The sequence below is a fragment of the Microbulbifer mixtoriginis (SeqCode) genome, assembly GCF_052466865.1.
On the sequence record NZ_CP174293.1, the window covers coordinates 3888202 to 3945872 of the forward strand.

General features: G+C 47.3%; 49 protein-coding genes (2 of these 49 only partly in view). 16 read left to right on the top strand and 33 right to left on the bottom strand.

Translation table 11 applies throughout. The features are described 5' to 3' along the window. The 4 genes in view from ACJJJA_RS17560 to sdhC are tightly spaced (at most 19 nt apart) and all read right to left on the bottom strand, a layout consistent with a single transcriptional unit that may run on beyond the window. Nucleotides 1–420, bottom strand: partial view of a succinate dehydrogenase iron-sulfur subunit gene (locus ACJJJA_RS17560; RefSeq protein WP_252082928.1) — the 5' portion only. 285 nt of this gene lie to the left of the window's left edge; 420 of the gene's 705 nt are visible here — the first part of the coding sequence; it begins with the start codon at nt 418–420; its stop codon lies off the left edge, out of view. Between the two features lie 19 nt (nt 421–439). Further along, nucleotides 440–2212 carry a succinate dehydrogenase flavoprotein subunit gene (gene sdhA / locus ACJJJA_RS17565; protein ID WP_252082930.1) on the bottom strand — a complete coding sequence of 591 codons (1773 nt, stop codon included), beginning with the start codon at nt 2210–2212 and terminating at the stop codon, nt 440–442. A gap of 3 nt (nt 2213–2215) precedes the next feature. Further along, entirely contained in the window at nt 2216–2584 is a 369-nt protein-coding gene (gene sdhD, locus ACJJJA_RS17570; RefSeq protein ID WP_252082931.1) for a succinate dehydrogenase, hydrophobic membrane anchor protein, read from the bottom strand. Further along, nucleotides 2578–2952 (bottom strand): succinate dehydrogenase, cytochrome b556 subunit, encoded by a 375-nt coding sequence (gene sdhC / locus ACJJJA_RS17575; protein WP_252082932.1) that lies wholly within the window; start codon nt 2950–2952, stop codon nt 2578–2580. The genes sdhD and sdhC overlap by 7 nt, the downstream gene beginning before the upstream one ends. A gap of 442 nt (nt 2953–3394) precedes the next feature. Here sdhC and gltA point away from each other — a divergent pair, with 442 nt between their 5' ends. The 5 genes from gltA (at nt 3395) to ACJJJA_RS17600 (ending at nt 10183) form a co-directional block, all read left to right on the top strand. Further along, nucleotides 3395–4684, top strand: a complete 1290-nt coding sequence (gltA, locus tag ACJJJA_RS17580) for a citrate synthase (RefSeq protein ID WP_252082934.1) — start codon at nt 3395–3397, stop codon at nt 4682–4684. Between the two features lie 318 nt (nt 4685–5002). Continuing rightward, entirely contained in the window at nt 5003–5539 is a 537-nt protein-coding gene (locus ACJJJA_RS17585) for a hemerythrin domain-containing protein (protein ID WP_252082936.1), read from the top strand. Nucleotides 5540–6238: 699 nt separating this feature from the next. Next, entirely contained in the window at nt 6239–8269 is a 2031-nt protein-coding gene (locus ACJJJA_RS17590) for an FAD-dependent oxidoreductase (protein WP_444902907.1), read from the top strand. After that, nucleotides 8270–9622 carry a cytochrome c3 family protein gene (locus tag ACJJJA_RS17595; RefSeq protein ID WP_444902908.1) on the top strand — a complete coding sequence of 451 codons (1353 nt, stop codon included), beginning with the start codon at nt 8270–8272 and terminating at the stop codon, nt 9620–9622. A gap of 12 nt (nt 9623–9634) precedes the next feature. Further along, the gene (locus ACJJJA_RS17600) at nt 9635–10183 is read left to right on the top strand and encodes a Tll0287-like domain-containing protein (protein ID WP_252082940.1); all 549 of its coding nucleotides are present in this window, start codon (nt 9635–9637) and stop codon (nt 10181–10183) included. A gap of 589 nt (nt 10184–10772) precedes the next feature. Here the strand turns inward: ACJJJA_RS17600 and ACJJJA_RS17605 are convergent. Then, nucleotides 10773–10982, bottom strand: a complete 210-nt coding sequence (locus tag ACJJJA_RS17605) for a DUF3820 family protein (RefSeq protein ID WP_252082941.1) — start codon at nt 10980–10982, stop codon at nt 10773–10775. Nucleotides 10983–11134: 152 nt separating this feature from the next. Between ACJJJA_RS17605 and ACJJJA_RS17610 the strand changes: the two genes are divergently transcribed. Further along, on the top strand, nt 11135–11404 hold the full coding sequence (locus tag ACJJJA_RS17610) for a YMGG-like glycine zipper-containing protein (protein ID WP_444886930.1): 270 nt from the start codon (nt 11135–11137) through the stop codon (nt 11402–11404). Between the two features lie 142 nt (nt 11405–11546). On the opposite strand, the gene ACJJJA_RS17615 is transcribed toward ACJJJA_RS17610, so the two are convergent. From ACJJJA_RS17615 to ACJJJA_RS17690, 16 genes are all read right to left on the bottom strand, one after another. Next, nucleotides 11547–11732 (bottom strand): hypothetical protein, encoded by a 186-nt coding sequence (locus ACJJJA_RS17615; RefSeq protein WP_252082943.1) that lies wholly within the window; start codon nt 11730–11732, stop codon nt 11547–11549. 663 nt (nt 11733–12395) lie between these two features. After that, nucleotides 12396–13088 carry a MaoC family dehydratase gene (locus ACJJJA_RS17620; protein WP_444902909.1) on the bottom strand — a complete coding sequence of 231 codons (693 nt, stop codon included), beginning with the start codon at nt 13086–13088 and terminating at the stop codon, nt 12396–12398. 67 nt (nt 13089–13155) lie between these two features. Then, nucleotides 13156–13869: a 4'-phosphopantetheinyl transferase family protein gene (locus ACJJJA_RS17625; protein ID WP_444902910.1), complete on the bottom strand. Its 714-nt coding sequence runs from the start codon at nt 13867–13869 to the stop codon at nt 13156–13158. A gap of 54 nt (nt 13870–13923) precedes the next feature. Further along, entirely contained in the window at nt 13924–15111 is a 1188-nt protein-coding gene (locus ACJJJA_RS17630; RefSeq protein ID WP_444902911.1) for a hypothetical protein, read from the bottom strand. A 4-nt stretch (nt 15112–15115) separates the two neighbouring features. Beyond that, a complete protein-coding gene (locus tag ACJJJA_RS17635) occupies nt 15116–15913 on the bottom strand; it encodes an outer membrane lipoprotein-sorting protein (RefSeq protein WP_444902912.1) in 798 nt (265 codons plus the stop codon). After that, nucleotides 15903–18248: an efflux RND transporter permease subunit gene (locus tag ACJJJA_RS17640; protein ID WP_444902913.1), complete on the bottom strand. Its 2346-nt coding sequence runs from the start codon at nt 18246–18248 to the stop codon at nt 15903–15905. The genes ACJJJA_RS17635 and ACJJJA_RS17640 overlap by 11 nt, the downstream gene beginning before the upstream one ends. Then, the gene (locus tag ACJJJA_RS17645) at nt 18245–19312 is read right to left on the bottom strand and encodes a flavin-containing monooxygenase (RefSeq protein WP_444902914.1); all 1068 of its coding nucleotides are present in this window, start codon (nt 19310–19312) and stop codon (nt 18245–18247) included. The genes ACJJJA_RS17640 and ACJJJA_RS17645 overlap by 4 nt, the downstream gene beginning before the upstream one ends. Continuing rightward, complete coding sequence (locus ACJJJA_RS17650) at nt 19312–19584, bottom strand: acyl carrier protein (protein WP_444902915.1); 273 nt, start codon at nt 19582–19584, stop codon at nt 19312–19314. Before ACJJJA_RS17650 ends, ACJJJA_RS17645 begins: the two co-directional genes overlap by 1 nt. A 21-nt stretch (nt 19585–19605) precedes the next feature. Then, complete coding sequence (locus ACJJJA_RS17655) at nt 19606–21315, bottom strand: fatty acyl-AMP ligase (protein ID WP_444902916.1); 1710 nt, start codon at nt 21313–21315, stop codon at nt 19606–19608. A 12-nt stretch (nt 21316–21327) separates the two neighbouring features. Further along, entirely contained in the window at nt 21328–22509 is a 1182-nt protein-coding gene (locus ACJJJA_RS17660) for a cysteine desulfurase family protein (protein ID WP_444902917.1), read from the bottom strand. Further along, on the bottom strand, nt 22506–22886 hold the full coding sequence (locus ACJJJA_RS17665) for an iron-sulfur cluster assembly scaffold protein (RefSeq protein ID WP_444902918.1): 381 nt from the start codon (nt 22884–22886) through the stop codon (nt 22506–22508). Before ACJJJA_RS17665 ends, ACJJJA_RS17660 begins: the two co-directional genes overlap by 4 nt. A 28-nt stretch (nt 22887–22914) precedes the next feature. Continuing rightward, nucleotides 22915–24102 (bottom strand): LuxE/PaaK family acyltransferase, encoded by a 1188-nt coding sequence (locus ACJJJA_RS17670; RefSeq protein ID WP_444902919.1) that lies wholly within the window; start codon nt 24100–24102, stop codon nt 22915–22917. 2450 nt (nt 24103–26552) lie between these two features. Continuing rightward, nucleotides 26553–27164 (bottom strand): cation efflux transmembrane domain-containing protein, encoded by a 612-nt coding sequence (locus tag ACJJJA_RS17675; protein ID WP_444905260.1) that lies wholly within the window; start codon nt 27162–27164, stop codon nt 26553–26555. Between the two features lie 442 nt (nt 27165–27606). Next, entirely contained in the window at nt 27607–30744 is a 3138-nt protein-coding gene (locus ACJJJA_RS17680; protein ID WP_444902920.1) for an efflux RND transporter permease subunit, read from the bottom strand. A 13-nt stretch (nt 30745–30757) separates the two neighbouring features. Beyond that, nucleotides 30758–32107 carry an efflux RND transporter periplasmic adaptor subunit gene (locus ACJJJA_RS17685; protein ID WP_444902921.1) on the bottom strand — a complete coding sequence of 450 codons (1350 nt, stop codon included), beginning with the start codon at nt 32105–32107 and terminating at the stop codon, nt 30758–30760. A gap of 14 nt (nt 32108–32121) precedes the next feature. Next, a complete protein-coding gene (locus ACJJJA_RS17690) occupies nt 32122–33453 on the bottom strand; it encodes a TolC family protein (RefSeq protein ID WP_444902922.1) in 1332 nt (443 codons plus the stop codon). Nucleotides 33454–34445: 992 nt separating this feature from the next. On the opposite strand from ACJJJA_RS17690, the gene ACJJJA_RS17695 reads away from it, so the two are divergent. Next, nucleotides 34446–35189, top strand: coding sequence for a transglutaminase-like domain-containing protein (locus ACJJJA_RS17695; RefSeq protein ID WP_444902923.1), 744 nt, complete (start codon nt 34446–34448; stop codon nt 35187–35189). Nucleotides 35190–35292: 103 nt separating this feature from the next. On the opposite strand, the gene ACJJJA_RS17700 is transcribed toward ACJJJA_RS17695, so the two are convergent. After that, entirely contained in the window at nt 35293–35664 is a 372-nt protein-coding gene (locus tag ACJJJA_RS17700; RefSeq protein ID WP_444905261.1) for an IS30 family transposase, read from the bottom strand. Between the two features lie 425 nt (nt 35665–36089). After that, the gene (locus ACJJJA_RS17705) at nt 36090–36239 is read right to left on the bottom strand and encodes a helix-turn-helix domain-containing protein (RefSeq protein WP_444902924.1); all 150 of its coding nucleotides are present in this window, start codon (nt 36237–36239) and stop codon (nt 36090–36092) included. Between the two features lie 720 nt (nt 36240–36959). Between ACJJJA_RS17705 and ACJJJA_RS17710 the strand changes: the two genes are divergently transcribed. Then, nucleotides 36960–37790: a metallophosphoesterase gene (locus ACJJJA_RS17710; RefSeq protein WP_444902925.1), complete on the top strand. Its 831-nt coding sequence runs from the start codon at nt 36960–36962 to the stop codon at nt 37788–37790. Between the two features lie 532 nt (nt 37791–38322). Beyond that, on the top strand, nt 38323–38709 hold the full coding sequence (locus tag ACJJJA_RS17715; protein ID WP_444902926.1) for a hypothetical protein: 387 nt from the start codon (nt 38323–38325) through the stop codon (nt 38707–38709). Between the two features lie 19 nt (nt 38710–38728). Here the strand turns inward: ACJJJA_RS17715 and ACJJJA_RS17720 are convergent, their stop codons facing one another. From ACJJJA_RS17720 to dcd, 6 genes are all read right to left on the bottom strand, one after another. Then, nucleotides 38729–40144 carry a TnsD family Tn7-like transposition protein gene (locus ACJJJA_RS17720; protein WP_444902927.1) on the bottom strand — a complete coding sequence of 472 codons (1416 nt, stop codon included), beginning with the start codon at nt 40142–40144 and terminating at the stop codon, nt 38729–38731. A 3-nt stretch (nt 40145–40147) separates the two neighbouring features. Next, a complete protein-coding gene (locus tag ACJJJA_RS17725) occupies nt 40148–41605 on the bottom strand; it encodes an ATP-binding protein (protein ID WP_444902928.1) in 1458 nt (485 codons plus the stop codon). Next, nucleotides 41602–43752, bottom strand: coding sequence for a TnsB C-terminal domain-containing protein (locus ACJJJA_RS17730; protein WP_444902929.1), 2151 nt, complete (start codon nt 43750–43752; stop codon nt 41602–41604). The genes ACJJJA_RS17725 and ACJJJA_RS17730 overlap by 4 nt, the downstream gene beginning before the upstream one ends. Further along, nucleotides 43742–44542, bottom strand: coding sequence for a TnsA endonuclease N-terminal domain-containing protein (locus ACJJJA_RS17735; RefSeq protein ID WP_444902930.1), 801 nt, complete (start codon nt 44540–44542; stop codon nt 43742–43744). Before ACJJJA_RS17735 ends, ACJJJA_RS17730 begins: the two co-directional genes overlap by 11 nt. Before the next feature lie 150 nt (nt 44543–44692). Further along, nucleotides 44693–45901 (bottom strand): BaiN/RdsA family NAD(P)/FAD-dependent oxidoreductase, encoded by a 1209-nt coding sequence (locus tag ACJJJA_RS17740; protein ID WP_444902931.1) that lies wholly within the window; start codon nt 45899–45901, stop codon nt 44693–44695. Between the two features lie 28 nt (nt 45902–45929). Then, entirely contained in the window at nt 45930–46499 is a 570-nt protein-coding gene (dcd, locus tag ACJJJA_RS17745; protein ID WP_444900087.1) for a dCTP deaminase, read from the bottom strand. A 204-nt stretch (nt 46500–46703) separates the two neighbouring features. Here dcd and imuA point away from each other — a divergent pair, with 204 nt between their 5' ends. Further along, nucleotides 46704–47411, top strand: a complete 708-nt coding sequence (gene imuA, locus ACJJJA_RS17750) for a translesion DNA synthesis-associated protein ImuA (protein WP_444902932.1) — start codon at nt 46704–46706, stop codon at nt 47409–47411. A 21-nt stretch (nt 47412–47432) separates the two neighbouring features. Then, nucleotides 47433–48374 carry a Y-family DNA polymerase gene (locus ACJJJA_RS17755; RefSeq protein WP_444902933.1) on the top strand — a complete coding sequence of 314 codons (942 nt, stop codon included), beginning with the start codon at nt 47433–47435 and terminating at the stop codon, nt 48372–48374. A 251-nt stretch (nt 48375–48625) separates the two neighbouring features. Here ACJJJA_RS17755 and ACJJJA_RS17760 read toward each other — a convergent pair whose 3' ends face one another. Beyond that, complete coding sequence (locus ACJJJA_RS17760; protein ID WP_444902934.1) at nt 48626–49042, bottom strand: pilin; 417 nt, start codon at nt 49040–49042, stop codon at nt 48626–48628. 384 nt (nt 49043–49426) lie between these two features. On the opposite strand from ACJJJA_RS17760, the gene pilB reads away from it, so the two are divergent. From pilB to yacG, 5 genes are all read left to right on the top strand, one after another. Continuing rightward, nucleotides 49427–51139, top strand: a complete 1713-nt coding sequence (gene pilB / locus ACJJJA_RS17765) for a type IV-A pilus assembly ATPase PilB (protein ID WP_444902935.1) — start codon at nt 49427–49429, stop codon at nt 51137–51139. A gap of 191 nt (nt 51140–51330) precedes the next feature. Beyond that, nucleotides 51331–52545, top strand: a complete 1215-nt coding sequence (locus tag ACJJJA_RS17770; protein WP_444902936.1) for a type II secretion system F family protein — start codon at nt 51331–51333, stop codon at nt 52543–52545. Nucleotide 52546: 1 nt separating this feature from the next. Beyond that, nucleotides 52547–53428 (top strand): prepilin peptidase, encoded by an 882-nt coding sequence (locus ACJJJA_RS17775; RefSeq protein WP_444902937.1) that lies wholly within the window; start codon nt 52547–52549, stop codon nt 53426–53428. 134 nt (nt 53429–53562) lie between these two features. Beyond that, nucleotides 53563–54159, top strand: coding sequence for a dephospho-CoA kinase (gene coaE, locus ACJJJA_RS17780; RefSeq protein ID WP_444902938.1), 597 nt, complete (start codon nt 53563–53565; stop codon nt 54157–54159). A gap of 73 nt (nt 54160–54232) precedes the next feature. Then, nucleotides 54233–54448: a DNA gyrase inhibitor YacG gene (gene yacG / locus ACJJJA_RS17785; protein ID WP_444902939.1), complete on the top strand. Its 216-nt coding sequence runs from the start codon at nt 54233–54235 to the stop codon at nt 54446–54448. Nucleotides 54449–54513: 65 nt separating this feature from the next. On the opposite strand, the gene mutT is transcribed toward yacG, so the two are convergent. From mutT to secA, 3 genes are all read right to left on the bottom strand, one after another. Further along, nucleotides 54514–54912 (bottom strand): 8-oxo-dGTP diphosphatase MutT, encoded by a 399-nt coding sequence (gene mutT, locus ACJJJA_RS17790; protein ID WP_444884060.1) that lies wholly within the window; start codon nt 54910–54912, stop codon nt 54514–54516. A gap of 9 nt (nt 54913–54921) precedes the next feature. Then, nucleotides 54922–56124 (bottom strand): bifunctional glutamate N-acetyltransferase/amino-acid acetyltransferase ArgJ, encoded by a 1203-nt coding sequence (argJ, locus tag ACJJJA_RS17795; protein WP_444902940.1) that lies wholly within the window; start codon nt 56122–56124, stop codon nt 54922–54924. Nucleotides 56125–56341: 217 nt separating this feature from the next. Next, nucleotides 56342–57671 carry the final stretch of a preprotein translocase subunit SecA gene (secA, locus tag ACJJJA_RS17800; RefSeq protein ID WP_444900077.1) on the bottom strand. 1415 nt of this gene lie beyond the right edge of the window, so the window shows 1330 of its 2745 coding nt (coding positions 1416–2745); the start codon falls outside the window, past its right edge — the gene reads right to left on this strand; the stop codon is at nt 56342–56344.

Consider the following 57671-nt stretch of genomic DNA (forward strand, 5'->3'; position numbering starts at 1 on the left):
GTCGAGCTTTTCGCGATCCTCTGGGGACTGCAGGCGCTCAATCGCCGGTGCCGGAGTGTCATTCTGCAGATACGGCTCAATCTTTTTGTACTGCTCGTAGAACTGTTCCATATCCACAACCAGGTCGCGAATCACAGGCAGGCCCGGCAGCGGACGCAGAATCAGTTTACCCTTGGGGGCAGCTTCAGACAGTGGCGTAGTGCACGCCAGGCCATTGCGGCCGGAAATATTCATACCGTCGGAACCACACACACCTTCGCGGCAGGAGCGGCGGAAGGACAGGGTCGGATCCTGAGCCTTGAGCAACTCCAACACGTCCAACACCATCAGGTCCTTGCCCTGGGTGTCGAGCTGGTAGTCCTGCATGTAAGGCGCTTTATCAGTTTCCGGGTTGTAACGGTAAATGCTTACTTTCAACATACTCTATTCCGCTCCCGAATCAGTAGGTCCGAGCTTTCGGTTCAAAGGCTTCCATGGTGGTCGGTGCGAAGTTTACCGCACGCTTGCCCACACGCTTCTCAGTTGGGAAGTACATGGAATGACACAGCCAGTTTTCATCATCGCGCTCCTGGAAGTCTTCGCGGGCATGGGCACCGCGGCTCTCAGTGCGGGTCTCCGCGGCAATCGCGGTGGCCTCGGCAACTTCCAGCAGGTTCTGCAGCTCCAGGGCTTCGACACGGGCAGTGTTAAAGGCACGGCTTCTGTCATCCAGGCGTACATTCTCAATACGCTCACGCAGGTCAGCCAGCTTCTTCACACCTTCCGCCATGTAGTCGCCGCGGCGGAATACGCCGAAGTGATTCTGCATTACACCTTGCAATTCTTTGCGCAGGTCCGCAGCTTTCTCACCGGTTTCGTTGGTTTCCAGACGGTTCAGACGCGCCATCGCCGCCTCCAGATCGGACTCGGAAGCTTCGCGGTGCTCGATACCTTCACGCAGCGCCTTCTCGATAAACAGCCCGGATGCGCGGCCGAATACCACCAGGTCCAGCAGCGAGTTACCACCCAGGCGGTTAGCGCCGTGTACAGATACACAGGCAACCTCACCACAGGCGTAGAAGCCATCGATGATCTGGTCGTTGCCCGCAGCGTCCTGGGTCAAGGCCTGGCCGTGAACGTTGGTCGGAATACCGCCCATCATGTAGTGACAGGTGGGAACAACCGGAATCGGCGCCTTAACTGGGTCGACATGGGCAAAGGTCTTGGACAACTCACAGATACCGGGCAGACGGCTGTTGAGCAAGTCTTCGCCCAAGTGATCAAGCTTCAGGAACACGTGATCGCCCTCGGGGCCACAGCCGCGGCCATCGAGAATCTCAAGTACCATGGAGCGGGCTACAACATCGCGAGAAGCGAGGTCCTTAGCGTTGGGCGCGTAACGCTCCATAAAACGCTCGCCGTCTTTGTTGATCAGGTAGCCACCCTCACCACGACAACCTTCGGTCACGAGTACACCGGCACCGTAAATACCAGTCGGGTGGAACTGCCACATCTCGATGTCCTGTACAGGCATACCTGCGCGCAGGGCCATACCGACACCGTCGCCGGTGTTGATGTGTGCGTTAGTGGTGGAGGCGAAGATACGGCCGGCACCACCGGTAGCGAATACTGTCGCCTTGGACTTAATAAACACCACTTCGCCATCTTCGATGCACATGGCGATCACACCCACCACGGCACCGTCCTGGTTCTTCACCAAGTCAATCGCAAACCACTCGTTCAAAAACTCGGTTTGGTGCTTAACATTATTCTGGTACAGCGTGTGCAGGAGTGCGTGGCCAGTACGGTCGGCGGCAGCACAGGTACGGGCTGCCTGGCCACCGCGGCCGAAATCTTTGGACTGACCGCCGAATGGGCGCTGATAAATACGGCCTTCCTCAGTTCGGGAGAAAGGCAGGCCCATGTGCTCCAGCTCAAATACCGCTTCGGGGCCTACAGAACACATGTATTCAATCGCTTCCTGGTCACCGATATAGTCGGAGCCTTTAACGGTGTCATACATGTGCCAGCGCCAATCATCATTGGGGTCAGAGCTGGCAATCGCACAGGTAATACCACCCTGGGCGGATACCGTGTGAGAACGGGTTGGGAATACCTTGGTAATTACCGCAGTTTTATAGCCGGACTGGGCCATCTGCAGAGCCGCGCGCATACCAGCACCGCCGCCACCAATCACAATCCCGTCAAAAGAAATAGTACGCATGTTCGCCATTGCTTATACACCCCAAAGAATTTCAATGCCCCACACCGTGTAAAGCACGGCAACCGCAGCCAGAATCACTTCTACGAACAGGCGCAGAACAGTGGCCTTACCGCCCATCACCCGGTTGGTGATGTAGTCGGTAACCACAGACCAGAGGCCGATCCAGGCGTGAATCACGGTGGACAGCAAGGCAACCAAGCTGAATACACGCATCCAGCGCTGGGCGAACAATTCAGACCAGGCCTGGTAGCCGAAGTCTTTGGTGAAAAAGATAAAGCCCACTATAAAGAGGACATAAGCGAGCAGTATTACTGCGGTAACGCGCTGGTAGAGCCAGTCGAATGTGCCGCTACGGCCGAAGCTAGTTACTGTTCTTACCACAACCATACTCCCACTAAAAGAATAAGGATTACACTCACCACCAGCACGGCAATTGCGCTGCGGCGACCACCTTCGAGGCTCTCACCCATACCCATATCCATAAACAGGTGACGCACACCGGCCAGCAAATGGTAAATAAGAGCTGCCAGGGAGGCCCACAGGATGAGCTTGGCTGGAATACTGTTAAATGCTGCCGCCATATCGGCAAAGCCCTGTTCGGATTCCAGGCTGGCATCGAGCATGCAGAGCAGCAACGCCACAACGGCGAAGAGCACCACACCGGATACACGGTGCAAAATGGAAACCAAAGCGGCAGCGGGAAGCTTTATAGTGGAAATGTCTAAATTGACAGGTCTGTTTTTGTTCACAGGAAAAACACCTTGTTGCCCTGAACGACCGGGCGCCCGTTAGCTTTTCAAATTGGGAGGGACGAGCTGCTTGCTGATCACTTTGCACTCGACCTGATGAAGCCTTGTACAAAGTAGCCGTACCATGGCGCAAGCCGCGCGGATTATAGGCATTCGATAGTCAAAACACAACGAACGCCTAGGAATACGCCACCTCAGCACACCCCGCAGGCACAGGATTTAGCTCAACGGGATTTCCGCAGATTTTTGCGCCCACGACCAGGCAAAAGCTCTACCAGCCCACGCTGTCGCCGAATATCCTGTTGCCGGCCGACTGGCCGTCCACCCCTTTGGGTTTGACAATTTGCGGCGCGGCACTTAAGTTTGGCCCCGCTCAAAAGGCCGCCAGCACCCGAAAACACTAGGAAAAGGCCGCCATAAGAACAGTTTTTAGGAGTCCGCAATGTCCGATAAAAAAGCGCACCTCACAGTCGATGGTATCGACGGCGCTCTTGAGATGCCCGTTCGCTCCGGCACCCTCGGCCCCGATGTGATCGATGTCGGCGGCCTGACCAGCAAAGGCTTTTTCACCTACGACCCGGGCTTCGTATCTACCGCCTCATGTGATTCCAAGATCACTTTTATTGATGGTGGCAAAGGCCAATTATTGCACCGGGGCTACCCCATCGAGCAACTAGCAGAAAAATCCGACTATCTGGAAACCTGCTACCTGCTGATGAATGGCGAACTGCCCAATGCAGAAGAAAAGAAGAAGTATGTAGACACTATTATGTCTCACACCATGGTTCACGAATCCCTGGTGAGTTTCTTTAAAGGCTTCCGTTACGATGCCCACCCGATGGCGATGATGTGTGGCGTAGTGGGTGCTCTCGCCTCCTTCTATCACGACTCCCTGGATATCACCAATCCGGAGCACCGCGAGATTTCCGCGCACCGCCTGATTGCCAAGATGCCAACCTTGGCAGCCATGTGCTACAAGCACTCCCAAGGCATGCCCTTCATGTACCCGGACAATAGCCGCAGCTATTCCGAGAACTTCCTGCACATGATGTTTGGCAATCCCTGCGAGCCCAGCAAGATCGATCCGGTTGTCGCCAAGGCAATGGACATCATCTTCCTGTTACACGCTGACCACGAGCAAAACGCCTCCACCTCGACCGTGCGCCTGGCGGGCTCCTCTGGCGCCAACCCCTTCGCCTGCATCTCCTCCGGTATCGCCACCTTATGGGGACCCGCTCACGGCGGCGCCAACGAGGCAGTACTGAACATGCTGCAGGAAATCGGCGATGAGAGCCGTATCGACGAATTCGTGAAGCGCGCCAAAGACAAGAATGACCCCTTCCGCCTAATGGGCTTTGGTCACCGCGTCTACAAGAACTTCGATCCCCGCTCCCGCGTAATGCAGGGCATCTGCGATGAAGTTCTGGGAGCCATGGGTGCCGAGAACGATCCACTGCTGAAGATCGCCAAGAAGCTGGAAAAAATCGCCCTTGAGGACGATTACTTCGTTGAGAAGAAACTCTACCCGAACGTCGACTTCTACTCCGGTATTATTATGAAGGCTATCGGCATCCCCACCGATATGTTCACCGTAATTTTTGCCACCGGCCGCACTTCAGGCTGGATCGCACACTGGAACGAAATGATTTCCAACCCGTACAAAATTGGTCGCCCTCGCCAGCTTTACACCGGCTATGCCCAGCGCGATTATGTTCCACTGGAACAACGCTAATAAAGCTCAAAATAAAAAACCCGGCAATGCCGGGTTTTTTATTTCCTGAAATAGCCACCTGGAATTTAAAAATATTCAACAAAATTCAAATAACGCAATAACCCAGGCCCCCATTAATTGTGACGAGGTTCTCAATATTAAAATTCTCACCCTGATGCAACTCCCGCCACACAGAAAAACACCTGTCATGCAATGTAAAATCCGCGCCTCTCGGACCGGGTGAATTTGCTGTGTAGTTACCGCACCTCAGCGACTACCCGCCCGCGGTTTCCCTTACCCATACAACACACAAAATTAAACCTATTAAGGGCACAGCATATGCTTAGCTTTATCTCCGGCATGTTCAGAGGTAGCAAGTCCTCCGACAGCGTCGACCTGGAAGAAAAATATACCCGCAGCAACTATGCCAGCGCTAAAGGCAGCCGCACAATTTCTTACGACCCAACTCTGATCAAGGCCCTGGAGGACGATCACCGCCACTTAATTGGCATTTTCCAGCGTATGTGGTCCGAAGGCTTTGAAAAGCAAAACTATCGCCAACTGTCACAACTACTCACTCAATTTAAATCCGGCTTCCAGGCACACCTGATAAAGGAAAATGTTCGCTTCTACGTCTATCTGGAGCAGGCCCTCGCCGGCGATGCGCACACACTGCAGGTTGTAAAAGATTTCCGCACCGATATGAATGAAATCGCCAATGCCGTGGTGCAATTCTGCAAGCGCTACAACCATGAAGCCTTCACCCCGGAAATGGTTCGCGACTTTAAAATGGATTACCAAAAGATAGGTGAGGCACTCACTCGCCGCACCGCACTGGAAGAAAAAGAACTTTACGTTCTCTATCAGCCTTCCTAAGTATTTTCGGACTAGAGAGGTCCAGTTCGTTACTCAACATCTACAGGAATTAGGCGTGAGCCAATGAGTGAGTAACAACTTATTAAAAAATACTTTGAATGGATGTCTGCGACCCACAAGGACGGGGCGCAAACCTTTTCCCTTTAGAAGCCTGGCTCCAGGCCCTCACTGACTCAAAATATTTTTCTAAAAATCGCTTACCAACCCAAAAGCGTTAGACGCATACCCGACAGGTAAGTGAAAATTATTTTGGAATTATTTCGGATAAGCGCATCTAGCCCATAAGAGTGGGGCGCATATTTTTTAGCTTATTTAAAGCTACACCCCAGGGATAACCAAACTTACCCACCTAATAGGTATTGACAGTGAGGGCCTGATCGAAAATATTTCCTCAGCAAATAAAAAGTGGTAGTCACGATCAGGCCAGCTACTTTTTTTGCTAAAGCCAGCATCAAAAAAAGCGAACAATAACAACAACTTAAAAAAACTTTCCAGCCTGACCTCCCATACCTTCCTATTCTCTCTCGCGATTTCTATTCAACACTAGACGTTTATTTAATTTTGTTTAAACATATAGAAATTAGAATTTAAAAAAACTCATAACGGTGGAATATTGGCCTAGGAAGTTCTGAAAGCTTTGTGGCTTAAAACAAGAAGGACAAAAGGCCAGTAGTAAAAGCCGGGGGATTCGGGGGAAATATGACTGAACTAGAAAGTTCAGCTGCTCGTCAATATTCACCAGATGGCGCCCGCACCAGCGACAGCAGCTATCCGATTTATGTAATTGTAGGCACTGGACCGGTCGGGGTTCGCTGCGCACAAAAGCTGCTTGAATTCTGTGACGAAGCGCAAATTGTTATCTATGGAGCGGAAACAGAATCACCTTATAATCGTGTAAAATTATCTCAGTACCTCTCTCGCCATGTGGAACGGGAGGAGCTGGATAATCCCATCCTAGGTAAAACTGACCACCGACTCGCAGAATATATCGACCGTAAAATCGTCTCTATAGACCGTGTCAAAAAAACGGTAACAGATGCTGCCGGTAATATTCAGCCCTACACCAAGCTGATTCTAGCCACCGGCTCCAACCCCAAAATTCCCACAATACCCGGTGCAGGCTTACCCAGCGTTTACCCCTTTCGCAGCCTGCGCAATACCAATGATCTAATCGCCCTGCGGGAGCGGCACGCCGATATTTGTGTGATCGGCGCCGGCGCCCTGGGGCTGGAAGCGGCAACGGCTCTAAAAACACCGAAAAATACTGTCACGCTTCAATCCCGCGGAAAATTACTAAGTGGCCTTTTAGGCGAGGAAGGCGAAGAGTTTTTAAAATCCTCTCTTGCCGCCCTTGGTGTGCAGCTGAAAACGGGCTCAATTCTTAAGTCAATTGAGCAGCAGGAAGAAAAATCCCATTTACACTTTGAGGACGGCGAAAGCCTCAGCGTCGATGCCATTGTTCTTTGCACTGGTATTCAGCCGGAAGTCTCCCTTGCCCAAAAAGCCGGACTAAAAATCGATAGAGGGGTTGTAGTTAACGAATGGATGCAAACCTCCGATCCGAATGTTTACGCAATTGGTGAATGTGCCGAGTTTGATCAAAAGGTTTATCAGCTGGTTCGCCCCGGTTATGAACAGGCGGAAAGCTGTTGTTCACATATTCGCCGCGAACATGGCGGAGAGATTTTAGAGCGCCCCTACTCCGGCAGTTACACAGATATCCAACTCAAAATCGCCCATATTCCTTGCGCTATTATGGGAGACGTTGCCTCCGATAACCTTCACCAGCAGGAAAATTTACAGAGCCACGTTTTCCGTAATCGGTTCAAGGGTATTTATCGCCGGCTATTTGTTCAAAATGGGCGCATTCTCGGTGCTATTTATATTGGCAGCTGGGATGAGGCCAACAGCTTGCGCCAAGCGGTGGCTCAGGAGGAAAAAGTCAGCGCACAAGCGCTTAAGCAGTTTGCAGACGAGGGCCGTCTATTTGGCCAGCAGGCGTCAAACAGTATCAAGAGTTTTCCCGACAGCTACCTGGTGTGCCAGTGTAATTCCGTCAGCAAAGGGGAATTATGCAAGGCTATTTCCGAAGGCAAGCGCACGTTAAACGAACTGCAGCAGGCAACCACCGCCGGATCTGTCTGCGGCAGCTGCCGACCCTTAATGGCCGAGCTACTCGATACCCCTGCGCCTAATCTGGTTATGCGCCACGCCAAGGGTATATTAATCACTTCGATCATATCGTTACTTTTAATTACCTTGTCATTCCTGATGCCACCCCCGCCAATATCCAACTCGGTACAGGCCGGCCAATTCTGGGAAAAACTCTGGTACGACAACTTCTGGAAACAGGTAACCGGCTACACGATTCTCGCGCTGTGTTTTTTTACCGCTGCACTCAGTGTGCGAAAGCGCTGGAAAAAACTATCTTTCGGCCATGTGGATCACTGGCGTTACGCCCACAGCCTTACTGGGGTAGTTGCCGTGGTCGCACTTGCTGTGCACACAGGCTTCCGTATGGGGCAAAACCTCAACCTCGCACTCATGCTGGTCTTCCTTGGGGTTACTGCTACTGGCTCCCTTGTTGGTGTTTTTATGGCCCGCAACCATCACTGGACCGATCTCAGACTACGCGAACATCGCAAGTGGTGGTCACGCGTTCACTACGCCTTACTTTGGGCACTGCCGGTACTCCTCGCCTATCACATTCTTGCGGTTTATTACTTCTAAATGAAATCTTATCAATTTAAATTTTGGCATTACGGACTGCTATTGACCCTGGTTGTAGGTGCCTACGCTTCCTATAACCTAACGGCAGATGACAAGTCTTTATTTATAACTGGCAAGCCCACACATGGCCATCATCAGATAGAACTCGCTTGCACCTCTTGTCATACCGATGGGTTTTCAGGGGAGGAATCTATTCAGCAATCTTGCCTAAGCTGTCACGCAGAAGAATTAGAGCTGGCCGATGATTCCCATCCGCGCAAAAAATTTCTCGACCCTCGTAACGCCCAATTACTGGAAACCCTGGATGCACGCCAGTGCATCAGCTGCCACACAGAACACAAACAGCAAATTACTCGCGAAATGGGTGTCAGCCTGGCCGGGGATTTCTGCTTTCATTGCCACAGCGAAATTGCCGAAGAGCGCAGTAGCCATGAAGGTATGGGCTTCGAGACCTGTGCCAGTGCCGGCTGCCACAACTACCACGATAACGGCACCCTTTATGAAGATTTCTTAATCGCCCATGTCGGACAACCCGATCTGCTCGAGGAGGCAAAGCTTCCGGCCCGTACCGCCATGCAATCCTGGTTACAGGAACATCCCGATGCTCAGCCCCTACAGATGCAGCAGGCGGATATACAGGAAGAAACTGCAACTGTAGAAATCGCTGCGGCTTGGGCGCAAAGCCCCCATGCTCAAGTGGACGTGAACTGCAGCAGCTGCCACGCCAATGGACAAATGCAATTTACTAGTGCTGAGGTTGTGGAACAGTGTGCAAGCTGCCACAGCGAGCAACGAGAATCTTTTACCCAAGGTAAACACGGAATGCGCCTCTCATCCAAGTTGCCACAGGAATTTGTTCAACAAGTTGGTGCCATGACGCCACACCAGGCCTGGATACCCATGCAGTCTGACGCTTCCGGGGAACTCAGTTGCACCAGTTGTCACGGCCCACACGATGTCGACTTGCAGTTCGCTGCTGTGGAATCCTGTCTCAGCTGCCACAGCGATGAGCACAGCTTGGCCTACAAGGAATCGCCGCATTTCAATACCTGGCAATCAGATCCAGAAAACGGAGTTAGCTGTGCCAGCTGTCACTTACCGCGGGAAACCCACGGAGAACAGGTTGTGGTCAATCATAATCAGAACCACAATCTCCGCCCCAATGAAAAAATGTTGCCTGTCTGCCTGAACTGCCATGGAGCGGAGTTTTCCCTGGCAGCCATGGCGGACGAAAAACTGATCTCTCAGAATTTCAAGCATAAGCCTGCGGATAAACATGAAACGTTTGACTTAATCCGCGACCGCATTGCAAAAATTTCCAAAAGCAAAAATAAGCAAACACAATCCCAATAGGAGGGGAACACTATGCGTATTGCCGCTTGTTTTATCGCCGGACTGGCCCTACTCACTGGCTGTGAAAAAAACCAGGGCGTGGCACCGGAGCGAATGGCGGATGCTATCTTTGCCGTGATTGAGGCAGACAGAGCCAATTACACCAACAAGGTAGTTAACCGTTTGCAAAATGAGGAAAAAGTTCTGGATGCCGACGAGCACTGGCAGGATAAAAAATTACTGCCGTTGCCCGCACAAATGATGCGAATGGGTGCTGAGCGAGTCGCGGAAAAAGAATCTGGCTTCAGCTACGCCCTGCTGTCCCTATGGCCGGTAAATAAACAGAACAAGCCGCGCACCGAAATGGAAAAGCAAGGTTTGCAGTTTGTCATCGACAACCCAGGTAAAAACTTCTATGGCCGTGAGACACTCGGTGATACCGAATACTTTACGGCAGTTTATGCCGATGTGGGTGTATCCCCAGCTTGTGTCAGCTGTCACAATGACCACGCGGATAGTCCACGCGATAATTTTGAGCTTGGCGAAACTATGGGTGGTGTAGTTGTTCGTATACCGCTTTAATTTATCGCTTGAACTTTCTTAGCTGATCCAGCCCCCGGCAAATCCACTGCCGGGGCTCTCCCCAACGCTCTCTACATGTAACAATCAACGATTTTCTTTTATCCCACAGAGCTAATTGCAAAATTTCTCAGAATTCCAATATTTACCGATAAAATCAGCAAAATAATAAGAAGAAATTAAGAAAAATATTTTCAGTAAATACAATTAATTAGCGGCCGAATTCATTTCGACCGCTCCCTCTTTAATATGACTGGCTCTACTCCCGCTTTAACCTCGCTGAAATCATTCAGACCAGTGGTCACCCGCTGTGGGCCTATTTCCGGGCTAGTTCAGTCTCCATTACGGACCGCTTGTTGTTAACGCTTCGCTCCGCAAAGCTCACCTAGGCATTTACATATTAGACTCGCAACCTAGAATATCAAAATCAAGGTACTGGTATAACATGCTCTTAACCAAGCTAGTAGGCATTTTTTCCACAAAAAATCATGGAAAACGAAACAAAGAAAAGAGCAACCTAGGAGTTTTTAAAGTGGTCACTTGCTTAGATTTTTTTGACTTTTACCAAGAGACAACAATGAACATCTTCAGATTATTTTAACGGCGCAATCAGCCCTTCCAGCCCTTCAATTTTGATCTCCAATGTCAGAGCCATCAACTGCCCCAACTTCCCAGTAGGAAAACCCTCTTTGGCAAACCAAAGCAGGTACTCCTCAGGGAGATCAATAAGCACTCTACCCGCATACTTACCGAATGGCATTGGAGTTTGGGCAATATCAATCAATTGTTGCTTTTCAAACATCGCAAAATCCTTCAAATCTCTTATTTTGTGCTATACGCAGCCCACAGCTTAGATATTTGTTGCTGACTTATCTCCACCCTACACTGGCTGCGAAATTATTCGGTCTGTCTTACCGAATATCTATCCCTCAAGCATCACTGAAAGGGGTGACTATGCGTATCAAAGCGATTAAATACCTCAGCTTAACCGCAGTATTGGCCCTAGGCCTCGGCGGGCAAGGCTGTGCCAATATGAGCGATACCGACCGTCGCATCGGAACCGGCATCGGCGTCGGTGCCGTTACCGGCGCCCTAATCAGTGGAGGTCGGCCCGGTGGCACCGCAGCAGGCGCCGTGATTGGCGCAGGGGCAGGCTATCTCTACGATAGAGAAAGAAAACGCAGAGACTATTATCGCTATCGCGGACGCTACTATCGCTATTAATGTTTAATGGAGAATCGTCAGGCTCAGAGTTAATGCATGGCGTAACCCCTGGTGCGCCTAACGCACCAGGGGTGATCTGGGAAGAGAGTTACTAGGAAAATGAGCAAAATTCAGCTAGCTGCATGTTCTCTAGCGAGCCACTCTAAAGCAACTTAGTCTTGGTTTTTCCACAGCGCTCACAGCAATACTCTGTGACGAGCTTGCCCTGCTTAACATCAAACTTGCGCTCGGTAACCACTTTCCACTTGTGAAAACCTTCCCGGCAAAGAGTGCTGCCTTTGTGTTTCTGCCAGGTGGTTTTTCTTTTAAAAGGAATCACATCTCCCATATTAGTGTTCTCGCACAATAAAGTTTGAACACTAATTTTATTTTGGAACAATAAAGTTTGAACACTAATCACTTCAAGAGCCTAACTGTACCTTTGGGGTATCAAACAGGTGAGATAAATGAAGAGGTAAGTTGCTTCAAATTACACACACATACCGACAATTTTATCCTAAAAAAAGAAAAAATTAGATATAGCATACCAAAAAAATCTTTATTCAAAAAATTCTTTCTATTTATTTGCTTATTGGTTGGTTACACATCTAGCGCTCATACCTCATCATTACAAGTGAACCACTCGATCTTTGATGGAATCCATCTAGATTTGTAGCAACGCAGCCACTAATCCTCGGCAATGGAGCGCTCAGTCAGAAAGGTCAGAAATAGAAGAGTTATCTAGGTAGTAAAGACACGTCTAACGCCGCCCCCAGCTGTATTTCCCTACTTAACCAGGGAAATTAATAAACCCCAGCCCCCATAGCCTCTGAAATTCCCTATCAGATAGCAGGAATACACCTTTCGATAATCACAGATACTCAAGGTTCATATCTCTATCCAGAGATGGCTAATTCTGCGCTCTTGCAAGAGCGATCAATCGAGAATTACTCTCCTCCCAGATTGCCTATGATAATTATAAGTGCCGGGAGGGTGCGCGTGCATTTTGAATTCAGAAGTAAAGTTTCAGCACACTATCCGCAACACAAACCAGGCGACCTGAACCTTCAACCTCTACCTCAATATGATTGATCATTTCCACACTACGCTTCGATGGCACCAGGGACTTTAAAGTCGTACGAGCTCGGATACGATTGCCAGTCTTAACTGGATAAGGAAAACGCACCTGTTCAAGGCCGCAGTTTATAATCATTCTAGCTTCAGGGTAAGGCGGTTTTTCCGGATTGACAGCATCGGTGAGCTCGGGAATTAGCGATAGGACCAAAAAGCCGTGGGCAATTGTGCCTCCAAACGGCGATTCAGCCCTTGCTCGTTCTGGATCAATATGAATCCACTGGCGGTCTCCAGTTACTTCGGCAAAACTGTCAATGCGCGACTGGTTAACTACAATCCAGCGCCCAATATATATCTGCTGACCAATACGTGCTTGCCAGTCTTGGTAGAAAGCGATGGCCTTAGGGTTCTTAATGACTTGTAATTCACGATTGGTAGCAGGATCAACAACCGGCCCAGCTTTCGAAGTCCAGGAATTTTTAAGCAAGTTACTGATGTAATAGGACAACTGATGCAGGTGATTATCATGGGTGCTTTTGAGGTCCAAATTGTTAATCCGAGCCCTAAGCAACCTTTCCTTTTCCCTGATGTACTCGAGCACGTCCATCATCTCATCCTGTATTAATGACATTGAAGCAGCGTAACTGGACCTAAAATTAATTTTGTGCGGCAGCTACTTCCAACTCCACGTCTTGTTTCTAAAACGCCTTGCGGCTGAATAGGTTAAAATGGTTTGGTTCCAATCGACCCAAAGGCGACAACGCCGGCGACTCCATCGCTACACAAAGCCAATAGCGTTGCGCCAACGTGCAAAGGTTAAACCAAAAGCTCCCCCTTTCTCTTACCTTACACTCAAGCCACGTGGCTGGTTGCGAGTTAAGCAAAGATACAAGATCAAACTCGATCGTAGAAAAAGGCAGTCGAAGCCCCAAACCACACGCTTTGGACACAGACTCTTTAATGCACCAAACCCTTGTTAACAATTCACAGTGAGCAGCGCTTGGGATAGTCATTACCTGGTCATATTGCTCTGGACTAAGTAAATGCCTGAAATTTAGACCTGAGCCCAGTTCACGAGCAAGGGGCTCCAGATCTATACCTGGATCAACGGTAGAGCTAAGCGCAATCGCGACCACACCACTAGCATGAGAAATACTAAATTTTATTGGGGCCACACTTTGGTTTAAAACTCTAGGCCTGCCTTGCTCATCAGGGAAAATTTCCCAATCTGCCGGCAAAATACTTACGCCACTTTTAGTGGATAAAACATAACGCAGTAGGTAACGACCAAGCAGAAAATGTAGGCCCGCTGCTCGATTAACAATCCCACTATATCTTTTCTGCTCAGCCTCGCTAACTGTGGTGAAGACAGTTTGCGGATCATGCTTAATTAGAGTTTCAAACTCCTTCACGGTAGCAATCCAAAGACCTATATCCCTGTTAACTCCGGTCTTCATAGGGTCCGCTCAAAAAGAATAATGCAACTTAAACTCGATAAAATCCTCATCCCGTACTGGATACAGCCAAGTATCACTGCGGCCCGCATTGAGGAATAAAAACGCCCGAGTTTCGATTCTGAAATAATCGCTCAGGCGGTGCTCCAAACCTAAGTCGAGGTAATTGCCATGACTATCAAAGTCATAACTTATGACACCTCGAAATTCGCTGTCACCGGTCCCACCGAAGCTAGCTCTAAGGCCGACAAAGAGATCGTTCTGACCTAATGTTTCAGCTTGCTCATCCCTATCGTCGATTAGATATTCGGCGATCAAGGACAGATCCTGCATACTATCCGGTAGCGAATAAACCGGGTGCTCAAGGCCGACGTTTGCAGCAAAGAAACCCTGCTCCAGTTCGCTTCCAGTTTTCGCTTCCAACTTCAAGGTCGTGTCGCCGAGGAGATAAAGTGTATCCAGTAAGAAATTCTCGGTTTCGATGTAAAACGGGGTCAACATCGTCGCTGTAGGGCTACGCCTTACCAGTAGTGGCGCCCGCCTAGTGCCTCTGAAGTAACCGATCCCCGTTTCTAAATCACCAGCGTAAAAATGGCCTCGCAGAGCAACATCTCCACCTCTATTCGAGCTTTCAAAAAGTGCCCGGCTCGAAATCGGTAGTCCGAATGACGGGCGCTCTGGAAATTCTCGCTCACGAAAAGTTGGCAGATAGAATATCGATAGTTCGCCGTTATCAAAGCGCAGGCCTAAAGATGCGAAGGTCTGCCCCATCTTTTCCTTTCCGTCGACAGCTTGGCGCAAGTCAGCCTGATTAAGTACATTGACTATATTCAGAGATTCAGAAACGCCCCAAAAGAAAGTGCTAACACCGAGATTCAGCGATAACTGGTCACGGCGCCAGTGAAGGCTGGCTTGGCGGATATCGGCATATCGACGCTCCCCATCCTTCTCATCCCAGCTACCAAACAAGCGCAGCTTATAGCCAGTATCACCAATATCCCCCTCAGCATCAGCTTCAATTTCAAGTCCCGGTCCGAAGCGGTAGCTATCATCGATGGCCAGCGACTCCTCTTCTGCAAATATACGAGCCGTGGCCGCGATATCAACAGAATACTTGTCAACCTCGACCTCTGCGAGGGCCGGCATGATAGTAAGGCTTAGACACAGCTGCACCCAAAACGCTAAACGCAAGACCCCCATACCCTTAATCCCGGAGTGTATTGCGATGGAAATTCGCAACCGAGAGGCCGGTACCAAACTCGATGCGACTATAGCTTAAGATCGTTACGTTTCCACTCTGCTGATTATGCATAACCACCTCCATTGGCCTCCAATAACGATCATCGTAGAGGCGAAAATCCCTTGCGGAAAAAGTCTTGAGCAGCGTTTCCTTACGGTCGAAATAGTCTATACGGAAGATACGTCGAGCACTCTGATCAACCCAGACCCGCTGCCGGCTATATGCAGAGTGAGAGTCTTCTGGCACTCGGTCAATCACATCACAAACCAGGGCACCATCTTCGCATGATTCCTCTCTCACGTAGGTATAGCGGAAATCGTCGACCGCCTTATCAGACAAATCCTCGAACGAAAACTCACTACCGACGAACGCACCACTCTTATTGCGAGATGAGATCCTCTTAATACGAGAATAGGCAGGCAAATATAACCACTGCTTATCGGTATCCTCTAACTGCGGATGCGTTAGAAGCGCCGTGCCCCGGATATCAGCAGGAAAATTGAAGCGGATTAACGATTTGTCTCCACCCTCGTGACTCTCAAGTGAGCTGATCTGAAGTTCACGTCGAGTTTCATCTCCGGCCCTGTTGCGTAGAATCATCGTCAATTCGGCAACACTGTCGCCGTAACCAAGATCACGGTTATCCACTGCCACTGCGACGTCCCGCCCCTTTTGAGCATCGCTAGCAGCCCCTTGAACCGGCAAACCGATTAGGCCACAAAGTATTGTCACTGGAAGGAGGAGACGGTAATCAGTTCGCATTATTTAGTTCCTTGTCGGTACGAAATTGCAGGTTCGACGTACGTGTCCTGCGCATAAAGGTTAGAACCAATGCTGGTAGTAATATCAGGTCAAATACCAATGCCAACACAATGGACATCCCCGTGAGCATACCCATCTGGGCATTTTTCTCGAACGCCGAGGTCGACAATAGAAGGAAGCCTATCACTAGCAGCATTGAGCTGATCACGATCCCACCCATAGTCTTGCTAATGGTTTCGCTTACGCTATCTTCGGGACTGAGCCCCCGCTTTAGACCGTTGACATACTGATAGAGGAAGTGAACTGTATCATCGACGATTATGCCGATCGCCATTGCCGACACCCCGGCCAGCCCCATTGAGATCTGACCATTAACGAGATACCAAAATCCAAATGCTGCTGCGACTGGAAGCAGGTTTGGAACCAAACTCAATAGACCAATATCGAGTGAGCGGAATACCAACATTAACGTCAATGAAATCACCACAAACGCTAGCGAGGCTCCTTCAAGGAGACTTACAATATTTGATTGGCCAATGTGGGAAAAAATCACTGCGGGACTGCTGTGATAGATATCAATGGAGCGAGGTTGGTTTTGCAACAACCACTCTTCGACCCGTTTTTCAAAAGCAATTAAGCCCACCGAGCTTAGATTCTTTAATCGTGCAGTCAGTTTCACCGAGGATTTATTCAAATTCACCTGATGGGTCACATCACGACCAAACGGCAACGACATCTCGTATAGTAGGAACTGCTGTGCAGCGGTAATTGTATCGCCAGGTAACCGGTAAGAGTCCTCATCACCACCATTCATCAAACGGTTAAGATCCTTGATTCGGTGCAGGGGGCTTGCAGTTGTAAAAACTTCTGGCTGCTCATGTAGCCAGTCATCGAATGTATCAAGAAACTGTAAAAACTCTGGCTGAAACATACCGTTCTGCTCTGGTACCGAGAGCGAGTAATCGATTGTATAAATACCAGAAAAGTGGCGATCGATACGTTCAGAATCAGCACGGAAGGGCTGTGACTCATCAAAATAGCGGATTAAATCATCGTTTAATTGATTCAATGGACTGAGTGCAGCGACGCATAGGGACAAAGGTAGCATTAGCCACAATATCCGCCGGCGGTAAGCGATAACCCAGCCTGACAACAAAGCCATGCGATTAATCAGCCGGTTGGCACCTGTTTCCCGCGTTGAAAAACGAATACGCAACAGAAGCTGTGGTAGAACCGTAAACGACAAAAGTAGCGAGAAGAGCACACCTAAGGCAACTATATTGCCAAGATCTCGAAACGGCGGTGAGTCACTAAAATTCATCGCCAGAAAACCGATAATAGTAGTGACATGGCTCACCGCAATCGGCTTGAGATTGCGCCGGTAGGATTGCAAAACTGCTTCTTCACGACAAACACCACTGCGTATCTGGCGCTGAATATAGCTGAGGATGTGGATGGCCGACGCTACTATCACCGTGAACATGATGATTGGAGCCGATACTGATGGCGCGGACAATTGAATACCGAGCCAACCAGCTAGACCCAAAGATCCTAGCAGTGCCAACACTACTACCGTCAAAATAGCGCCACCTGCAGCAGGTGATCCGAGAATCAGAGCAGCGCTGACCAGCACGAAAAGGATCATCAACGGTATCAGCGTGATGAAGTCTTTTTTTGCCGCCTGGAAAAAGGCACCGTTCATCTCCACCACACCGGTGACAAAAAAACGATGATCCGGATATTCCATCTTGAATGACTGAATCAACTCATCGACAGCACCGGTAACGGCTAGCACTTCGGCCTTATGGTCTATCCCTGGCAACCGAATGGTCGCATTGATCGCGGTAAATCGCCCGTCCTTACTAACCAAATTGCCAACCAAGTCCCTCTCACTACTAGCGGCAGTTTCAATAAAAGCGATCCTTTGCGGCGTCAATTCGTCAAGCTCGTAGACGAACTCCTCAATCAAAATATCATCGTCTTCAGCAGAGCTATATGGGAAGTTCGTTAGCGAATCTACTCGAGAGACATGGGCCGTCCGCCACAACGCGCGCGTCATTTCATGTATAAGGCTCAGCGTACGCTGGTTGTAGATGTTGTCATCCACCGGTTCAATCATGATGAACACGTTATCAGTCGTGCTATAAGTATCTTGCATCTGCTCCAAGCGCAGTAGGTCACGATCGTTATCATCGAAGAAAACGCGATAATCACTGGCCAGCCCCATCCGTTTTAGGCCAACAGCCGACATCAATGTGAGCAACAGCACCAGCGCTAATAGCCACTTACTGGCGCCAGAGCGAATGATCCAATCGGTCTTTATATTTTTGTTCAAGGTATTTCTTTCCTTTCGGATAAAAAGGCTCGCAGCGGCGCCATTACTCGCTCTACATCCTTCTCAACCCCCATTACCAGCTCCGACGCTCGACAACTAAGCCATTTACGTCCCACTAAGAAAAGCCCAGGCTCTGGAGTCCTTCCATAGTTTTCAATGAAGCCCCTCTCATCGACACAGTGCGGCAACTTTAGCCAGCTCGTTCGGTCGCAATAGCCTGTTGCCCAGATCACTGTATCTATGTCACGCCAACCGACGGACTCGAAACGGATTTGACGGCCAGAGCACTCCAAAGCACGGCCAACAATCTTTACGCCTTTAGCCTTCAGCCGCCTATTGTTGTATTCACCACAGGGGACAGGGTTACGCTTTTTTAATATCTTCGCGATGAGGCTGTTCTTATCGGCGGAAAGGATACGCAAGCGATCAAGCCACCAAAAAATATCACGTCCGAACAAACGGTTGGGAGGCAGGCCACGTGGGGAACCCGTGGCCAACAACAGATTACAACGCCCCGCTAGCCGGTCCACGATCTGACGCCCAGTAGCACCATCCCCGATAACGGCAACAGTATGGCCATCAGAAATGACATCGGTTGAGGCGAGACTACCGTCTAGTTGCTGCACCTCCTCAGCAAGCTGGGAACTTATCGCCGGCACCTGCGGCACCTGATTAGCACCAGTAGCATTGACGATGCTGGCGGCGAGCAGTGAGGTGCCGTCGGCAAGGTCGACCTGAAAACCGCCGCTCGGAAGGCGATCAAGACAAACAACTTCACAGCCTTCCCGGATCTGAAGATCAAAGTGGTCTGCATAGCGGGCCAAATAATCAGCTATTTCTCCTGTGTTCGGAAAGCCCTCAGGATCGCCCGGAAACGCTAGTCCTGGCAGGGCACAGAATTGACGCGAAGTGAATAGCTTCATGCCCTCAAGCCGGTTACGCCAAACGTCGCCAATACTATCCCGTTCAAGCAGAAGGTAGTTGAGACCAGCCTGCTGCAGTCTTCGTGCGGTGTGAAGACCGAACTGGCCTCCACCGATAACTATGCAATCAAGTTCCGACATCAACCGCGCTCCAAAGCTGTTCCTAAAAAATTATTTTCGAGATGTGCCACAAGAGCGTTGATCGTTGGGTAGTCGAAGGCTAGCGTCGGATCGACGTCAACAGAGAGGTGGTCCTCCACCATAGTCGATAGCTGGACATGGTCTGCCGAGTCTAAACCTAGACTTGAGAAAGAGGTGTCACTGTGCTTATCAATCGAAAATTCTGGTGTCTTAGCAGCGATAAAATCTGTGATCTGTTCCACCAGGTTTTTCATTCTAAATTCATTCGTCATCTTATATTTCCTATCAACGGTTCATGCGAGCTGCGTCTCTTCGGCTGCAATCAGATCCCTGCAGGCAGTCCTACGAACTTTGCCGCTAGTGGTTTTCGGAATACCGCCAGGCTTGACCAGCAAGAGCTGGTCGAGGGCGACATCATGTGCCAACATCACTGCCTCACGCAGCTCCTGTCGGAGTTCATCGTGGTTTCGGTTAAGAAAGGCGTGGCGGCGAATCTCAACAATGGCTGCCAGTCGGTTTTGGCCATTGCTCTCCACGGTGAAAACCGAGGCTCCGTTATTGCCTGCCGCATCAGGATGGTCACTACAGGTACGTTCAATATCGTATGGATAAAGGTTGCGGCCGCGCAGGATTAACATTTCCTTGATCCGCCCGGTGATATACAACTTATTGTCACGGACGAAGCCCATGTCACCGGTTTTGAGGTAATAATGACCGTCGCAGGGCGATATACGAGCACCGAATTGCTGCTTACTAATCTCAAGGTTGTTAAGATAACCTTGTGCTATTGAGGCACCACTAATCCATATCTCACCAATACAATCCTCATCTGCTAGCCGGCCACTCTTCGGATCAACAACCTTCAAAGTCATCCTTGGCGTGATACGACCGCAGCTAACCACTTGACGCCCCTCGCCAGCAGATTGCAGTCGACCAGAGTCAAATGCTGCGGGATCGAAAGCCAGGGTTTCAATGCCTCCACCTATCGGCCCTCCAGAGACAAACAAAGTGGTCTCAGCCATGCCGTAGCAGGGAAAGAAAGCAGCAGAAGAAAAACCGTAAGGCTCGAAACGCTCAGCAAATATCCTCATAGTGTCGGCGCTGACAGGCTCAGAGCCATTCAAAGCCACCTTCCAGCAACTCAGGTCTAGTCCCGATAAGTCCTCTCGCTCACCTATGAACTTGATGCAGTGCTCATAGCCAAAGTTAGGTGCAGCAGAGCTATGAATTCGATAGTGAGATATCAATTCTAACCACCGGCGTGGACGCTGAACGAACTTCATCGGGGGCATGAAGACATAGGTACCACCAAGGAACAATGGCTGCAGCATATGGCCTATCAGTCCCATATCGTGGAACTGTGGCAGCCAGCCGCCAGCAATTACACCTTCGTGGTGGCCACACGCCTGCTGGATAGCCAATTGGTTATCGATAATGTTGGCGTGACTTACCATCACACCTTTGGGTAGATCAGTAGAGCCTGAGGTGTACTGAACAAACGCCAACTCATCTGGAGTCGGAAGAGGTAACTCTACATCTTTAGCAGCACAAACCTGCTGCTCATCAATCCAGGCCTGGTCGCCCAAATTAATCGCCGGTAATTCTGCTAATTGTTCAAATAGCTGTTCACGAGTCTCAGCGGTCGTCAGAATGGCTTTGGTCTTTGCATCACCAAGAATACGAACAGTGCGCTCTAATTGCTGAGCATTGCGACTCAGGTTCAGGGGTACAGCAATGACGCCAGCCGCGAGGCAGGCGAGGAAGTTGACCACAAAATCAAGACCAGCAGGGAAAAGCAGAGCAAGCGGCTGGCCTCTATATCCGCGCTCGACTAACAGTCGGGCCCGTTCCAGTACCTGCTGATTCAGTTCACCGTAACTCAGCGATAGAGCACTATCAGGCCCATGAGGCTGGAATACGCAGGCGGTACGGCTAGGCTCATTAACCACGTGTCGGGCGAACTGATCCATGAAGCGCTGAGCTGGAAAAATCTTATCCGTCATGAGCCCAACTCCTCACCCTTTAAAGCTCATGCTTTTGAGCTGTGCCACGCACCGCTGCAATGAATCAACAAAACGATCTATATCATCAAGGCTGGTAAAGCGGCCGAAGCTAATCCTGATCGCACTTTGTATTTCTTCATCACTTAGCCCCATTCCTTGTAATACAGGCGATAGTTGACGGGTCTTGTTGTTACTGCATGCAGAGCCAATCGACACCACAATCCCATCTTTCTTTTCCATTAACAGAGCAAGCGCCTCACCCCGAATGCCTGGAATCGATAGGTTTAAGGTATTGGAAATCGCCCCCTCATAATGACTAGCACCATTGATATGTGTTTCGATAGAGGATTTGCCAAGCTGTTCGATCAAGTGCTGTTTGCACTTCAGACAGTGATGGTCCCAGTACTCAAGCTCCCTGCGACATTCGTCAGCAGCCTCACCGAGTCCGGCGATAGCGACCAAATTCTCGGTGCCAGAGCGCATTGCCATCTCTTGTCCACCACCATGAATCAAGGGAGATATGCGATCTATATTCTGGATATATAGGCCGCCAATACCCTTGGGGCCATAGAATTTGTGTGCGGAAAAAGAAACAAAATCAGCACCTAATGCCTCGACATCAAGAGGCCGCTTACCTACTGCTTGCACTGCGTCGACATGGAACGGAATGCCTCGGGAGCGGGTCAGCCTTGCCACCTGATCCACAGGTTGAATAACGCCGGTTTCATTGTTCGCATACATCATGGAAATCAACCTGGTGTCAGGCCGGATAGCTTCAGCGACAGCCTCAAAACTGACGGCGCCGCTCGGTCCCGGCTTCAAGCAGGTGACTTCGAATCCGAATTGGTGGGCGCAGTATCGGATAGTTTCTAGAACTGAAGGGTGCTCAATCGCCGTGGTTAGGATATGGCCAGCCCTACCCAGGTCGTTCATCAGGCTTCCTTTAATAGCCCAGTTATTGGCTTCAGAACCGCCGGAGGTAAAGAAAACTTTTTCCGGCGCGGTACCCAGTAGGCTGGCGACATGGGTCTTTGCTCGCTGGATTAGCTCACGATTACTGGTCGAAGGAAGCGTACGCCCCGATGGATTAGCAAAGAGCCGAAGCGCAGAGGACATAGCCGTAGCTACAGCCTCCGACACCGGGGTTGTGGCGTTGTAGTCGAAGTAACCCTCAATCGAGTGAGTATTTGTCATGGCATCACCTCCCGACAATCTTTGCCAACTAAGCTCAGCAACCTATGATGAAGCTGCTGCAAAATCTCAACACAATGGTGTTGTGATGGCTCTAGTTCACCAAGCATGCCTTCTATTTCGCTACTTGTTCTCCCGGCAAGCCGTTCCGGTGCCAACCCCTCAAGCGAGGCACAGAAAATGTTGGCCGTTGCCACCGAAGTAGCGCAACCCCAAGCTCTAAAGCGAGCACTGTCAATCAGTCCATTGGTGATGTTGATCTGAACGCGAATCCGATCTCCACATACTGGATTGCCAATTTCATATTCGTAATTGGGTTCGTTAATATCACCGACATGGGCCGGGTCGGAAAAGTTGTCAATGATGATGTCGTTGTACATGTTGTAGCTCCATCTTGGACAGCTGTAATTAGGCGACGACTGGACAACTGCCGCTAGCAGCCTGCTCTGCGTCCAAATCTTCAAGCCGCTTATCTAAATTAACCGCACAGCAACCAAATTCTTTTGACTCAGGTAGGCGCATTACATACTGCATGCGTTGACCACTTCTTCCCGAACGACTCGGTTCAGGCAACAGTCGCACCAAGTCCTCAGTAAGCATGAAACCAGGCGTCGAACGTGCGAGAGGGTCAAGAATTGCCAATTGGCCGGTCTGGCCCGGTTCGACCTCTCGATCTAGTTGTTTGGGGTCTCTTACCGAGAAATGAACGAAGGGGGAGACATGCTTGATTCCATACTCATCGTCAATAGCAATGACATTGGATTCAACCAAGGCGTAGATGTCACGGATCTGGCTCTCTTCCACGCCCAAGTACTCGATACATTCACTGTTGAATTCTGCACGTGACAACATCTGGCCTGAGAAGCGCTTCCACCCCCCAAGAGTGATGATGTAACTACTCTTATCGAGTTTAATTCGGGTGTTGGTAGCTTTGAGGTAGCTGATAAAACGATTGATCAGGAATGGAGGACCAATCAAATGGCGACTGAATTTATCATTCCAATCCTCAAGCTGCTCTAAGGCCTCTTCGGGCTTAAAAGATTCTTGCCGAACCATGAATCTATGAGTGTCCAGCAGACCTGCGAGCATATTGAGCGCCTTGATCATGCCCATTTCAGGAATTTCCTCGGTCGAGGGGCAAAGATAAAGGCCGGCACCCTTGGAGATCTTTAGGAATTCGCGATACATCGAGTAAATCCCCAGCACCGCATTGTCAACGGTGTCTGCGCAGCGGCGCGAAACGCTGGGAATACCAGAGGTACCTGTGCTTCGCATTTCTAGCTCTACATCACGTAGGCTGACTGAAAGTAACTTATGGCTATCGTTTGATTTAAAAAGCTCAATGGGAACCAGAGGTATTTTGATCAGGTCAGTTGGAGTTGAGATCATATCCGGTGTCACTCCTTTGCTATCGCAAGCGGAGCGGAAAAAAGCATTGTTCTCATAGTGATAAGCGAATGCCTCATGGATCAAGCCTGTCTTGAAATCCAGTAAGTTATCCTCTGTCATCGAATAGAGTTCCGCCACAGATGACAGTGCCACCTTTAAAGGGTCCAACCCGTTTTCCTTGAGTATGTTTTGTAACTGTATCGACATTTCAATCTCCATTTTTAAAGTCAAATAAGACACGGCCTCAATCGTCTATGCGGAGGCATTTAGGCTATTTTTTTACTGTTTTAATCAAGCTGATATATATCAAAAAACTTAACAAAAACCTCAAAGCTTGAATTAAGAATGGTTTAAACATCAGAGAATTTAGAACTCGACTGAAAGACCCATCCGGGAATCATGCCGGATAAACCTGCAGGGTAAACCTGTCGGGTAAATCTGCCGGGTAAATCTGCCGGGTAAATCTGCCGGGTAAATCTGCCGGGTAAATCTGCCGGGTAAATCTGCCGGGTAAATCTTTGACCACCATCAAGAGTCTCTACTCATCGATTCTATTTATTATTTTCCGAGAGAAATATTAAACACATTAGAAATTTTAACAATCACTTTAAAGTAACTTTCTTTTTTTTATTTTTCTTGCCGCGCAGTATGGTTTTTTTTTGCTACATGACCAGCCCCTCTCACTTACACCCGCTTACAATCTTACCCCTTCAAATTACCTCTAAAAATCAGCCAGAACAATCGGTCCGCCAATCACATAAAAATCATCTTGCGATCATGAACTCACAACAAAACGAACAGATTTTATGCGTATTTTTTTTGCTATTGAAGCTTGCACTCACACCTGAACTTCGACTCCCAACGGGAAACCCCAGAAAGCTCCTTGACGCCAATTACAACAAATTACAGCTTATATTTTGGTAACATATTGTGACCAGCCAATTAACAAATATAAACTATTTGATGACAAGCTTAATAGAATTAATTCTATCTTAGGGGTAGCGTAAATTCGCACAAATATTCAAGCCTACATTGTCGTTTCTCCTAAATCTTTAATCTCCCTGCTATTTTTCAGCAGAAAATTCGTATTTTTAAGTAAAGATTGATACACCACATTCATATAAACCACACCACAGTTAACAACACGCCCCGCAACACAAAGCAATTTATTGGATATTTTTTTATTACAGCAATCCACTTTAAGGGGGGATAGTACCAAGTAAGGCGCAACTGTACTTCCACCTCTTTTTCTTTTACCTGTACCAACTAAACCCCATTAATTCTCATGACTAAAATGCAAAACTCAGTCTAATTTATGACGGCCGCCCATGATAATCTATTTATTAATCTTTATTTTTTAACTATTAATAAAAAATCATCCGCATTATCTTTGCGAGATCCCCTATTGCACCATTAAAACCACAGAAGCAATGGCCATTTTCAACACACAAAAAACCAGAATACCGCTTTAGACATCCCTCAGAAATACCCAATCGTGCTTACACATTTTATTACTGTAGGAAAATAGCTATTCAGCAGGCACTTTAGAAGCATCCATCAAACTAAAAATGCTGAAAGCTGAGCACCAGGGATAGATCTACCTACATTCGTAGATAAACTGAAAAACATTATCTTTGCTGGCCAGTTTACAGAAGCACTACAAAATCGGCTTCACTTATAAAGCGCATACCAAACCTCGCAGGTATGACTGAAGATAAGAGCTGATTTCTAGCTAACTTTAGGAGCACTTTGCAAAATGAGAGAGCATATGGCACGCGCAACCTACGTAACATTTTCTTATTTCATCTAACAATGGCGATATTTAGTATCTATAGAAACAGAGCACCTTCCTAGCACCTCCGAGCCACCCCCCATTTAAGCCCCATACTTCGCCCTAACTTAGTGTTAAATTATTAAACTCAACTTTCCCACCAAAAGTATCCACTAGGCCGGAAGTTATGAAGAGTATAAATTTTTACAGGCACAGAACTACACACTTAATTGAAAATCGTTATCATTACCAACATTACCTATAGAATATGAGCGGCAGAGAACTTTCTGAAGCATCTAACTCGATGAAACAGCTGCTCGACAACTATTTTCCATACTGCTTTAAGACTGAAGAGATATAGATCAAATCACCGATCTAAAGCATTGCACCATACTTTGCCAGGAAGCTCACCTAGTAGACGTTAATGCCACGGCTCAATATTCTTTTCAACAGAAGGTACGTATCAATTTTTAGTTATAGTCAACTAAAAATTTAGAGCTATGAAAAAAAACACTTGAGGACTTCTTAGGCTTCTATATCCAAATGAAAGATATTCAACGCCCAGCAATACTTTGACTAGGTCCTTTGGAGGCTGTAAGGGAATATTCGGCAGCATATAATAATAAAATTTCTGCCTAGACCATCTAGGTCAAAAGTGAAAAAAGTGCGTCATGTCATAACGCAATAAAATGGATACACAAAACTGCTCTATGAAAGAAAAGCACTCATAAGTTCGCCAACTCAAGCCTTAAGAGATCATTGCACCTTTTGCTCTCATAAATTAGTGACAAGCATCTTCAGGTAAGACTTCCATTGATCTACAAACTATTTTAGACAAGCCACTAGGAAGCTGATATTACTCATACTATTAAAACCTTAAGGTCACTTAGGATATTTTGACTTTTCGAGTGGACTCCCTCGCCTCTTTAAGAATCAAAAAACCTCCTCGAATAACAACAGCCGAAATTATTAAGCCTATAGCAAGATCAGGGAAACGACTATCGATTACCGCCACTAGTAGACCTGACATAATCACTCCTAAATTTGCTACAACATCATTGGCTGAAAAAATCCAAGCGGCTCTCATATGTACCCCCCCTTCCTTATACTTAGATATTATTAGGAGGCAAACAACATTTGCTAACAAGGCAGAGGCCCCTATTGATATCATCAGTATACTTTCTGGCTCACTACCAAAAAGCGATCTCCTACAAACCTCATACAACACCCACAACCCCAATATAATTTGAATTATTCCACTGACATTAGCTGCCTTAGCTTGATATATAACCCCTCTACCGACAACAAATAAAGAGATCCCATACACAGCAGCATCAGCTAACATATCCAGAGAGTCAGCAATCAATCCTGTTGACTGAGCAAACCATCCAAGAGTTAATTCAAGCACAAACATAATTGCGTTGATCACTAGCAGCACCATTAAAGTGCTTCTCTCTAATTTATCTGCTTGCTCTAAACCACAACCACATTCAGACATATTCACACCCTCTCTAAACAGAACTCCACTTAGGGATATTTATGCTTTAAATATCAACAATTACTTACTTCAAAGTCTCGCTCGAGGCTAGATCCTGTCTTTTTTAAAAAACTCAGATCATATTTATCAGTCAACTTCATGAGAAATAAAATTACAACTCACTAAAATAAGAAATCAAAGGCCCCAGCACTTCTGTTAACTCAATTTAGGGCCTATAAAGGTTGTCTTTGAACCAGAATAAAAATCTGCAAGCAGTAAACCCATACTAAAAGCCCGTCACTCGATTGAGACAATAGAAACATCTATTATTTTCTACTTATCTAATATAAATATCTAACGCATCCATCTTTTTCATGCTCAAAAATGAACCAGCGCACTTAAATATTTTTATTAAAATTTTGCCCACCCCTACCTAAATATAAGCAAAGGTGAGCATCGTAAATTATGTTTTTATTTTTAATATACCCTCTCTTCCATGCACTATCCGATAAAGCAATGGCAGTACAAACAAGGTTAGGATAGTAGAAGAAATTATGCCTCCAATCACCACCGTAGCTAGTGGTCTTTGAACCTCTGCTCCAGTGCCTACATTCAAAGCCATAGGAACAAAACCGAGACTTGCAACCAACGCAGTCATCAATACTGGACGCAGGCGGATCATAGCGCCATCGATAATAGATGTGAGCAACTCACCACCTTGCTGACGAAGTTGTCGGATGAAAGAGAGCATTACCAAACCGTTTAACACCGCCACACCAGATAGTGCAATAAATCCTACTCCGGCAGAAATAGATAAAGGCATATCGCGCAACCATAGGAACAAGACACCTCCAGTAAGCGCCAGGGGTACTCCACTGAAAATAATTAAGGCATCCTTGAATGAACCAAAGGCCATCACCAGAAGCCCCAGAATTACCAATAGTGTCAGTGGAACCACTATCGAGAGGCGAGTACTGGCGGATTCCAATTGCTCGAAAGTGCCGCCGTATACTAGCCAGTAACCTGCAGGCAAAGAGACCTGCTGATCAATACGACCCTTCGCCTCTTCAACAAAGGAACCCAAATCACGGTCACGGACGTTGGCCGTTACCACAACACGTCGCTTGCCATTTTCCCGGCTGATCTGGTTGGGGGCAGGGGTCATTTCCAAGTTAGCAACTTCTGACAAGGGCACATAGCTACCTAATGGGCTATCAGTGGGTAACGGAACAGGTAAATCCCCAAGGTTCTCATAGTCTCGTCGCAAGCCTTCCGGCAGACGCACTACCAGATGAAAACGGCGATCGCCTTCGTAAATCAATCCAGCCTCTTCCCCTCCAATAGCCGTTGAAACCAAATTTTGCAAGGTTTGCAGATCTATTCCATAGCGGGCGAGTGCGACTCTCTTCGGCACTATTGATAGAATCGGTAGACCTTCCACTTGTTCTACGCGAGCATCAGCAACACCCTCAATTCCATTTAGCACACCGAGAATTTCATTTGAAGAAGCCACCAGCTGATCCAGATCATCACCGAATACTTTAATACCCAGGTCTGCACGTACACCGGAAATTAGTTCATTAAAACGCATTTGGATTGGCTGGGTGAACTCGTAGTTATTTCCCGGTAACTGACGCACAGCTTTTTCGATTTCAGCAACCAATTGTTCCTGGGGCAGTTTCGGATCAGGCCATTGGTCACGTGGTTTCAGGATCACAAAGTTGTCGGCTACATTTGGCGGCATTGGGTCTGTTGCTACTTCTGGTGTACCAATTTTTGCGAATACTTTATCTACCTGGGGAAACTCCTTAATACGCTGCTCCAACAAGCTTTGCATTTCTACAGATTGCTCTAAACCAGTACCAGGAATACGCAGGGCGTGTAGTGCGATATCACCCTCATTGAGCTGAGGAATAAATTCAGAGCCCAGTGTTGTTGCAAGCCAGCTGCAGAACAGTACTAATGCAAGAGCCCCAGAAAGTACTAACCAGCGCACTTTCATTGCAGCAATCAACAGTGGTTTATATAAAGATTTGGTCGCAACAATAACTTTGTTTTCTTTTTCACTGATTTTACCTGTCAGGAAAACGGCAACTGCTGCAGGCACAACGGTCAATGAAAGCACCAGTGCAGCGAGTAAAGCCATCACTACAGTGGCAGCCATGGGGTGGAACATCTTCCCTTCCACACCTGTAAGCGAAAATAGAGGGATATACACCACGGTAATGATCAAAACACCAAACAAACTTGGGCGAATCACTTCGTTGGTAGCTTGGAATACTAGCTCCAAACGCTCTTGTAGGGGCAGCTTGCCTCCCTTGCGATGCTGGGCTTCGGCAAGTCGGCGAATCGCGTTCTCCACAATTATCACGGCCCCATCGACAATCAGGCCAAAGTCAAGAGCTCCGAGACTCATCAGGTTGGCGGAAACACCCGTTTGCACCATGCCGAAAATGGTCGCAAGCATGGAAAGCGGGATTACTGCTGCAGTAATAAAGGCAGCTCGAATATTTCCCAGCAACAAAAACAATACCACGATAACCAGCAGCGCGCCCTCAACAAGGTTTTTTTGCACTGTAGCGATAGCTTTATCTACCAGAGTGGTCCGATCATAAACCGCCTCTACTTTAATACCTTCAGGTACGGTTGATTTTATTCGCTCTAAGGCTTCCGCCACACTTCGAGCTACCTCCCGGGAGTTTTCCCCTACCAGCATCATAGCTGTGCCCAATACAGTCTCTTCACCATCGCGAGTGGCTGCACCGGTGCGAAGCTCTTTTCCAATAGCTACTTTGGCCACATCCGAAATTTTAACCGGCACCCCGGCGCGACTGGTAATTACCACATCCTCAATTTCGGCAATATTTCGCAACTGCCCTGGTGAACGCACCAGAAGTTGCCGTCCATTCTCCTCCAAATAACCAGCACCGCGACTTTCGTTATTGCGGCGCAGCGCAAGGGCGATATCTTCCATGGATACGCCAAAGTTAAGCATCTGTCGAGGTTCGGGCGTTACGTGATACTGCTTGTTATAGCCACCGATGGTATTAACTTCAGTAACTCCGGGGACTAAGGATAATTGCGGTTTTATAATCCAATCTTGAATTTCCCTCAGTGAAGTAGCGTCGTAAGGCTGCCCATTGGGCTGGATGGCGCCAGGCAGAGCCTCCACGGTATACATAAAAATCTCACCGAGTCCGGTAGCAATAGGACCCATTTCAGGCTCTAACTCCGGAGGCAAATGACTTTTAATACTACTGAGACGGCTATTAATTAAGTTCCGAGCAAAATAGAGATCTGTACCCTCTTTAAAAACAACAGTGACTTGGGACAAACCGTAGCGAGAGAGCGAACGGGTATATTCTAAATTAGGCAAGCCGGCGAGTGCCGCCTCCACAATGTAAGTAATCCGCTGCTCCGCCTCTAAAGGTGAATAACCAGGAGCCTCGGTATTAATCTGTACCTGAACATTGGTGATATCTGGAACCGCATCGATTGGAAGTCTCTGATAACTCCAAACCCCCAGGCCCACCAATACAAAGATCAGGGACAGTACAAAGTAGCGCCGCTCAATTGAAAAGCGCAGTATACTTTCAATCATCTTCTGACCTCATTTAATGGCTATGTTCAGCGCCGGACTTTTCAATATCCGCTTTGATCAGGTAGCTGTTCTCGGTGACATAGCGATCACCCTCATTGAGACCACTCAGCACTTCGGTAACAGTGCCGTCGCTACGGCCCAGTTTAAGTGGACGAATTTCATAGGTTTCTCCCACTTTGATAAATACCACCGTCCAATCGCGGAAAGGTTGTAGAGCACGATTCTCGACCACTAAAGGCACAGATTTTTCATTGGTTACTACTTGGCCTTGGACCATTAGATCGGTAGTCCAGAGTTCATTGGGGTTTTCAATCACCGCTCTTGCAATCGCGAAAGGCTGACCATTACTGCTCGGAGCAAGGCTGGTGATAGTTGAGTCAAAAGAACGGTCACCAGCTGTAATTGAAACCTGTTGGCCTAATTTGATCTGATCGCGACGCATCGGAAATACTTGCAACTCAGCCCACAGCTGGTCGTAGTTAGCTATGGTAAACAGCACCCGTTCGCCACTGAATTCACCTTGGCTGGCTTGCTTATCAATTATCTGACCGCTAATAGGAGCGACCAGTGGATAAATTTGCAAGCTGTCATTGGATTCGATAGTAGCAAGCTCTTCCCCTTTCGCTACCAAATCGCCAAGCGTTTTTTTAACAGTGATTACGGTTCCTGGGTAACGTGCACGCACATGACTGAGGTTACGATGATCTATCGCAGTTTTACCATATAAGGTAACGCTTTCTTTAATTATACCTGGAGCAGCAATTGCAGTTTTAATGCCTGCCTTTTTTGCCATTTGTTCAGAGATCTGCACTCGACCTTCATGGGACTCATAATCCCAACTTGTGCGCTCCCCGTTGTAAAAAACAGAAACGGCAACATCAAAGGAGTGAGGTTCCTTTATTACGCCTTCACCGCGGTAATACCCAACACTATCCTCCCAGGCAAAGGGTATTTGATCCACTTTTCCGCCAAGTCTTTCAAGCTCTACGGAAACACGAGCATTCTCTAAAGGTTTACCATTCAGAGAAATCCAGGCTCGAAACTCTGGCTTTACACCACTTTCATAAATAAGCAACTCGGCCGTTAGATCCCCCTCAGTCAGTAAACGGCCACCATTGGGGCCCTTTTCCTCCTGATGCTCTTCATGTCCGCCATGGTTATCATTATTAGAGAATTGCTTCTCTTCCCGTTCATCATGCTCATCATGCTCATCATGGCTATCATTGGAGCCCAGCTCCTCATCTTGCTTAACATGTTCATCATAACCACCATTTGCATGACCCAGGCTTGCAATCCAAAATCCAGAGAAAATGAGGAATATGGATAATATTGCCAGGCGAATTACTTTACTTAATCTGCTCATATCTAAATCCAAAATTATTTTCCGTTTCCTACACTCTCGGAACCTAAAGGCCCTGCTGTAAGCTGCTCAATCTCAGCGCCGAAAAGAAGTACAGACCGCGCTGCTTCGATTCGTGCACGTTCAGCATCAAGTAACTCTTCCCGAGCAACAATTAAGTCAAGATAAGAACTCCGGCCACGACGATAAGCACGATCTACTTCAGCCAATGCCTCGCGAAGCTTAGGGATTACAGAATCCTGCAAACTGGAGACAGTGGCCAAGGCCAGTTCGCGACTGGTAACGGCAAGAAATAGCTGAGGATAAAGTTTTAGTAATGCCGCCTCGCGACGGAGCATAACCTCATCCAACTCAGTCATTGCTGTTAGCTCGGCACCACGATTGCGTTTTGCAGTAAAGAGTGGAACTTCGAAACCAGCTAAAGCAGTAGTTTCGTCAACAGCCCGATTCACGAGAAGACCTGCAAACCACCCGACATCTGGCTTAGAGTTGGACTGGGTGAGGCGAAGCTGTGAGGCTCTGAGACGGTCTTCGGAAGCAAAGCGCGCTATAGCTGGGTTTTCCTGTGCACGCGCATAAAGTTCGTCAAAACTAGCTCCGGGCTCAAAACGATAGAGCTCACTGGAGTCTACTCGATAATCTATACTCGGCTGTCCCCACAGAGCCGATAAGGCATGCCTGTAGTACACTAGCATGCTCTCATCCGTCTGCTTAGCGAGGTTTGCTTTTTCCAGGGCGGACTCCGCTCGTAGGCGTTCAGAAACCGGGCTAGCAGCAGCGCTGACTCTGGCGCTAACAGCGCTTAGCGTTTCACGTGCGAGTAATACCTTCTCTCCAGCCAATACGACTAATTCCTGGGCAGCAAGAACCTGAGCATAGCGACGGATAACTTCTGCCAGAAGATCTAGCGCCTTAGCTTGCTCATCCGCGATCAGTAAATTACGCTGGGCATTGACTACATCTATTCGAGCTCTACGTTTATCCCCTAGCTCAATTACGGACGATAAAGTTACCGTCAATTCAAGCTCATTGTCGGCATCATCCTCGGGATCTGGCGCATTATTGGAGCCACCATCACCAAAGTTCTTGTATTGAGCCTCACCTCCTAGGCTTAACGCAGGCCGAAGTGCTGCAGTCTCTTCAGCACCATCTAGACCTCTTCTCTGTAATGGGAATACCGCAAGCTCCGGATTCTGTGCGAGCGTCAGCTCAATCGCATCCGGTAATGTCAGTAAATCCCCCTCCTGCGCGGATACTGATTGCGCAGCTAAATACATTATCGCCACCATCAACTGGAATATGGCACGACGACGAATCACACCCTCAGTGAGCGTGCAGTAAAAATCCATGGGTATCTCCCAAGTCAGTTTTTATTCGCGCAAGGGGGCCTAGTAGCTCTCCTTACTCGCGCGGTATTGGAGCAATCAGACTTGGGTTATAGGTGGGCGGAGTAGAGGCGTAAAATAACCACTGGGAACACGTGTATTGCCGAATTCTCGATAATTAACGATTCCGTTCAGAGTAGAGTGTAGTGATTGACCTACCAGAACGGTACAGGTACTTCCATGGCAATGACAGCAGTGATTACATAAATCCAGAAGAAGTGAAGATTGGTCAGTCTCATCCCCACTGGAGGGGGCCTGTAAACTTAAATCAGAAAAGGAACTGTCCGGTTGAAACGGTAAATTTCCGAGCAGATCTTCATCATGATGTAGAGACAGGTGATTCGTTACCTCCTGAACTTCTTCATGGCTATCATAGAATGCACCTGCGGTCTGAAAGACCATAAGCACAATCAAAAAAAATGATAGTCGAACTACATTCATAAAGGTTACAGAAAGACCAGAATCTACTGACTGCGATTTTAGCAAGTAAATCCAAATGCCTCAACTAAGCTCACTGCCTTAAAGTTATCATTAATCCTAAAGTGTCTATTTGGTCACACCTTCTATCCAAGTGAGGAGTCAGCCTCTAGAAGGCTCAACTTACAGATAGTGACACTTACACTAGTAAGGGGTCTATCAGCCCCATAGTCCACGGAATTTTGGTTGGTAAGGTAGAGCTTTAGAAGGGCTATATTCTTCAATTGATCAGGATGCGAGACCATAATACTAATGTTAAAGTCATTGGATAAATTCGATTTCTTTTAGCTACTGTTAACCTTGCGTGAAAGTGGGGGGTTAACTTTGAATAAGCGACCCAAATAAAAGTCTATGCGACATTCATTTAGGAATGATTTTGATAAGAGAGCTTTCGTGAAGTCTTAGGAGGTTTATTCAATTATACGAGAGGGCAGAGTTTAAATATGCCCACATTATAACTTACCTTGGAGAACAAATGAATGAAGACACTTACTAGTGAATACTTATCAGAAACCCCTATGCTTGACTTTGAGAATAAAACCATTCAGATGTTAATTGAAAACAAGAAGTGGCGTAAGCTATCTCAGTATGACGCCATTGGTGCCATCTATAAGTTTGTTCGTGATGATATTTTATTTGGTTACAATAGTGATGATCGTATTCCAGCTAGCAGGGTACTGAAAGACGGGTACGGACAATGTAACACTAAAGGAACATTGCTAATGGCTTTGCTTCGCGCTGTTGGCATTCCTACACGCATTCATGGATTTACTATTTTTAAAGACCTTCAGAAAGGTGCTATACCTAGTTATCTATTCTATATCGTACCTGAACGAATTATCCACAGCTGGGTTGAAGTATATTCAAATGATAGGTGGATCAACCTTGAAGGATATATTATCGACCGCCAATACCTGAACAAAGTCCAAGAAGGGTTTCGTAATCAATGCTCTGAGTTTAAAGGCTATGGTATTGCCACAAAATGCCTACAAAACCCACCCATTGACTGGGAGGATAAAGATACATTTATACAGAAAGAAGGTATCGCAGACGATTTCGGAGTTTATACGCAACCTGATGATTTTTATCTGCTCTATGGAAGTAATTTAACTGGCATTAAGAAATTACTATTTCGCTTCGTGATCCGTCATTTAATAAATATCAATGTTAAACGGATTCGAGCAAAGGGCTTAGGTAAATGTAATACCTTAGAATTAAGCTGATAAAGTATAGCAATATCAACTCTAGCTCTAGTCTGAGATTTAAATATGTAACTTAACTGCCACTATAGGAGGTATGGTGGGTATCATTTCCTTTAGATACAACCTAGATTGCCAACATAAGTGACACACGCTTACCCGCCAGAAATTCTAGCGGACTCAAGTAATTTAATACCTTCCTTGGGCGGGGGTTGATTCGGAATACTGCATCATCAATACGGCTTTTGGGTGTCTTGCCAATTTCTATGCCTTTCGGGAAAAAACGCCTCAGTAGACCATTAGTGTTTTGGTTTAATCCGCACTCCCAAGAGTGATAGGGCTTTGCAAAATATATTTTGCATCCCAGTTTACGCGCGATCGACTGGTGACCTGCAAATTCACCTCCGTTATCGAAGGTTATCGTTTTATATATTGCCTGATACGGCTTCAGCATCTGCTTGATCGCACGACTTACTGTCTTCTTACTCTTATCTGGCACCCTGCGAGTGATCAACAACCTAGAGACTCACTCTACTAATGTCACAAGATAACTATCTTTACCACAAACCGTATCGCCTCCCAACGGCCCAGCTCGGTATTTTCATCAACGATCGCTGGTCATTCTTCAATGTCAACACGCTCCGAAATGAGCTTTACTACTGCCCCGGAGCCTGTACGCTTCCGGTAAGTCTTGCCATTCCGAGGCAGCCGCAGTTTCCAATGAAGCCGACCTATCCAGCGATATATTGTTGAGCAACTGACCACTTTTTCACATTTCTCAAGCTTCATTCGTCCAGCAATTTGTTCGGGACTAGCGTTTTTTAGCTGATGGTCGATTTACACCTTCATGGCGAAATCAAGCTTGGTGTACTTACGAGCCCCATGCCGCCTCTGCAACGCCTGTCGGTGAGCGCTCTCGGCGCATTAAGGGTAAAAGCGATTAAGCTCTCGCGAAATGGTTTTATTGGAACGATTCAGCTGTAACGCTATGGCATGAGCTGAATAGTTCTGTCCATTGAGGACTTCGATCTGGTATCGTTCTTTCAGGGGCTGCTGGTTGGTATGGGTTCCCATAGGGTTCCTGGCTTGTTTGTGTGGAAGCTAACCAGCCTACAGCCAGCTGGTCTCCTTCGCTACGGCCAAGTGTGTCGGTAATTGTGGGAATCTAGGACCTAATACCTCCTTTTCCCATGCTTTCTATAAAACCAGTGTTTCAATTGGAGCCATTTCCTTTTGGATGCTCCTCGGAACAGCCATAGTGGGCACGATACGCTCAAACAAAAAAAGCATCTCAACCTGGCTTCATCACCTCAGTTTACCCGGCCTTATACTGGGCCTATTGCACAGCATGTTAATTGGGACTGAAGCCGGTTCTTCTATGATGATTCTGATTTACAGCTTGATGGCCTCAAGTATTGTAGTTCTAGCCCTGGTGAGCTATCTCAAGCTCAAGAATAGCTAAATTTAGCTTGACACAGGAATCCACGTTTGTAGTACATGGATTCCTATGTCAAACTACAAAATATGGTGTCGTCCTTTCCCGAAATAGCAAATTCTACCCAAACTGAGAGATACTAGTGCACATGCCAATACATTCACTTTCCAACATATTTCTTTTAACCTAGAGATGATCTTTAGTATTGATTTCTTCAGAAATATTAGTAAATCACTATTAAATCACTTAAGCACTTCATTTATAAGTAGAATCCTCAGCCAGCCGGCAGCCAAGTAATCACTGAAAACCCTCCTCTTGACTGCTAATAGAAAAAAGGAGAGGGGCAATGGCGAGCAACTATGAGTACGTATTGGAAGCTTGACCGCAATATCACAGGAAGAGACTTCGTCGTCGGTGACGTTCACGGCAATCTATACCAGTTACAGGTTCAGCTGGAAAAACTCAGGTTTGACCCCGGTATTGATCGCTTATTCTTTCTTGGTGATATTGTTGATCGCGGCCCAGATAGCGCCAAACTAATTGAGATGGTCGACCAGCACACTTACATCAGCATCCTTGGCAACCATGAAGCAATGATGATTGCAGGGCTTGAGGATTCCAACGCCAGTAAATTACATTGCGCGAATGGTGGATCTTGGTTTTACGAGCTCCCCTTCCAAAAACAGCAAAAGATTGTCACAAAAGCCAGAAGCTGGCCCTGGGCTATAGAATTAACCGGCGACACAGCCCAGGTTGGACTTATTCATGCTGATATACCTCAAAGTAATTGGCAGCTTGTTAAGGCGCTACTTGAAAACATCAGTGACGCTTGGTCGGACGGGGCCTCGCTAGCAGAAGCTGAGATCATGGCGGTGGCTAAGCTGCTGTTGTGGCAAAGATCATTAGCCAAGCACCTATATCAAGATGTACTAGAACTAGGGCATAAAAAAAGAACAATGTCGCAATACAAAAGCGCTTTTCTAGATCGGATAGGAAAGCTGCAGAATGTGGAGCCTCCATTGGTTCGCCCGTTCGAGATTAAGGGCATCGATAGAGTGTACATGGGACACTCTTATGTACCCGCCCCAACAAATGTGGGTAATTGCTATTTCCTAGATACCTACCGTGGAGATGCCGGAGAAAAGTTGACTATTCAGCATATTAATTACAAAGAAAAGAGTCATCATTGACCCCGATACCATTAACAAAAACCAGGCTTTTATATACCAATGTTTGGAACTTGGGCTTGCTACGAACACCGCACTAAAGTCTCCCTCATAAACTATACCCTTTCACCCTCTATTAATTTGATACCTTATTTAGCAGCGTATAAGAATCCCTCCCTCAACTAGTAGTAAACAATCACCTCCGCGCTTCATCATAGGCAATCTAAAATAGGTTCTAATTACATCAGATGAAACTTTTTATTTCTTCTCTCATAAGAGAAAACATGTTAATTTATTTTTTATGTATTCAATATATGATCAACCGAAAACGGAATCCCTCCACTCCTTCATTCTAAGAACTCTATTCTTGGCAGGCTCTAGGGATATAAGCGGCGTACTGAGAGGATGTGATTGGAGGAAGTACCCCTATATCTCAGATATAGAGAAAGAATATTTTTTCCTCTTTCCTCGCAAATCTCTCTTCGAGATCCTTGAATCGACTTACGCTTTCTCTAGAGGATATCGCCAAAGTTTTTACAATCGCATGCGCTATGACATGTTTCCCGATATATTTGACTGCTCTCATCCACCCCTTAATAGATATGTGATACCACTTAGATTTTGCAAAAAATGTATTGAAGAAAAAATAAGTGAAACTGGAACTTCATACTTTGCGACTGAGTGGCTCCATGGAACATATTGTGAGAAACATGAAACTATGTTGTGGAGAGTCAAGAAATCACGTGAAGCCAAAGCTAATATGCAAAATATATTACGTTACATTATGGCAGCACATTGGGAAACAGCAGAAAATTTTATAGAAGTAACAAAAGAGGCTTATAAAATTCCCTTTAAAAATCAAAAAATGATGAAACCACAACCATTTAAACCCACCCCAGAGGACATATATATTGATAAAAAAATTTATGGCACCCTTCTCTAAGCCATTAAAAATGAAGCTATTATCCAGTTCGTCCTTTTACTGGCTGAGGTGGTGGCAGATTAAACTCCAACCAAGATAAGTCATTTAGGTAAAGCCAGAAAAAGGCTTCGCTGCAAGCCTTTTTAATGTCACGCCGAATTGCGCTGGGGTTCCCCAATCTATACCTTAAAATACGAAGTCGGCTTCGACGCCTCTTTGACTCCCAGTGGCAACGCCTTCTCCAGGTAACCAAGCCGGGCTCACTGGAAATTACCTGTTCTACTGAGCCGATACCAATGCCGCAACGTTCTGCGATCAAGCTTCGGTGAAGACATGCTCGCGCTAGGCGAATAATTCGCAATTTAACGCTGGGCGTCAATTTTTTGGGCTTCAGGTTCACCGAAATACCATATCGAGTCGCTAAGCGCTTTAGATAACACCGGCTCTTCCCCGTTAAACGATACACTTCAGCCATTGAGCGACCTTCGCCAAGTAGCGCCAGGCATTGCTTCTCAATCTTTTTATTTCTATCTCCACCCAACTTTATAGTCTTACTTTGAACAACAGGCCTATAAGTAAGTAGTTCCCGGGCTTCTTTAAATAACCATGCACCAAATAATAAATGACGAAATGGGTGATGGCTTCCTTCAATTTTTAACAATTCTGAAAGGTATCTGAAATCAAATTTACCTTTTGGAAGAGGTGAACAAGTGCTACCCCGAAAACTTTCAACAGCGAGAGAAAATTGTTGCTGTAAACTTTGCCGACGTACCCGCCCGTTATTAGTAATAAAACCGAGCTCTGCCAATCGATGTCGATAGATCAAAGCTAGATTTAAAGGTTCTTTCCTCTTTTCAAATAGCTCCATGAGGCTGCGACCAAATTCAGCAACAGCGACCTCAATATCTGTTGCAGGCAATCTCCTTCCTCTGTAAGTTGGTAGAAGTCTACTGATTATTCTTTGCCGGTCCTTTAGCAATATCTTTTGAAGAAGCACATAGTGAGCAGCACACGCAGTAACCCCAGGAATCTGGTGTGCTCGATGCCAGTAAGAGACTCCATGGTCAACAATATCTTGGCGTGCACACAAGGTACACCATTTGAGGCACATTGAATTCCCACTAGCAAATGACGGTAATTGGCTTTCTCGTAGCGCCCGAGCTCCATCATTGGCGAGGAGAAGACTTTCAAGTCTATCGGCGTGCTCTGGTAAATAGAAAAAAAAGAGGGGGGCTAACGTTTGATTGAAAAGAATCCATTTCGCATCTTCTCCAAAAAACTCAGCGAAATGAGCAAGGCCTGAGGTAAGAAATGGGTGAACTGATGCACGGCTAGAACCAAATACTTTTTTAGTAAACTCCCCTGTATCTTCCCCTAATATCGTCACGTGACGTATCAAGCGCCCCAATAACAACTCGTCTGGCAAGGGGGGCAATAGGCACTTATTTAGATCCAAAAGTTAACTAAAAGCCGTAAGCGGGTTTTCACAGAAAATACCTGACTTCTTTAAAAGATCAACAGGATCAACTTCCTCAGAGGCTCGCTGAAACAAACAAGGATCATGAATTTTAACATCCAGGTTTTCGGCATTAATTAGCTTTATAAGACTATCAGCAAACTCTGGATGGTGAGGACGACTTAAATCTCCGGGTATTTCAACAAATTTACCCTTAAGGGTTGAGACAGGTCTTTTTTTCGCCAAATCACTATCAGAACGTTTCACGCTATGAACTTGACTTTGTGGCCTAGCTCTTTTCAAGTAAGAAATTTCTAGATTGCGTCTCATCTCTTCTGTTGCACTTCTCGTAGCTCGAATTGCGATACTTGCCCCCTTTTCCAAGGCCTGCTCGGAAAGCCGTTCATCTGATGAGCCGATCAGTAATCTTTGTGCAGCAGCAAAAATTCGAACTGCAAGGTCCATATTTCCAACCGATAAACTATAAAGCTTATCACTAAGCTCTTCAGTCAGGGGTGTTTCCACATTAGTCCACTGGAGATCCCATAACTCATCAACAAATAACCCCCACTCCTCCTCAATATTCGCAAGTAACTTAATATCAAAATAACCACCATTTTCAGCTCGCCTTGCAGACTTAAAACTCTTGCTCAGTAGATCATCAAAAGGCGGGTTTGCACAAAATAAAATCGGCACTCCGAGGTTGTTAACTAAGTTATGTAAAAATCTCAGAAGTCTATCACCGCCACCGGTTTTCCCTGGCTTTAGGTTCTGCATTTCGTCAATGACGAGCATACCCAAGAAACTAGATTTAATTTTTGCCTCAATTTGACCGATCAGGAGGGCAATAGTTCTAGCTGGCTTTGTCTGTGAGAAACCTAGCTTTCTATCCAACTCCTCCAAGATCCTATGGCACAGTCCTTTCACACTAGAATCATCTGGACAATCTATCTTCATCCAAACCACCTGGCGCAGAGGCATGGCAAAGCCTTGGTATCTTTGATGAACAATGACATCAGGAAAATAACCCAAAATCTGATCCAGCATGCAGGTCTTACCAACACCACTCTCACCAATAATTGTGATCCCGCAACCCTTTGGCTTAAAAAAACCAGTTTTCGGTTCAATCTTTGGCCGATCTTCAAGAGAGTAATGAAGGTAGTTCATAGTCGTAGGAGATAGAGGACACTTAGCGGAGTAACCTTCTTTTAAGGCTATCTCAATTGCTCTAAAAACTGCTAAATAGATAGCCTGTGGTTGCCTGAGAGCCTTTAAGCGGCTTAAATATTCTAAGCGTTCTAATGGCTCCAATTTGGTTTCCTCCACGGACCGATTGGGGTAGTAACTTAACTTTTCTCCCAACTCATGGAGCTCCAACTTTCTTGGGAGAGCTTCAATTAGTGGATTTCCACGATGCTCAGGAAGGATCGCTCTTTGGTACTTCGCTTTATTAATCCTCATTGATTTCTTTCCTTCTTTCGCTTGAGCAATGACACCACACTTTCCGCTTTATTAATTCCTATTTCCTTCAAATAAGTAGAGTTATCGTTATTAGGTTGAACATCTTCTGCGACATCACCAGATACTCGCCTCTGAAGAATTTCCTTTTTTCTTCTCTTCTTCATGCCACGTATGCGTTCAACTTTAGAAGAAAGTGGTGGGGCACTATTGGCGCTGTCTTTCGCACTTTCTACGATTTCTCTCCTACGATTATGCCGCTCTATCGACTTTGCTTTCGGCTGAAAAACTTTCTTATTAATTTTTTTCCAATCTTCAAAAAACATAACATCAGCTTGATGCTTTTCTTTTAGATTGGCTGATTTATGGACAAGTGAACAACGAGTAAAACCTTCGCACTCTTGCAATCTCACATAGATAAACGATGAATTGTCCTGATCAATTCTAGCTTCCATAATCCAGCTACCGCTTCCTCGAGCAATCACCTTCCAACTTTCGAAATCTGGATGATCACATTCGTAGTACATAGAATCATTTAATCTGATTCCTTCACTCGTCATTGATACTTTTTCATAAGGCAATAGTCGAGCCCGAACATCAGCCTCATTTGCTTTATTTAAAGCATGGCGATGCTTTTCGAGATGAACTTTCCAGTAATTCAATGGAGTAGCGAGAATATCCGATTCAACTAACAGCGTTGACTGTGCCGCTAGGCTTTCAAAATATGAACTGTTATGCTCCAGGACTGCATCTATTAACAATTTTGTTATTTCAGGTAACGTAAGAGCTGCATCTAATCTAGGATCTTTGTCACCCCTTACATATTGTCTGCCTCTAGTCGTTCCCATGAGTTCATGTACAAGCTTATCGTTTAGAATACTAAAACGCTTTTCGACAATCCCCTTCAACTCCGCTCGGTATGGAGGAGCTATACTCAAGTGGCCAATCAGTGGGACTGCAAGCTTTTCCGCATTTTTACAGATAAACTCACCACGATCGCAAAGTAACCGCTGCGGGATATGATTGCACGGCCAGTCTTCTTCCTCTATCTCTAATCCAAATCTCGCACAATACGTTTTCTTTGATGTAAAACTGTTGACAAGAGCTTGGCGTCCTGCTCGCCAGGATGCATACTCCATAGAAACATGAAGGCCGACAATCATTCGACTTTCTTTATCCACAACACAGTAGACCGTCGGCCGCCCAAGAACGTGGTTCCTCCTAAATTCCGATACTACGTGGACATCCAAAACGGTGGCGTCCAATTCAAAACAACTCCCAGGCACTTCGGTGTGATCCGTTGCAGAACCACGAAGCCCACGATGATTACGATTAAAGTCACCCTGAGTTGTTTGCTTTCTGATTAACTCATCTTTAGGAACTAGTTTTTTGACCCAGTATAGAAACATACGATAGGTTGGCACATTGGCATATCGTTGCTGCCTATCCGCAAGAATCAACTCTTCAGAGTAAAATTCCTTTAACATATGATCATAAATTCGGCTAAATTTTGACCTCTGTCCTTTAAGCCCATACTTTTTCATTGCTTTAAGAAACTTTACTTTATCATCTTCAGTCGTATTGACTCCGACTGGGACTGATAAACTAGGTGTAGATAGCTGAGTACGTGTACCACGCTTAACTTTTCCCGCAACCCTGGACTTCCCCGCGCCTCCAGAATAACGATAGGATGGTAGTAAGGCATTACGCTCCTGCCCATATTTCCAGAACAAATTAAGAAGCCGATAGAGAGTTTGAGTACTCACTCCTAATTTTCTCGCATGCCCCGAAATCAATCGACTTCTTTGGTTTAAGAGTAAATCTGGTAGCAAAGATGACTCCGAAATTAAATCCTCAATTAACGAAAAACGATAATCTCTCTTAGTGAGATGTTTTTTGGGGATATTTTCTTCTGCAGATAGTTGATAAAAGGGAATTGGAAAAGAACTTTCTTTCACTCGACCTTCATCGTGAGCTTTTTCAAATTCAGCTATTGAAATTTTTAAGGGCCGTTCGAGGGCCGCTTCTTCGTGCAATAGAAACAATGCTAATAAGGAGTCTTTTGGAAAATGTTCTAGTACGCGATACTTTCCACTCTTAAAACCATCAATACAGCTGATCTCCCAAACACTGTTTCGCTCAACTTGCATACTTATCATCCTTACCAGGACTAGGTATTGCCATTATTTCAAGAATTCCAGTATCTGCAATCGGCTTATCAAGATTAACTTCGATTAGCTTAGTTGCGATAACCATTTTTAAGAGTGGTAATGCATAATCATATTCAACATTTAACTTTTGGATGAAGTTATTACAAATATCTTCTATGAATACAGTTCCTGTGGAGAGTAAAGTCACAGCTTGATTCATTAGTGAATCATAAAACTGCAACCCCTGGCGAGAAGGGGCCGTAAACCATTGAATATTTTTTGACTGTATTTTGTTTCTCTCAGTCATTACAAATACATAGAATGGGATTTGCTGCTGCTGCCACCAGATACGCTCAATATCAAGCTTTTCTGCCGTCCGCTTGTCACCCAGTTGACTCTCAGGCTTTACGCTGATCGCCTCATACCAACTATTGACGCCATCGGAGCGAGTGAGCACAAAGTCTGTCGTCATGACATTAAGTACGCTCCCTCTCGAGCCCTTTACTGTTGGATGATCAATATTGAGGATTTTTGCAATCTTAACTGACAGGTCTAATGGAAGGAGGGGGAACTGTTCGCGAATATCGATTACTGAATCGCAAAATTCGCTGAGATAAAAGAAGCAACTTTCATGCTCAGAGAGCGTATGATGCTCCCGGTTGGATTTAAGCCCTTGAATTTTTCCGCTGTTGCCGTACGACCTAACATCCTGCACTCGAAGCCAGGGCTTATAGTTATCGCCTTCACCTAGCCCATATTTGTTCTTTAAGGCCCGCTGAAAATCAGCCAATGTCTCTAGTCGTCTACCCCGTGCCACAAAAGTCACTCCATTCTTCATACCTTTAGGGAATGGTAACCTAGTGTGCAGACTTTATTGTTCCAAACTTAGTTATTGTGCAAACTTTTTCTACAGTGTGCGAACTTTATTGTACCAAAACAATTAGGCGACCTCCCCCGCCGCGTGCCCAGAAGCCCAGGCCCACTGAAAATTAAAGCCCCCCAGCCAGCCAGTCACATCCAGCACCTCGCCGATAAAATACAGCCCTGGCTGGGTTTTGCACTCCATAGTACGCGAAGAAATCTGATCTGTATCTACGCCGCCGAGGGTAACTTCTGCAGTGCGATAGCCTTCGGTGCCATCGGGAACCAGCGTCCAGGCTTGCAACTTAGCTCCGAGTTCCTGCAGCTCTATTTCAGTAAACTGCTTGAGGGGACGGCTGTCGATATGCTGCCGCTGCAGGAAAAACTGCACAAGCTTCTTAGTCCAAAGCTCAGCCAAAACACTGTGCAAGTGAATCTCCGGGCTCTCCCGGCGGCGCTGTTGCAGCCAATCGGCCAGATCACGATCCGGGGCCAGATCGAAAGTCACTTTTTCGCCTTCGCGCCAGTGGCTGGATATTTGTAACACTGCCGGTCCACTTAAGCCTCGGTGAGTAAACAGCATCTGCTCGTGAAAGCTACCCTCACCACAGGAGGCCGTCACACTAAGCGAGCTGCCCGGTAGGCTACCCTGTCGCTCCAAATGGCGCTTGTGCTGGGTAAAGGGCACCAAGGCCGCACGAGTGGGAATGATATTGAGCCCAAACTGGCGAGCGATATCATAGCCAAAGCCCGTGGCCCCCATGGTGGGTATCGACAATCCACCAGTAGCCACGACTAGGGACTCACAGTGAACCGTCCCCAGGCTGGTCTCAACACGATAACCACCCTGCCCCGACTCTACTGAGGATATGGTACAACGGGTGCGAACCTGAGCTTTGGCTGCACGGCACTCCGCCAATAGCAGGTCGAGAATATCCTTGGACTTGTTGTCGCAAAACAATTGGCCCAGTGTTTTCTCGTGGTAGGAAACCCCATGCTTATCCACCAATGCAATAAAATCCCATTGGCTATAACGCGCCAGGGCAGATTTACAAAAATGGGGATTGCGGCTATAGAAATTTTCCGCACTGGTGTAGAGGTTGGTGAAATTACAGCGCCCACCGCCGGACATCAGGATCTTCTTGCCAACTTTATTGGCATGATCCAATACCAGCACACTGCGGCCGCGCTGGCCGGCAGTGGCGGCGCACATTAAACCCGCTGCCCCAGCGCCGATAATCAGTACATCGACACTTTTGGGCAGCTGGCTATGGGATACATCACTCATGAATTAGGGCTGCGCAATCACCCAAGTATCAGGTACGAGGCAGGGTCACGCCGCGCTGCCCCTGGTACTTACCACCGCGATCCGCATAGGACACATCGCAGACTTCATCAGACTCAAAGAACAGCATCTGCGCTACACCTTCATTGGCGTAGATCTTCGCCGGCAGATTAGTGGTATTTGAAAACTCAAGGGTCACATGCCCTTCCCACTCCGGCTCCAGCGGCGTTACATTGACGATTATGCCGCAGCGCGCATAGGTGGATTTACCCAGACAGATAGTCAGTACTGAGCGCGGAATACGGAAATACTCCACTGTGCGCGCCAGGGCAAAGGAGTTCGGTGGGATAATACAGTACTCCCCTTCCACATCGACAAAGCTGTTTTCATCGAAGGTCTTGGGGTCCACGGTAGCCGAATGCACGTTGGTAAAGATCTTAAACTCGCCAGCACAGCGCACATCGTAACCATAACTCGAAGTACCGTAGGAGATGAGTCGCTCGCCATCATTGCCATGGCGCACCTGGCCCGGCTCAAAAGGCTCAATCATGCCGTGCTGCTCAGCCATGCGGCGAATCCACTTATCGGACTTGATACTCACTCCGTCCCCCTAAAAGAATAATCAGTGCTCAACAAAAGAGGCGGAATCATAGCCGGTTTAGACTGTGCAAAAAAGTGCCAATCGACGCCTTTCGACCTTGTCGCCAACCACTAACTACTGTATAAATCCACAATAATCTGTATATATATACAGTCACCTGATTAGATCCGATTGAAGACCGAGACAAGAATGCGGGGTGGCAATGTGAACAAAGCCAAAAACTTCATACAAAACAATCACTTGGAAAACCAAGCCAGCTCCTCGATCAGACTGCGACACTTTAGAGACAAGAAGGCCTGCCAAGCAGCCAATGAACCCCAAAACGCAGGGACCACTACCGGTTTCACCAGCTTGGATGCCCTTCTCAAAGACCGCGGCTGGCCGCACGGTAGCACTACTGAGCTGCTTGTAGCCCAGGCAAACTCCAACGCATTGAGTCTCCTACTCCCTATGCTCGCTGAACTTACCCAAAAGGGAGAGATGGTGATTCTCATCAAACCCCCATTTACTCCCAGTGCATCAGAACTTGCCCAGCATGGTATCCAACTGGAACAGCTATTATTAGTCCACCCCCGCGACAAGCGAGACTGCCTCTGGGCCATAGAGCAGTCCCTACAATCCGGAGGCTGTTCCGCAGTTTTGAGCTGGCAGGGCGAGCAGGCGATAAGTTATCGAGAGCTGCAGCGCCTGCAGCAATCCGCCGAAAAAAGCGGCTGTCTTCACTTCCACTTCCGCCCCCAGTCAGAAGCCCCACGTCCTTCACCGGCCAGACTAAAACTCCAACTGGATAACAGGCAGGAGCAGCTGGCCCTCAGGTTGCTCAACCAAACCGGAGGTCCCAGTGGCCAACGCCTACAGTTGAATAGACATCCAGACATCTCACCCAAACAACCCCACCAAATCTTGCACTAAGCTGCGCAGAAAAGGCTCTTTATGCTCTGGCTCTGTATTCGATTTCCTAAACTTCCCCTGGAAGCATTCACCCGCGCTCAAACGCCAAGAGAGAGAAGTCAGCCTCTGGCGATAGTGGAAAATGAAATCATAGAGGAGCCAAATCAAGCCGCCTTCAAGTCTGGAGTCATCTCCGGCCTGAGCATTGCCAGTGCTCGTAACATATGCCCAGGTTTACAGATAGTGCATCGCGATAGGGAAAGAGAGCAACGGCAGCTGGAGGAACTGGCGCAATGGGGATTCAGCTATACACCTATGGTTTCTGTAAAGGCAGCAACTGTAGAGGATATCCATCCCCCTCACCTCTACCTCGAATTAAGCAACTGTTTAAATATACAGGGCGGGCTCAGGTCGCTGTTGAATCAACTGCAGCAGGAACTTACGCAAATGGACATCGCTCATTGCCAGGGCCTTGGTCACAGCCCCAGTGCAGCGCTACTGCTCAGCCAATTACCGGAGCACCGCCAATGGCTACAGCAAACCCCTTACCAACCCACACCAAAACAGCTGAAGTATTGGATCAGTCACGCCCCCAGTAAGCTGCTGGGGTGCGATAACAGAACTATAGAGGAGCTCTATTCCCGTGGGTTTAAGCGGGTAAGTCAGTTATTAACTACGCCTCTATCAGAAATAGAGGCATGCTTTGGTTACGCTTTTCTCGATTACCTGGCTAGACTCAGTAGCTCCCTACAAAAGCCAATTTACAACTATCAGCCACAAACAGATTTTGATGGAAAATTATTTCTTTCGAAGCCACCTAATAAAAATATAAAAAGTCAAAAACTTATTAAAAAATTAAAAGAGCGCCTGGGACATCAAGCATTCACAAAAGTCATTATGAAGCAAATCACACAAAACCACTACTCGCTCGAATACTCCACGAAAAAAGCAATCCACAGACAGGCTACCGGGAAACTAGATTAATGATGCGCTTTTCCACATCAATACCTGCCACAAAGAAAAATAAACCACTGACGTTAATTGTTTTTTTCTGATAAAAAGGCAGGAGGCACATATCTCGGCAATCTGGGATTTACAGCCAGTAAGACAATTTTGCTAATAGACGCCTTTTGCTGGAGAGGCTCTCAAAAAAGCGAAAGCCCCGTAAACGGGGCTTTCCTCACTTAAAAGCTGCTAACTTCACACTTAAAGCTGTGGCTATTAAGCAGAATGATTTAGCATTCTACCCAGCCCTTATTACACACATCGGTTCCAGCCAGGCTAGCAGTAGTCCAAGTCATGCTTGAAGTGCCAGGTACAAAAGCCGGGCTGACTCGGATAGTCTCGTTGGTACCGTCACCATCCAGATCACCCAGATCGAGATCAATAACTCCGTCATTGATAGCTGTAACGGCTCCACTTATATCCGGGACTCCATTATTGCCAGCATCGCAAACAGTGAGGTCGGCGCCGTTGCTCTGGGAGCAGATTGCAACTGCGGTTTTAACTGCATTAGCTTCACTTGCCAGTACCTGACCAGAAGCGGAGCGAGTGTAATCTTCATAGGCCGGCAGAGCCACTGCAGCCAAAATACCAATGATTGCCACTACAATCATCAATTCAATAAGAGTAAAACCCTGTTGTTTTTTCATTGTAACCGTCTCCATACAGACTATTTAAATATGTGAATCCCGTGAGGAAGTCGCTAAACAAGATACAAGGTTTGTGCCAAGTTTGGCAAGAGAAGACAGAGCCGCAACATTACAAGTGAGAGGCGTATCACTATCACCTGATCCCATGCAAGTATCACTTAAAATTATTGACACCCAACTAAATCATTTGACAAAAAATGTCACCTTTAGACATCAGAGGAGCTTTTAAAAAGCAAACAATACCTTCAATTGGCTCAACAAGCATTATTCGCTATATTTGCCTTACTTTTGATCGTTTGCCTCAAACATCATTAGGTTAATAATTAAGCAGCAGAGATCTCTAATAAGATCGAGAGCGCAGCAATAGCAACAGTGGTTTCTCCCATGACTAGCTCCTCCCTCAGCGGCTTGGCAAAACGCTTAGTAGCCGACCAACTCTTAGACGAAAGCACCGCCGCCTCTGCCCTAAAGGCTGCCCACCGTGCAGGGCAAAGTTTTGCGCAGCATGCCGTGGAAGCCAAACTGGTAAAAAGCCGGGAACTCGCCAGCATTGCCTCTCATACTTTCGGCACACCGTTATTTGATCTCGGAAGTTACAATTTCGAGATGATCCCCAAAGGAATTGTCGATGAGAAATTAATCAGCAAGCACTTTGCCCTTCCCCTCTTTAAGCGAGGAAATCGCCTCTTTGTTGCAGTCGCAGACCCTACCAATCTAGCTGGCCTTGACGAAATTAACTTCAACACAGGCCTGAACACGGATGCTGTGTTGGTTGAGGTCGATAAGTTGACCAAAGCCATAGAAAGCTACCTCACCAGCAATGAGGACATAGGCGCTGGGTTAGATGGCATAGAGGATGATGAACTTGACTCCCTCGACGTTAGCGATAGTTCAGAGCAATCTGAAAGTGACACCGAACCTGGTGGCGACGAAGCGCCAATTGTCCGCTTTGTAAATAAGATTCTTCTTGATGCAATACGCACAGGAGCCTCAGATATTCATTTTGAGCCCTATGAAAAGGCCTACCGTGTTCGCCTGCGTACTGATGGCGTTCTCCATGAAGTGGCCAAGCCTCCCATCCAACTGGCTACAAGAATTTCTGCCCGCCTGAAAGTAATGTCCAAAATGGATATCTCGGAAAAGCGGGTACCCCAGGATGGCCGCATTAAGATGAAATTATCCAAGACCAAGGCTATCGACTTCCGGGTAAACAGCCTTCCAACATTATGGGGTGAGAAGATTGTCCTGCGAATTCTCGACCCCTCTTCCGCAAAACTGGGGATTGATGCACTTGGCTATGAAGATGATCAGAAGAAGATCTATATGGATGCCCTGGCTCAACCTCAGGGGATGATACTAGTAACCGGCCCCACAGGCTCTGGAAAAACGGTTTCTCTATATACAGGCCTGAATATTCTTAATACCTCGGAACGAAACATCTCCACAGCGGAAGACCCAGTGGAAATCAACCTGGAAGGCATTAACCAGGTGAACGTTTCCAACAAAGTAGGACTTAACTTTGCCGAGGCACTTCGCTCATTCCTACGCCAAGACCCAGATATCGTGATGGTGGGGGAGATCCGGGATTTAGAAACCGCCGAGATCGCGATCAAAGCAGCACAGACCGGCCACTTGGTGCTATCCACGCTACATACAAATTCAGCGCCAGAAACCCTAACGCGCCTGATGAATATGGGGGTACCCACCTTTAATATCGCCACCTCAGTCAGCATAATTATTGCTCAGCGTCTGGCGAGGCGCCTGTGTAATGAATGCAAGAAACCCGTCAATCTACCCGAGGAAGTTCTAGAGGCAGAAGGCTTTGATTCAGTTACGATTCCCAAAAACGAATGGACTATCTTTCAGCCCGCTGGCTGCGAACACTGCTCTAAGGGGTACAAGGGCCGTATAGGAGTGTATGAAGTGGTTCGCATCACGGATGGCATATCCAGAATTATAATGGAGGGCGGCAATTCCATTCAAATCGCCGACCAGGCACGCATGGAAGGCTTTAACAACCTAAGGGCTTCAGCATTGCGAAAAGTAGTAATGGGTATTATCAGTCTGGAAGAGGCTAATAGGGTTACCAAAGATTAATCTCCCTTCAATTATATTCTGGAGAAAAGGGAAACATACCTGGCAACTAAAACAATAGTTACTTACTAAAAAAATAGCGCTCGAAATTTTACTCGATATTACCCTGCGCTAAACAGCTGGTATAAGCACTTATACCAGCATAAAGATTCAGCCTATGCCTGCGAGGCAAATGAAAAGTAGGAATAGTATTTATGGCCAACGCCACAGCAATCACCTATATCTACAAAGGTGTAGATAGCAAGGGGGCCAAAGTTCAGGGAGAGATCAATGGCGCCAGCCCTGCCTTGGTGAAAGCACAGTTACGTAAACAAGGAATTATTGCAAATCGCGTTCAAAAAAAACCTAAACCATTATTTGGTAACGGAAAGAAAAAAATAAAACCAATTGATATAGCCCTCTTTACTCGACAAATGGCTACGATGATGAAAGCTGGTGTACCTCTGGTACAGAGTTTTGAGATTGTGGCTGACGGGCTAGACAACCAAGGTCTGAAAGAGCTGATTTACAAGATCCGGGATGAAGTATCTTCTGGCACAGCCTTTGCCGACGCCCTACGTAAACACCCTCTATATTTTGATCACCTTTTTTGCAATCTAGTTGCCTCTGGAGAGGAGTCCGGTGCGCTAGAGACAATGTTGGACCGCATAGCTACTTATAAAGAAAAATCTGAGTCACTTAAAGCTAAAATCAAAAAAGCAATGACCTACCCAATTGCAGTTATTATCGTAGCTGTCATTGTAACCTCATTGCTTTTAATTAAAGTTGTACCTCAATTTGCTAAAACTTTTTCTAGCTTTGGCTCAGATCTTCCCTACTTTACTCAAATAGTTGTCAAAATGTCTGAATGGATGCAAAGTAATTGGTTAATAGCATTATTCGCCATTACTTTTACAATTGCTGGAATCATAGAATCAAAGAAGCGCAGCAGAAAAGTTGCAGAGTTTTTTGATAAATTAATCCTCAAGCTTCCAATTCTGGGCACTATTGCCTATAACTCTATTTCAGCAAGGTTTGCTCGCACCCTATCTACAACTTTTGCCGCTGGCGTACCATTAATTGATGCTCTTAAGTCAGTAGCAGGGTCAACAGGCAATAGTATTTACGAAGAAGCAACTCTCAAAATAAGGGACTCTGTAGCTACTGGTATCCCATTAAATTCAGCACTCCGATCTTCTGGCCTCTATCCTGTAATGCTTGTCCAAATGACAGCCATTGGTGAGGAGTCTGGCGCTCTGGATGAAATGCTTCAAAAAGCCGCCGATTATTATGAAGAGGCTGTTGATAACATGGTAGACAATCTCACAACTCTTTTAGAGCCAATGATTATGGCCATTTTGGGGGTCCTTGTTGGCGGCCTACTTATTGCTATGTATCTCCCAATATTCCAGCTAGGAAAAGTAGTATAAAATGGTTCCGGAAAATATAGTATTGCACTCAGCTCTACTCCTTGGCAGCGCTTTTATTATAGGCCTGATAATAGGCAGCTTCCTTAATGTAGTAATCCTTCGCCTGCCAATAATGATGGAGCGGGAATACAAACGAGATTTTTATAGCTACTTCAACACTAAACCAGACACCAAAGAACAGGAAGAACTCGAGAAGCCTTTTAATCTAGTGCTACCCAACTCACACTGCCCCAAGTGCAAAACCGAAATCAAACCCTGGCAAAATATTCCTGTAGTCAGCTATCTACTTTTGCGCGGTAAATGTGGCTCCTGTGGCACGCCGATTTCCAAACGCTACCCTTTGATTGAGTTGGCTACTGGAATTCTCACCGCAGTAGTGGTTTGGCAGCTGGGTTTTACTTGGCAGGCGCTGGCGGGCTGCGTCTTTACTTGGGCTTTAGTCGCACTAACCGGTATCGACTTCGATAAGCAGTTGTTGCCAGATAGCATTACGCTACCACTGCTCTGGGGCGGCTTGTTAATAAACCTTTGGGGTATTTTTGTTCCACTGCAAGATGCCGTTATTGGAGCTATCGCTGGCTATCTTTCTTTGTGGCTGGTGTTTCATATCTTTAAGTTGGTTACCAGCAAGGAAGGTATGGGAGCTGGGGACTTCAAGATACTCGCAGCTATCGGGGCCTGGTTTGGCTGGCAGATGCTGCCTCTGGTAATTCTGCTCTCTGCCGCAGTTGGTGCTATAGCGGGTATTTCCTGGAGCCTGGCGGTTGGACGGGATCGCAATCTGCCGATTGCCTTTGGTCCTTATCTGGCCGGTGCAGGCTGGATTGCTATGCTATGGGGTGAGCAGATTGTTGATTGGTACCTGAGATTTTCCGGCCTATAGGTAGCCAGCCATACCAGCTACTTTCAGGACCCGATTAGCCCATCTGAGGCAAGTGAATTACCATTAACCCGGCCACTCATTGGCCGGGTTTCTTGTTTTTAGCTCCAAACTTTTTATTACAGGGAGACAAGCCATTGTTTCGAGTAGGCTTAACTGGAGGTATCGGCAGTGGCAAGTCAGCCGCCGCGGGGTACTTTCGCGAGCTGGGCATTCACGTGGTGGATGCGGACTGGGCCGCAAGGGTAGTGGTACAACCTGGCAGACCTGCGCTGGAGCAGATAGCCCGACACTTTGGCGCAAATGTATTACTAGAAAATGGTGAGCTGGATCGAGCGCAACTGCGTGTCTTAGTGTTTGATCATGATGAAGAGCGGGCCTGGCTGGAAAAGCTATTGCACCCTTTGATACGCGAGGAAATCATTACCTCGCTAGAACAGAGTTCTAGCCCTTACGCGATACTGGAGTCACCACTATTGATCGAATCCGGCCAATATCAGCTGGTAGATAGAATCTGCGTGGTAGATTTGCCGGAAAGCTTACAGCTGGAGAGGGCCAGCGGTAGAGATGAAAATCACCCAGAACAAATACGCAAAATTATGGCGGCACAGCTTAACCGACAGGAGCGCCTGGCCAAGGCTGATGATGTGCTGAACAATTCTATAGGATTGACGGAGTTACGCAGCCAGGTACAAGCTTTGCATCAGAAATATTTGCAATTAGCGAAGTCTTAGCACGACTCTACTAATGTAAAATAATAGACCCTGAGACTACCCCAAACATCGAAGAAGCTGTACCAAACCTAAAATGCCCAAGCCAAAAGAAGCCCCAAGCCTAAACTGCCCCACCTGTAAAAAGCCGATAGAGTGGAGCCATAAGTTTCCCTTTAAACCTTTTTGCAGCGAGCGTTGCAAATTAATTGATCTTGGCGAGTGGGCCAGTGAGGGGCACAAGATACCAGGCGAGTCTATTTATGATGACGTTTTGAGTGATGACCTAGACCCGAGCAAGCAGCGCCATTAAGTCGAGATCTATGATTGCAGCCTATGCATAAGACTCTGCCAAGACTTTACATAGGCGTGCTCGATTTAAACTTCCACAGCCTTGATAGCCTCAATAATCGCCTGGTTGGCATCTGGGAACTGATAATTGTTTAGTTCCTGTACCGCCACCCAGGCGGTCTCCTGCCCCTCACGCCCCTGAGCCTCACCGGAAAATGCCGTTACCTGCCAGGTGTCCAGCAATACGGTCTTTTCCGCATACTCATGCTGGATTTCCACCAGAGGCTGCAGTTGCTCAACCTCAATTGCCACTTCCTCAAGCAGCTCGCGGGTCAGAGCCTGCTGTACGGTTTCCCCTAGCTCCACCTTGCCACCAGGAAACTCCCAGCGCCCGCCCATATGCAGATGATCCGGGCGGCGGGCAATTAAAATTTTGCCATCGCTGCGACGGACTACACCAACAGCAACATGAATAACACGGCTCACAACAACTCCTCAGGTGCGATATTCGGCGTTGATGGTGACATACTCGTGGGAGAAGTCACAGGTCCAGATATGCTCACTGACGTTGCCACGGTCCAGCTCTATACGAATGGTAAATTCAGGCTGAGAAAACACCTGCTCGCCCAACTCTTCCCGGTAGTCCACCGCGCGACCTCCGGCCTGTACTACCTGCACAGTATCCAGGTAAATATTGACCTTTTCAGTATCCAGACCATGAGTTATTGCATTGCCAACAGCCATCACTAAACGCCCCCAGTTGGGGTCTGAAGCGTAGAGTGCAGTCTTTACCAGAGGGGAATTACCTACTTCGAAAGCGACTTTAAGAGCTTCTTCACTACTCTCCGCACCTTCCACCTGAATCGTGACAAATTTGTTGGCCCCCTCACCATCCCGAACCACATCCTGGGCCAGCTCGATATGCACCTCGGTAATAGCTTCCATCAATGCGCTATAACCTTCATCAGCAGGGGAATGGATAGGCTTACCTTTTACTCCACTGGCAATGAGCACACAGGCATCATTGGTAGAGGTATCGCCATCTACACTAACGCGATTAAAGGAGGCATTTACGGCCTCCTTCACCATTTGATCCAGTAAAGGCTGGGCGATGCTGGCATCAGTGGCGACATAGGCCAACATGGTCGCCATATTTGGCTGAATCATGCCGGATCCTTTGGCGATCCCCACGACCGTAATTTCTTCACCGCCAATATTCAGGAGACGCTTGGCAGTTTTCGGGCGAGTATCCGTAGTCATAATGGCTTTTGCTGCCCGCCCCCATCCGCTTTCGATTAGTTCGGCAGCAGCGCTGGGGATAGCATCCAATAAACGCTGCAAAGGCAGGTGCTCACCAATCACCCCAGTGCTGAATGGCAATACCTGCTCTGCTCGAACATTCATCGCTGCAGCTACTGCTGAACAGCAGACCCTGGCGTCGCTTAGACCACGCGCACCCGTGGCCGCATTGGCGTTACCCGCATTAACCAGCAAGGCGCGGATATTGCCCTGTGCGATATGCTCCTTGGCTACCAGTACCGGCGCCGCACAGAAGCTGTTCTGGGTGAAGGTGGCCGAGACCGATGCACCCTCGGCGACCTCTATTAACAACAGGTCATCACGGGACCAATCTTTGATCTTGGCTGGAACACTGGCAAGGCGAACCCCTTTTACGGGAGGAAGTAATGATTCAGGCATATCTGATCGACTCTAGCACCGGCTTCGGCTCTAGTTAGTTAAAGCTAGCTGTAGGTAGAAAAGCGCCATTATTAGATCCTACCTCTTTCGAATCAACAATTATCCGCACTTGATGCGGATAAAAATATAAATTCCGCAGAATATTTTCTTGTCAGTCAAAAAAATACCCCGCATATAGCGGGGTATTTTCTAACTTAAACACTACAGTCTGAAGGCCTTAGCTCTGGGTAGAGGAAGCCAACTTACCGTGGCACTGCTTGTATTTCTTGCCAGAACCGCAGGGACATGGGTCATTACGGCCAACCTTGGGTCCACGGCGCTCTGGCACAGGTGCCGCCTGCTGCTGCGGCTGACTTTCAGGAATTGCGGAGGCCTCGGCATGCTGGAGCTCCAGCTGCTGCTTACGCTGCTCTTCCAGGCGGCGCTGCTCCAACTCGTCCATTTGCTCGCGGGTCATAGGTTCCACATGGGCCAGGATACGTACCACCTCGTGCTTGAGGTTTTCCAGCATACTCTGGAAAAGGTGGAAAGACTCGCGTTTGAACTCCTGCTTAGGGTTCTTGTTGGCGTAAGCACGCAAACCAATACCCGCTCGCAGGTGGTCCATGCTGGAGAGGTGTTCCTTCCATAGCTGATCCAGCACTTGCAGCATGATCTGACGCTCCACTGTCGGCATCAGATTGGCATCGCCAGAAGATTCACTAATGCGCTCCACCTTGGTGGCGTAAGCGGCTTGAGCTTCGGCAACAACCTTCTCGCGCAGCGTCTCCTCGTGCAGATTGCGGTCTTCATCCAACCATTTCTGAATAGGCAGCTCAATGCCCAGTTCACCGGCCAACTGCTGCTCCAGTGCCGGGATATCCCACTGCTCCTCAACACTCTGTGGTGGTACAGAAGCGGAGATAATTTCATTCACAACATCTTCGCGAATAGCGTTGATGGTATCGCTGATCTGACCGGCTTCCAGCAGCTCATTGCGCTGGCTGTAAATCACCTGGCGCTGATCATTGGCCACATCATCATATTCCAGCAGCTGCTTGCGAATATCGAAGTTGCGCCCTTCAACGCGACGCTGGGCTTTTTCAATCGCATTGGAGACCATGCGGTGCTCAATAGCCTCACCGCGCTCCATTCCCAGCATCTGCATAAAGTTCTTCACCCTATCGGAGGCGAAGATACGCATCAGATTATCTTCCAGAGACAAGTAGAAACGGGTTACACCGGGGTCACCCTGACGCCCGGCACGGCCGCGCAGCTGGTTGTCGATACGGCGCGACTCGTGACGCTCGGTGCCGATAATATGTAAACCACCCGCCTCGATCACCTGTTCGTGGCGCTTCTTCCACTGCTCCTTCACCTTGGCCACTTCGGCCTCACTCAAATCACTACCTTTCTCCTGAGTGAGCGCCTCGGCCTCAGCCTCCCAGTTACCACCCAGCACGATATCAGTACCGCGACCGGCCATATTGGTTGCAATGGTGACAGTACCGGGACGGCCAGCCTGAGCAATTATTTGTGCTTCACGTTCATGGTATTTGGCATTTAGT

Coding starts and splice junctions, on each gene's coding strand:
- sdhA (WP_252082930.1), bottom strand. CDS start 2,212: ATGGCGAACATGCGTACTATTTCTTTTGACGGGATTGTGATTGGTGGC.
- gltA (WP_252082934.1), top strand. CDS start 3,395: ATGTCCGATAAAAAAGCGCACCTCACAGTCGATGGTATCGACGGCGCT.
- ACJJJA_RS17585 (WP_252082936.1), top strand. CDS start 5,003: ATGCTTAGCTTTATCTCCGGCATGTTCAGAGGTAGCAAGTCCTCCGAC.
- ACJJJA_RS17590 (WP_444902907.1), top strand. CDS start 6,239: ATGACTGAACTAGAAAGTTCAGCTGCTCGTCAATATTCACCAGATGGC.
- ACJJJA_RS17595 (WP_444902908.1), top strand. CDS start 8,270: ATGAAATCTTATCAATTTAAATTTTGGCATTACGGACTGCTATTGACC.
- ACJJJA_RS17600 (WP_252082940.1), top strand. CDS start 9,635: ATGCGTATTGCCGCTTGTTTTATCGCCGGACTGGCCCTACTCACTGGC.
- ACJJJA_RS17605 (WP_252082941.1), bottom strand. CDS start 10,982: ATGTTTGAAAAGCAACAATTGATTGATATTGCCCAAACTCCAATGCCA.
- ACJJJA_RS17610 (WP_444886930.1), top strand. CDS start 11,135: ATGCGTATCAAAGCGATTAAATACCTCAGCTTAACCGCAGTATTGGCC.
- ACJJJA_RS17615 (WP_252082943.1), bottom strand. CDS start 11,732: ATGGGAGATGTGATTCCTTTTAAAAGAAAAACCACCTGGCAGAAACAC.
- ACJJJA_RS17620 (WP_444902909.1), bottom strand. CDS start 13,088: ATGTCATTAATACAGGATGAGATGATGGACGTGCTCGAGTACATCAGG.
- ACJJJA_RS17630 (WP_444902911.1), bottom strand. CDS start 15,111: ATGGGGGTCTTGCGTTTAGCGTTTTGGGTGCAGCTGTGTCTAAGCCTT.
- ACJJJA_RS17635 (WP_444902912.1), bottom strand. CDS start 15,913: ATGCGAACTGATTACCGTCTCCTCCTTCCAGTGACAATACTTTGTGGC.
- ACJJJA_RS17645 (WP_444902914.1), bottom strand. CDS start 19,312: ATGTCGGAACTTGATTGCATAGTTATCGGTGGAGGCCAGTTCGGTCTT.
- ACJJJA_RS17650 (WP_444902915.1), bottom strand. CDS start 19,584: ATGACGAATGAATTTAGAATGAAAAACCTGGTGGAACAGATCACAGAT.
- ACJJJA_RS17655 (WP_444902916.1), bottom strand. CDS start 21,315: ATGACGGATAAGATTTTTCCAGCTCAGCGCTTCATGGATCAGTTCGCC.
- ACJJJA_RS17660 (WP_444902917.1), bottom strand. CDS start 22,509: ATGACAAATACTCACTCGATTGAGGGTTACTTCGACTACAACGCCACA.
- ACJJJA_RS17665 (WP_444902918.1), bottom strand. CDS start 22,886: ATGTACAACGACATCATCATTGACAACTTTTCCGACCCGGCCCATGTC.
- ACJJJA_RS17670 (WP_444902919.1), bottom strand. CDS start 24,102: ATGTCGATACAGTTACAAAACATACTCAAGGAAAACGGGTTGGACCCT.
- ACJJJA_RS17675 (WP_444905260.1), bottom strand. CDS start 27,164: ATGTCTGAATGTGGTTGTGGTTTAGAGCAAGCAGATAAATTAGAGAGA.
- ACJJJA_RS17680 (WP_444902920.1), bottom strand. CDS start 30,744: ATGATTGAAAGTATACTGCGCTTTTCAATTGAGCGGCGCTACTTTGTA.
- ACJJJA_RS17685 (WP_444902921.1), bottom strand. CDS start 32,107: ATGAGCAGATTAAGTAAAGTAATTCGCCTGGCAATATTATCCATATTC.
- ACJJJA_RS17690 (WP_444902922.1), bottom strand. CDS start 33,453: ATGGATTTTTACTGCACGCTCACTGAGGGTGTGATTCGTCGTCGTGCC.
- ACJJJA_RS17695 (WP_444902923.1), top strand. CDS start 34,446: ATGAAGACACTTACTAGTGAATACTTATCAGAAACCCCTATGCTTGAC.
- ACJJJA_RS17705 (WP_444902924.1), bottom strand. CDS start 36,239: ATGGGAACCCATACCAACCAGCAGCCCCTGAAAGAACGATACCAGATC.
- ACJJJA_RS17710 (WP_444902925.1), top strand. CDS start 36,960: ATGAGTACGTATTGGAAGCTTGACCGCAATATCACAGGAAGAGACTTC.
- ACJJJA_RS17715 (WP_444902926.1), top strand. CDS start 38,323: ATGTTTCCCGATATATTTGACTGCTCTCATCCACCCCTTAATAGATAT.
- ACJJJA_RS17725 (WP_444902928.1), bottom strand. CDS start 41,605: ATGAGGATTAATAAAGCGAAGTACCAAAGAGCGATCCTTCCTGAGCAT.
- ACJJJA_RS17730 (WP_444902929.1), bottom strand. CDS start 43,752: ATGCAAGTTGAGCGAAACAGTGTTTGGGAGATCAGCTGTATTGATGGT.
- ACJJJA_RS17740 (WP_444902931.1), bottom strand. CDS start 45,901: ATGAGTGATGTATCCCATAGCCAGCTGCCCAAAAGTGTCGATGTACTG.
- ACJJJA_RS17755 (WP_444902933.1), top strand. CDS start 47,433: ATGCTCTGGCTCTGTATTCGATTTCCTAAACTTCCCCTGGAAGCATTC.
- ACJJJA_RS17760 (WP_444902934.1), bottom strand. CDS start 49,042: ATGAAAAAACAACAGGGTTTTACTCTTATTGAATTGATGATTGTAGTG.
- pilB (WP_444902935.1), top strand. CDS start 49,427: ATGACTAGCTCCTCCCTCAGCGGCTTGGCAAAACGCTTAGTAGCCGAC.
- ACJJJA_RS17770 (WP_444902936.1), top strand. CDS start 51,331: ATGGCCAACGCCACAGCAATCACCTATATCTACAAAGGTGTAGATAGC.
- ACJJJA_RS17775 (WP_444902937.1), top strand. CDS start 52,547: ATGGTTCCGGAAAATATAGTATTGCACTCAGCTCTACTCCTTGGCAGC.
- yacG (WP_444902939.1), top strand. CDS start 54,233: ATGCCCAAGCCAAAAGAAGCCCCAAGCCTAAACTGCCCCACCTGTAAA.
- argJ (WP_444902940.1), bottom strand. CDS start 56,124: ATGCCTGAATCATTACTTCCTCCCGTAAAAGGGGTTCGCCTTGCCAGT.